This is a genomic window from Georgenia daeguensis, from assembly GCF_039537705.1.
Lineage (GTDB): Bacteria > Actinomycetota > Actinomycetes > Actinomycetales > Actinomycetaceae > Georgenia > Georgenia daeguensis.
This window is the reverse complement of sequence record NZ_BAABBA010000003.1, coordinates 56,597-113,094: the sequence shown is the minus strand read 5'-3', so window position 1 is coordinate 113,094 and position 56,498 is coordinate 56,597. Positions and strand designations below refer to the sequence as shown.

The 56,498-nt window shown below is 72.2% G+C and carries 51 protein-coding genes and 1 pseudogene (2 of these 52 running past the window's edge); 21 read left to right on the top strand and 31 right to left on the bottom strand.

The genetic code is table 11. The features are described 5' to 3' along the window. Together ABD774_RS03875 and ABD774_RS03870 are read right to left on the bottom strand one after the other, a co-directional pair. On the bottom strand, positions 1-406 hold the 5' portion of the coding sequence (locus ABD774_RS03875; RefSeq protein ID WP_345037876.1) for a hypothetical protein. Its footprint begins 86 nt before the window's first position; only the first 406 of its 492 coding nucleotides appear in the window; its start codon is at positions 404-406; its stop codon lies off the left edge, out of view. A gap of 154 nt (positions 407-560) precedes the next feature. Further along, positions 561-1,328, bottom strand: coding sequence for an enoyl-CoA hydratase-related protein (locus ABD774_RS03870; protein WP_345037874.1), 768 nt, complete (start codon positions 1,326-1,328; stop codon positions 561-563). A gap of 1,359 nt (positions 1,329-2,687) precedes the next feature. On the opposite strand from ABD774_RS03870, the gene ABD774_RS03865 reads away from it, so the two are divergent. After that, positions 2,688-3,725: a fused MFS/spermidine synthase gene (locus ABD774_RS03865; protein ID WP_345037873.1), complete on the top strand. Its 1,038-nt coding sequence runs from the start codon at positions 2,688-2,690 to the stop codon at positions 3,723-3,725. 142 nt (positions 3,726-3,867) lie between these two features. Here ABD774_RS03865 and ABD774_RS03860 read toward each other — a convergent pair whose 3' ends face one another. The 5 genes from ABD774_RS03860 to ABD774_RS03840 form a co-directional block, all read right to left on the bottom strand. After that, positions 3,868-5,388: a catalase gene (locus tag ABD774_RS03860; protein WP_345037871.1), complete on the bottom strand. Its 1,521-nt coding sequence runs from the start codon at positions 5,386-5,388 to the stop codon at positions 3,868-3,870. Next, entirely contained in the window at positions 5,385-5,825 is a 441-nt protein-coding gene (locus tag ABD774_RS03855; RefSeq protein WP_345037869.1) for a Fur family transcriptional regulator, read from the bottom strand. The genes ABD774_RS03860 and ABD774_RS03855 overlap by 4 nt, the downstream gene beginning before the upstream one ends. Positions 5,826-5,885: 60 nt before the next feature. Next, positions 5,886-7,214: an SWIM zinc finger family protein gene (locus ABD774_RS03850; RefSeq protein ID WP_345037867.1), complete on the bottom strand. Its 1,329-nt coding sequence runs from the start codon at positions 7,212-7,214 to the stop codon at positions 5,886-5,888. Continuing rightward, positions 7,211-10,012 (bottom strand): hypothetical protein, encoded by a 2,802-nt coding sequence (locus ABD774_RS03845; RefSeq protein ID WP_345037865.1) that lies wholly within the window; start codon positions 10,010-10,012, stop codon positions 7,211-7,213. Before ABD774_RS03845 ends, ABD774_RS03850 begins: the two co-directional genes overlap by 4 nt. 164 nt (positions 10,013-10,176) lie before the next feature. Next, complete coding sequence (locus ABD774_RS03840; protein WP_345037862.1) at positions 10,177-11,088, bottom strand: D-hexose-6-phosphate mutarotase; 912 nt, start codon at positions 11,086-11,088, stop codon at positions 10,177-10,179. A 233-nt stretch (positions 11,089-11,321) separates the two neighbouring features. Here ABD774_RS03840 and ABD774_RS03835 point away from each other — a divergent pair, with 233 nt between their 5' ends. Continuing rightward, on the top strand, positions 11,322-12,497 hold the full coding sequence (locus ABD774_RS03835) for an NAD(P)/FAD-dependent oxidoreductase (RefSeq protein ID WP_345037861.1): 1,176 nt from the start codon (positions 11,322-11,324) through the stop codon (positions 12,495-12,497). A 32-nt stretch (positions 12,498-12,529) separates the two neighbouring features. On the opposite strand, the gene ABD774_RS03830 is transcribed toward ABD774_RS03835, so the two are convergent. From ABD774_RS03830 to ABD774_RS03820, 3 genes are all read right to left on the bottom strand, one after another. Beyond that, positions 12,530-12,988, bottom strand: a complete 459-nt coding sequence (locus tag ABD774_RS03830) for a hypothetical protein (protein WP_345037859.1) — start codon at positions 12,986-12,988, stop codon at positions 12,530-12,532. Between the two features lie 111 nt (positions 12,989-13,099). Continuing rightward, the gene (locus tag ABD774_RS03825) at positions 13,100-14,182 is read right to left on the bottom strand and encodes an HTTM domain-containing protein (RefSeq protein ID WP_345037857.1); all 1,083 of its coding nucleotides are present in this window, start codon (positions 14,180-14,182) and stop codon (positions 13,100-13,102) included. Positions 14,183-14,184: 2 nt separating this feature from the next. Then, on the bottom strand, positions 14,185-14,901 hold the full coding sequence (locus tag ABD774_RS03820) for a DUF5819 family protein (RefSeq protein ID WP_345037855.1): 717 nt from the start codon (positions 14,899-14,901) through the stop codon (positions 14,185-14,187). Positions 14,902-15,070: 169 nt separating this feature from the next. On the opposite strand from ABD774_RS03820, the gene ABD774_RS03815 reads away from it, so the two are divergent. From ABD774_RS03815 to ABD774_RS03805, 3 genes are read left to right on the top strand one after another with little or no spacing between them, the layout of a single operon-like run. After that, positions 15,071-15,769 carry an HAD hydrolase-like protein gene (locus tag ABD774_RS03815; protein ID WP_345037853.1) on the top strand — a complete coding sequence of 233 codons (699 nt, stop codon included), beginning with the start codon at positions 15,071-15,073 and terminating at the stop codon, positions 15,767-15,769. A gap of 16 nt (positions 15,770-15,785) precedes the next feature. Next, positions 15,786-16,790 carry an aminoglycoside phosphotransferase family protein gene (locus tag ABD774_RS03810; RefSeq protein ID WP_345037851.1) on the top strand — a complete coding sequence of 335 codons (1,005 nt, stop codon included), beginning with the start codon at positions 15,786-15,788 and terminating at the stop codon, positions 16,788-16,790. A gap of 28 nt (positions 16,791-16,818) precedes the next feature. Then, positions 16,819-18,390 carry an AI-2E family transporter gene (locus ABD774_RS03805; protein ID WP_345037849.1) on the top strand — a complete coding sequence of 524 codons (1,572 nt, stop codon included), beginning with the start codon at positions 16,819-16,821 and terminating at the stop codon, positions 18,388-18,390. 10 nt (positions 18,391-18,400) lie between these two features. On the opposite strand, the gene ABD774_RS03800 is transcribed toward ABD774_RS03805, so the two are convergent. The 3 genes from ABD774_RS03800 to ABD774_RS03790 all read right to left on the bottom strand — a co-directional run bounded on the left by ABD774_RS03800 (position 18,401) and on the right by ABD774_RS03790 (position 24,847). Further along, a complete protein-coding gene (locus ABD774_RS03800; RefSeq protein ID WP_345037847.1) occupies positions 18,401-19,807 on the bottom strand; it encodes a wax ester/triacylglycerol synthase domain-containing protein in 1,407 nt (468 codons plus the stop codon). Between the two features lie 10 nt (positions 19,808-19,817). Then, positions 19,818-21,239: an amidase gene (locus tag ABD774_RS03795; protein ID WP_345037845.1), complete on the bottom strand. Its 1,422-nt coding sequence runs from the start codon at positions 21,237-21,239 to the stop codon at positions 19,818-19,820. 137 nt (positions 21,240-21,376) lie between these two features. Then, entirely contained in the window at positions 21,377-24,847 is a 3,471-nt protein-coding gene (locus ABD774_RS03790; protein ID WP_486327262.1) for an error-prone DNA polymerase, read from the bottom strand. A 207-nt stretch (positions 24,848-25,054) separates the two neighbouring features. Here ABD774_RS03790 and ABD774_RS03785 point away from each other — a divergent pair, with 207 nt between their 5' ends. Next, positions 25,055-27,055: an LTA synthase family protein gene (locus ABD774_RS03785; protein ID WP_345037843.1), complete on the top strand. Its 2,001-nt coding sequence runs from the start codon at positions 25,055-25,057 to the stop codon at positions 27,053-27,055. 19 nt (positions 27,056-27,074) lie between these two features. Here the strand turns inward: ABD774_RS03785 and ABD774_RS03780 are convergent, their stop codons facing one another. The 5 genes from ABD774_RS03780 to ABD774_RS03760 form a co-directional block, all read right to left on the bottom strand. After that, a complete protein-coding gene (locus ABD774_RS03780) occupies positions 27,075-27,896 on the bottom strand; it encodes an MBL fold metallo-hydrolase (RefSeq protein WP_345037841.1) in 822 nt (273 codons plus the stop codon). A gap of 67 nt (positions 27,897-27,963) precedes the next feature. Further along, the gene (locus ABD774_RS03775) at positions 27,964-29,583 is read right to left on the bottom strand and encodes a Y-family DNA polymerase (protein ID WP_345037839.1); all 1,620 of its coding nucleotides are present in this window, start codon (positions 29,581-29,583) and stop codon (positions 27,964-27,966) included. A 1-nt stretch (position 29,584) separates the two neighbouring features. Continuing rightward, positions 29,585-30,538: a hypothetical protein gene (locus tag ABD774_RS03770; protein WP_345037838.1), complete on the bottom strand. Its 954-nt coding sequence runs from the start codon at positions 30,536-30,538 to the stop codon at positions 29,585-29,587. A 285-nt stretch (positions 30,539-30,823) separates the two neighbouring features. Then, complete coding sequence (locus ABD774_RS03765; RefSeq protein WP_345037836.1) at positions 30,824-31,129, bottom strand: hypothetical protein; 306 nt, start codon at positions 31,127-31,129, stop codon at positions 30,824-30,826. A gap of 15 nt (positions 31,130-31,144) precedes the next feature. Continuing rightward, positions 31,145-32,857, bottom strand: a complete 1,713-nt coding sequence (locus tag ABD774_RS03760) for an SNIPE associated domain-containing protein (protein WP_345037834.1) — start codon at positions 32,855-32,857, stop codon at positions 31,145-31,147. A 190-nt stretch (positions 32,858-33,047) separates the two neighbouring features. Here ABD774_RS03760 and ABD774_RS03755 point away from each other — a divergent pair, with 190 nt between their 5' ends. The 6 genes from ABD774_RS03755 (at position 33,048) to ABD774_RS03730 (ending at position 38,571) form a co-directional block, all read left to right on the top strand. After that, positions 33,048-33,638, top strand: a complete 591-nt coding sequence (locus ABD774_RS03755) for a TasA family protein (protein WP_345037832.1) — start codon at positions 33,048-33,050, stop codon at positions 33,636-33,638. Between the two features lie 94 nt (positions 33,639-33,732). Next, complete coding sequence (locus tag ABD774_RS03750) at positions 33,733-34,326, top strand: signal peptidase I (protein WP_345037830.1); 594 nt, start codon at positions 33,733-33,735, stop codon at positions 34,324-34,326. Further along, positions 34,323-36,128 (top strand): Ig-like domain-containing protein, encoded by a 1,806-nt coding sequence (locus ABD774_RS03745; RefSeq protein WP_345037828.1) that lies wholly within the window; start codon positions 34,323-34,325, stop codon positions 36,126-36,128. Before ABD774_RS03750 ends, ABD774_RS03745 begins: the two co-directional genes overlap by 4 nt. After that, positions 36,128-36,598, top strand: a complete 471-nt coding sequence (locus tag ABD774_RS03740; protein WP_345037826.1) for a hypothetical protein — start codon at positions 36,128-36,130, stop codon at positions 36,596-36,598. The genes ABD774_RS03745 and ABD774_RS03740 overlap by 1 nt, the downstream gene beginning before the upstream one ends. After that, the gene (locus ABD774_RS03735) at positions 36,513-37,250 is read left to right on the top strand and encodes a response regulator transcription factor (RefSeq protein ID WP_486327261.1); all 738 of its coding nucleotides are present in this window, start codon (positions 36,513-36,515) and stop codon (positions 37,248-37,250) included. Before ABD774_RS03740 ends, ABD774_RS03735 begins: the two co-directional genes overlap by 86 nt. Beyond that, complete coding sequence (locus ABD774_RS03730) at positions 37,243-38,571, top strand: sensor histidine kinase (protein ID WP_345037821.1); 1,329 nt, start codon at positions 37,243-37,245, stop codon at positions 38,569-38,571. The genes ABD774_RS03735 and ABD774_RS03730 overlap by 8 nt, the downstream gene beginning before the upstream one ends. On the opposite strand, the gene ABD774_RS03725 is transcribed toward ABD774_RS03730, so the two are convergent. The 4 genes from ABD774_RS03725 to ABD774_RS03710 are packed head-to-tail and all read right to left on the bottom strand — an operon-like array spanning position 38,496 to position 43,102. Beyond that, on the bottom strand, positions 38,496-40,112 hold the full coding sequence (locus tag ABD774_RS03725) for an NAD(P)-binding protein (protein WP_345037819.1): 1,617 nt from the start codon (positions 40,110-40,112) through the stop codon (positions 38,496-38,498). The genes ABD774_RS03730 and ABD774_RS03725 overlap by 76 nt on opposite strands. Position 40,113: 1 nt before the next feature. Further along, positions 40,114-41,271: a thiamine pyrophosphate-dependent enzyme gene (locus ABD774_RS03720; RefSeq protein ID WP_345037817.1), complete on the bottom strand. Its 1,158-nt coding sequence runs from the start codon at positions 41,269-41,271 to the stop codon at positions 40,114-40,116. A 9-nt stretch (positions 41,272-41,280) separates the two neighbouring features. Beyond that, positions 41,281-42,519, bottom strand: a complete 1,239-nt coding sequence (locus ABD774_RS03715; protein ID WP_345037815.1) for a transketolase C-terminal domain-containing protein — start codon at positions 42,517-42,519, stop codon at positions 41,281-41,283. Next, positions 42,512-43,102, bottom strand: coding sequence for a 2-oxoacid:acceptor oxidoreductase family protein (locus ABD774_RS03710; protein WP_345037813.1), 591 nt, complete (start codon positions 43,100-43,102; stop codon positions 42,512-42,514). Before ABD774_RS03710 ends, ABD774_RS03715 begins: the two co-directional genes overlap by 8 nt. 170 nt (positions 43,103-43,272) lie before the next feature. Between ABD774_RS03710 and ABD774_RS03705 the strand changes: the two genes are divergently transcribed. The 4 genes from ABD774_RS03705 (at position 43,273) to ABD774_RS03690 (ending at position 45,324) form a co-directional block, all read left to right on the top strand. Then, a complete protein-coding gene (locus ABD774_RS03705) occupies positions 43,273-43,800 on the top strand; it encodes a YbhB/YbcL family Raf kinase inhibitor-like protein (protein ID WP_345037811.1) in 528 nt (175 codons plus the stop codon). A gap of 74 nt (positions 43,801-43,874) precedes the next feature. After that, complete coding sequence (locus ABD774_RS03700; protein WP_345038259.1) at positions 43,875-44,465, top strand: YbaK/EbsC family protein; 591 nt, start codon at positions 43,875-43,877, stop codon at positions 44,463-44,465. A 332-nt stretch (positions 44,466-44,797) separates the two neighbouring features. Then, a complete protein-coding gene (locus tag ABD774_RS03695; RefSeq protein WP_345037809.1) occupies positions 44,798-45,094 on the top strand; it encodes an AAA family ATPase in 297 nt (98 codons plus the stop codon). Continuing rightward, on the top strand, positions 45,091-45,324 hold the full coding sequence (locus tag ABD774_RS03690) for a hypothetical protein (RefSeq protein WP_345037807.1): 234 nt from the start codon (positions 45,091-45,093) through the stop codon (positions 45,322-45,324). The genes ABD774_RS03695 and ABD774_RS03690 overlap by 4 nt, the downstream gene beginning before the upstream one ends. 51 nt (positions 45,325-45,375) lie before the next feature. Here ABD774_RS03690 and ABD774_RS03685 read toward each other — a convergent pair whose 3' ends face one another. Further along, positions 45,376-45,606 carry a hypothetical protein gene (locus tag ABD774_RS03685; RefSeq protein WP_345037806.1) on the bottom strand — a complete coding sequence of 77 codons (231 nt, stop codon included), beginning with the start codon at positions 45,604-45,606 and terminating at the stop codon, positions 45,376-45,378. Between the two features lie 89 nt (positions 45,607-45,695). On the opposite strand from ABD774_RS03685, the gene ABD774_RS03680 reads away from it, so the two are divergent. The 4 genes from ABD774_RS03680 to ABD774_RS03665 all read left to right on the top strand — a co-directional run bounded on the left by ABD774_RS03680 (position 45,696) and on the right by ABD774_RS03665 (position 49,165). Beyond that, entirely contained in the window at positions 45,696-46,238 is a 543-nt protein-coding gene (locus ABD774_RS03680) for a ferritin (protein ID WP_345037804.1), read from the top strand. 49 nt (positions 46,239-46,287) lie between these two features. Next, positions 46,288-46,749: a tRNA (cytidine(34)-2'-O)-methyltransferase gene (locus ABD774_RS03675; protein ID WP_345037802.1), complete on the top strand. Its 462-nt coding sequence runs from the start codon at positions 46,288-46,290 to the stop codon at positions 46,747-46,749. Positions 46,750-47,105: 356 nt separating this feature from the next. Beyond that, positions 47,106-47,432, top strand: a complete 327-nt coding sequence (locus ABD774_RS03670; RefSeq protein WP_345037801.1) for an ArsR/SmtB family transcription factor — start codon at positions 47,106-47,108, stop codon at positions 47,430-47,432. Next, positions 47,429-49,165, top strand: a complete 1,737-nt coding sequence (locus ABD774_RS03665; RefSeq protein WP_345037799.1) for a SulP family inorganic anion transporter — start codon at positions 47,429-47,431, stop codon at positions 49,163-49,165. The genes ABD774_RS03670 and ABD774_RS03665 overlap by 4 nt, the downstream gene beginning before the upstream one ends. Positions 49,166-49,180: 15 nt before the next feature. Here the strand turns inward: ABD774_RS03665 and ABD774_RS03660 are convergent, their stop codons facing one another. The 3 genes from ABD774_RS03660 to ABD774_RS03650 all read right to left on the bottom strand — a co-directional run bounded on the left by ABD774_RS03660 (position 49,181) and on the right by ABD774_RS03650 (position 50,012). Continuing rightward, positions 49,181-49,459, bottom strand: a complete 279-nt coding sequence (locus ABD774_RS03660; protein ID WP_345037796.1) for a DUF2277 domain-containing protein — start codon at positions 49,457-49,459, stop codon at positions 49,181-49,183. 89 nt (positions 49,460-49,548) lie between these two features. Beyond that, positions 49,549-49,890 (bottom strand): YciI family protein, encoded by a 342-nt coding sequence (locus tag ABD774_RS03655; RefSeq protein ID WP_345037794.1) that lies wholly within the window; start codon positions 49,888-49,890, stop codon positions 49,549-49,551. Beyond that, positions 49,887-50,012 (bottom strand): hypothetical protein, encoded by a 126-nt coding sequence (locus tag ABD774_RS03650; RefSeq protein ID WP_345037791.1) that lies wholly within the window; start codon positions 50,010-50,012, stop codon positions 49,887-49,889. Before ABD774_RS03650 ends, ABD774_RS03655 begins: the two co-directional genes overlap by 4 nt. A gap of 117 nt (positions 50,013-50,129) precedes the next feature. On the opposite strand from ABD774_RS03650, the gene ABD774_RS03645 reads away from it, so the two are divergent. Next, positions 50,130-50,513, top strand: coding sequence for a nitroreductase family deazaflavin-dependent oxidoreductase (locus ABD774_RS03645; protein ID WP_345037789.1), 384 nt, complete (start codon positions 50,130-50,132; stop codon positions 50,511-50,513). A 194-nt stretch (positions 50,514-50,707) separates the two neighbouring features. Here the strand turns inward: ABD774_RS03645 and ABD774_RS03640 are convergent, their stop codons facing one another. From ABD774_RS03640 to ABD774_RS03620, 5 genes and pseudogenes are all read right to left on the bottom strand, one after another. Continuing rightward, the gene (locus tag ABD774_RS03640; RefSeq protein ID WP_345037786.1) at positions 50,708-52,750 is read right to left on the bottom strand and encodes an HNH endonuclease signature motif containing protein; all 2,043 of its coding nucleotides are present in this window, start codon (positions 52,748-52,750) and stop codon (positions 50,708-50,710) included. 156 nt (positions 52,751-52,906) lie between these two features. Next, positions 52,907-53,333, bottom strand: a pseudogene (locus tag ABD774_RS21825) (MmcQ/YjbR family DNA-binding protein); the annotation flags it as partial. Positions 53,334-53,384: 51 nt separating this feature from the next. Further along, entirely contained in the window at positions 53,385-54,269 is an 885-nt protein-coding gene (locus ABD774_RS03630) for a TrmH family RNA methyltransferase (protein WP_345038258.1), read from the bottom strand. A gap of 22 nt (positions 54,270-54,291) precedes the next feature. Further along, positions 54,292-55,062 carry an SDR family NAD(P)-dependent oxidoreductase gene (locus ABD774_RS03625; RefSeq protein WP_345037782.1) on the bottom strand — a complete coding sequence of 257 codons (771 nt, stop codon included), beginning with the start codon at positions 55,060-55,062 and terminating at the stop codon, positions 54,292-54,294. A 109-nt stretch (positions 55,063-55,171) separates the two neighbouring features. Continuing rightward, positions 55,172-56,498, bottom strand: partial view of an ABC transporter ATP-binding protein gene (locus tag ABD774_RS03620; protein WP_345037779.1) — the 3' portion only. 623 nt of this gene lie beyond the right edge of the window; only the last 1,327 of its 1,950 coding nucleotides appear in the window; the start codon falls outside the window, past its right edge — the gene reads right to left on this strand; it ends in the stop codon at positions 55,172-55,174.

The window sequence follows — 56,498 nt, the reverse complement described above, 5'->3', positions numbered from 1 at the left end:
TGTCGGCGTCCCAGTCCCAGGGACCGTACCCCATGCGAATCCCCTCGGAGATCAGGGCGTCGGCACGTGCGGCCGCCTCGGCGATCTGCTCGGGCGTGTACAGGTCCCCGAAGACGTCGGCGAGCGGGATCGGGCCGAGCCCGTACTCGCAGACGTGGCGGGAGTACCGGCTGTTGAAGTGGTAGACGGCGAACACCGCGTTCACCACGTCGAGCTCGCGGGCCGCGGCGATCATCTTCTGCCGGCGAACCAGGACGCCCACCTGCTCCTCGTCGATCCGGGCCAGCGCGTGGTCGAGCTCCGCCCCGTAGCGCTCCTGAGGAAAGCCCGGGACGTCGGCCTGGAGCTGCTCGATCGCGGCCTCGCGGAACTGCCTGCCCTCGATCATCCGGATCCCGTGATGCATGGCGGCCGACCGGAGCCGTGACTCAAGTTCTTCCGGTGTCTCTGTCTGGCGGCGATTGGTCCACCTCACGGGCGCTCCGATCTGTTGTCTCCGGGCACCAGTCCGAACCCGACCCTAGTGACGTGGCGCCGTCGGCCTTCGGGCTTTCCGAGTGTCAGTTCGACGGCGCCCACGACGGCGGCCGCCTCTGGGCAAACGCCGCTAGTCCCTCCTGCCCCTCCGCCGAGGCGAAGTGAGCCGCGGACAGCCGGCCGAGCACCTCGAGCTCGCGGGCGTCGTCGTCGGGCGGGTCGGCGAGCACCGCCTTGGTGGCGGCGAGGGCCCGCGGCGCCCCGCGCAGGAGGGCGTCCGTGTACCGGGCGACCTCCGGATCGAGCCGGTCGGCGGGGACGGCCGCGTCGAGGAGGCCGATGCGCTCGGCGCGTGCGGCGTCGAAGACCTCGCCGGTCAGGAAGAGCACCCGCAGCGCCTGGGGCTGGACGCGGCGGCGCAGCGGCACCGAGACGACGGCCGGGACGAGGCCGAGGCGGACCTCGGGGAAGGCGAAGGTGACGTCGTCGACCGCGACCGCGAGGTCGCACGCGGCGACCAGGCCAATGCCGCCCGCGCGAGCGGTGCCCGCCAGCCGGGCGACCGTCGGCTTGGGGGCGCCCATCAACGTCACGAGCAGGTCGGGCAGCTCGGCCACGCCCTGGCTGTCGGCGTCCGCGCCGCGGGCCTCTTTGAGGTCGGCCCCGGCGCAGAAGACGGTGCCGGTGTGGGTGAGGACGATGACGCGCACGGCGTCGTCGTCGAGCGCGGCCTGGAGTTGGTCACCGAGCTCTCTGCGCAGCGCAGCGGAGAGGGCGTTGCGGTTTGCTGGGGAGTCGAGGGTGATCGTGCCGACCCCGCCGTCGACGTCGAGGTGGACGAGCTCGGCCATGCCAGATCCCTTCGTCGGTGCCGGCACGACCGTACCGCCAAGCTGTGCCGACGAAGATGTCAGGGATCAGCCAGGTCGGGAACTTTCAGTAGGGAGCAGGCCAAAACCGCGAACAAGCGCGCGACGGTCCTGACATGATCGCGGATGTGACCTCTGGAACGCTTCCGAACAGTACGGATCGGCTGCCGACTCGCGAACAAATCGTGTCGCCAGGGGACGCTGTAACGCCCGTCGGTGTAAATACTCGGCGCAGTTGGGTGGTTCTGCTCTTCGCCACGACCTCGTTCGTCGGCGCTTCCCTTCTGTTCGTCGTACAACCGCTTGTCGCCCGGCTGATCCTCCCCCATTACGGCGGTTCGGCGACCGTTTGGAGCACGAGCAATCTATTCTTTCAGGTGGTGCTCTGGTTGGCTACTTCTACGCCCATGCCATCACACGCAAATTCGGTCCGCGCGTCCAACCCCTCCTCCACCTCGCTATTCTGTTGCTTCCACTCGTCGCACTGCCCATAGTGCTTCCGGCGAACGCATCGCCCAGTGCTGAAACGTCCCCTGTTTTGTGGTTGCTTCGCACTCTGATTCTCGTCGTCGGGCTGCCATTCGCGGTAATCTGCACAACTGGCCCACTTCTACAGCGGTGGTACTCCTGGACTAACCATCGACGATCGGAGGACCCATACTTCCTCTATGCCACTAGCAATCTCGGCAGTTTCATCGGTCTCCTCGCGTACCCTTTTGTGGTCGAGCCGTTTCTCACGTTGGACCAGCAGCGAATCTTCTGGTCGTGGGCATTCGTAGCGTTCTTGCTCCTGATGGTCGCATGCGGCGTCGTCACGATCCGCAACCAAACACAACAGGAAGCGGGGGATACCACCACTGCCGCGCCGCCTACAGTGCGGCGGGTTCTGCTATGGCTCTTCTTGGCTTTCGTTCCGTCGAGCCTCATGCTCGGCGTCACTTCGCATATCTCCACCGACATCGCGGCGATCCCGCTCATGTGGGTGGTACCTCTCGCAGTCTACCTCGGCACATTCGTACTAGCCTTCGCTCGCACCGCCCGGACACCCAGCTCCAGATCGCGTTACTTTGCCGCAATTGTAGCCGCCGTAGCCGCCGTAGCCGCCGTGACCTATCACGTCGGAAACTGGCCATATATAGGTATACCTATCGCGGTCGACTTGACGCTCTTAGCAATAGTTGCATTTTCCGCTCACTCAACCCTCGCCGCATCTCGTCCTTCCCCATCGCAGTTGACGACTTTTTATCTCGTCGTGTCGGCGGGGGCGCACTGGGGGGGCTCCTCAATGGGTTGATAGCCCCGGTCCTCTTCGATCGGGTGTGGGAGTACCCAGCAATCATAGTGGCAAGCGCATTGCTCGCTGCCGGAAGCGGTCGTGAGTCGCTGTGGTTGCGGCGCCGCTACGGCGCGAAGTTTGCGTGGTTCCTAGAGGCGGCCACCGCGACGCTCGTGCTTGTTGCCGCCACAGCGGCAACGTTCGCATTGCAAGACAGCCTCTGGGTGATCGCAGCGTTGACGGTCAGCTTTATGGGCGCACTTTTCATTGCGCGGCGGCCAATTCCCCTCGCTGCCGCGATGGTGGTCGTTTTCGTCGGGCTCACTATGAGCGGACCGGACACCGTGTATCGGGAACGTACTTTCTACGGAAGTTACAAAGTCACCGAGCAAGACGGGGTTCGTAAGCTTGCACACGGAACCACTTTGCATGGTTCACAGTTCATCGGAGCAAACGCAACGACGCCGACTACTTATTACTCTCGCACGGGTCCCGTCGGTGACATATTCCGGGAGTACGACAACTTTGACGACATAGCGGTCGTTGGGCTTGGCACTGGGACCATCGCGGCTTATGGCGAGGCAGACCAATCGTTGACGTTCTATGAGATTGATCCGAAGGTTGTTGATATCGCTCGCGACCCGAGGTTTTTCACGTATCTCGTGGACGCTGCCGCGAAGGTGCAGACAGAGGTAGGTGACGGCCGGCTCAGCCTGGCGGGGGCGGCCAAGGGCTCGTATGAGCTGATCGTTCTGGACGCCTTCAGCTCCGACTCCATTCCTGTCCATCTGCTCACACAGGAAGCGTTCGAGGTCTATGCCGACGCTTTGGCGCCTGACGGCGTGCTGATGGTGCACGTGAGCAACCGGATTTTTGACCTGGAACCTGTAGTCGCGGGTTCAGGGAGTCACATTGGTTGGGCCGTTGCCGTCGGGTTCGGCGAGGCCGATGGGGACCGGGCCACGCCTTCTGAGTGGATCGCTCTCGCCCCGTCAGCGAAGGACCTGGAACCATTACTTAGGCTCGGGAATTGGCGGCCGGCTCGCGCCGAAACTCTGCTGTGGACCGATGATTACTCGTCCGTCTTGACGGCTTTGCGATAACCCGACTAACGACCGCGCGGCTCCTCAGAAGCACCGAAGGCCCGGCGACCGTCGGAACGGTCACCGAGCCCCGGTGCTGACGCGGAGATGACTTCTCAGCGAGGAGTTGACATCTCACGCGCGTGCGAGAGCGGAGAGCGGGTCACCGAACGGCGACGGGCTCCTCGATGGCGTCGTTGTCGAGACCGACCTGCGGGTCGCCCTTGCCGGCCAGAACGGCGGCCTGGATGCGGTCACCGATCTCCTGGTCGACGTTCTTCCAGTACTGGAAGGCGTTCTGCAGGACGACGTCGTGCTGGACACCCGCGAGGGCGCCGGCCACGGTCTCGACGAACTGCGCGCGCTGCGCGTCGTCGAAGACCTCGCGGACAAGGGTGCCCGCCTGGCGGAAGTCGTCGTCCTCGGCGTGCAGGGCGTAGGCGCTGCGGACCATCTCGCCGTCGGCCTCCCAGCCGTCGTCGACCGGGCCGGTCTCGTCGGACCACGGACGGCCGAAGGAGTTCGGCGCGTAGACCGGGGCGTCGCCCGAGTGCTCGAACGTCATGTTCCCGTCGAAGGTGTAGGACTTCACCGGGACGATCGGCTTGTTCACCGGGAGCTGCTGGTAGTTGGTGCCGATGCGGGCGCGCTGGGCGTCGGCGTAGGCGAACACGCGGCCGAGCAGCATCTTGTCCGGGGAGACGCCGATGCCGGGCACCGTGTTCGACGGGGCGAACGCGGCCTGCTCGATCTCGGCGAAGAAGTTCTTCGGGTTCCGGTTCAGCGTCATCTTGCCGACCTTGATCAGCGGGTAGTCCTTCTTGGACCACACCTTCGTCAGGTCGAACGGGTTGAACCGGTAGGTCTTGGCCTCCTCGTACGGCATGACCTGCACGAAGAGCGTCCAGCTGGGGTGCTCGCCGCGCTCGATCGCGTCGAACAGGTCGCGGCGGTGGTACTCGGCGTCCGAGCCGGCGAGCCGCTCGGCCTCCTCGTTGCCGAGGAACTCCAGACCCTGGTCGGTGTGGAAGTGGTACTTGACCCAGAACTTCTCACCGGCGGCGTTGATCCACATGTACGTGTGGGAGCCGTAGCCGTTCATGTGGCGCCACGTCTTGGGCAGGCCGCGCTCACCCATGAGGTAGGTGACCTGGTGGGCCGACTCGGGGTTCTGCGTCCAGAAGTCCCACTGCATGTCCGCGCTGCGCAGGCCGGAGGCGGGCAGGCGCTTCTGCGAGCGGATGAAGTGCGGGAACTTCATCGGGTCGCGCAGGAAGAAGACCGGGGTGTTGTTGCCGACGAGGTCGTAGTTGCCCTCGGGCGTGTAGAACTTCAGCGAAAAGCCGCGCACGTCGCGCCAGGTGTCGGGCGAGCCCTGCTCGCCCGCGACCGTGGAGAAACGGGCGAGCATGTCGACCTTGGCGCCCGGCTGGAACAGGGCCGCCTTGGTGAAGCGGGTGACGTCCTCGGTGGTCTCGAACGTGCCGAACGCGCCGGAGCCCTTGGCGTGCGGGTTGCGCTCCGGGACGCGCTCACGGTTGAAGCTGGCGAGCGTCTCGACCAGGTGGACGTCGTGCAGCAGCAGCGGCCCGTTCGAGCCGAGGCTCAGGGAGTTGCGGTCCGAGACGGCGGGAGCGCCGAACTGGGTGGTCGAGGGCGCCGGGGCGCCGTTGGTCTCGCTCAAGAGATCTCCTTCTTTGGTGCGGTTCCGGACAGGCAGGAGGGGCAGGTGCCCCAGTAGATGACCTCGGCGGTGTCGATCACGAAGCCGTGGTCCTCGCTCGCGGTGAGGCACGGGGCGTGCCCGACGGCGCAGGGCACGTCGGCCACTGCGCCGCACTGACGGCAGACGGCGTGGTGGTGGTTGTCCCCGCGGCGCAGTTCGTAGCGGCCGGGCGAGCCGTCGGGCTCGATGCGGCGCAGCAGGCCGGCGCCGGTCAGGGCGTGGAGGACGTCGTAGACCGCCTGGGTGGAGACGGTCCCCAGGCGCTCGTGCACGGCCGCACGGATGGTCTCGGCGTCGGCGTGCGGGTGCGCGGCAACCTCGGCCAGCACCGCCAGACGGGGCGCCGTCACCCGCAGTTGCGCCTCGCGCAGCAGCTCGGCGTGGGTAACGGACATGGTGTCATCAAAACACCTCTTCTGGAATCGTTCAAGTTACGGAACGAGTTCAGGTGACGTTCACCGTCCGGTAAGGAGTTGCACCGCGAGGACGTGCTTGCACGGGCCGCGACTGCCTGCGTACTTGGCCCACCACAGGCAGGTGCAGGAAGGGCGCGCGGCGTCGCCGCGGACCCAGTGGACGCTCTTCGGCCCGGTCACCCGCCAGCCGCCTTCCGTGGCGACGACGGCGCCCCCGGCCACCAGGGCCCGGGCCGCCTTGAGCCGCGGGTTGTCCTTCTCCACCCGCTTGGCGTCGAGCGGCAGCTCCCGGTGGAAGTACGTCCGCGCCGTGAGGTCGAACCCGAGCCTGCCCGACGCGGCGACGACGCCGAGCCCGTGACGGACAGCGGTCACCGGCACGCCGGCGTAGGTGGCGAGCTCGTCCGGGTCGAGCCGCTGCTGCCAGGCGAGGAGCGGGAGCAGCTCGCCTGCGACGTCGTCCTGGTCCGTCGCGCCGCCCGCCCGGGCGAGGTCGTGGAGCAGTCCGCCCTCGCCGGAGAAGCCGCGGTAGGGCTCCGGCGAGAGCATGAGGGTGAAGGCGCCACCCGGGAGGGCGAAGACCCAGGCGCTCGCTCCGCCGTCGTACGCGTAGACGTCGAGGCGGGTGAAGAACCGGAGCAGGCGCCGGTAGGCGGTCAGACGCCGGGTCCCGGCGAGGCGGACGGCACCGGCGGCGGCGCGCGGCACCGGGCGCAGGCCCCCGGGCGCCTGTGCGAGGTGGAGCGTCGGTCCGGGTGGTGTGCCGTTCGGCAGCCCGACGAGCAGGTTCGTCGCCTGGGGCCGCGTCAGGGTGGCGACGTGTCGCATGGCAGCGGCGATGACCGGTGTCTCGGCAAAGCCGCGGACCCACCGATCGGGAAGCTTGACCTTGCGCTCGACGTGCGCCTGGTCGGGAGTCTCCAGGCTGAGCCCGTCGGCACCGACCTCGAGGCGGACCAGCTCGGTCCGCCGCAGGCCCGCGAGCGCCGTGCGCAACGGGTCGTTGAGGGCGACGTTGGTGGTGCCGAAGCCGATCTCGCCGGTGTCGAACGACTCCCCGTCCAGGTCGAGCCGGGCGTACACACCGTTGCACGCGGAGAAGGACTCGGCGCGGAGCATGGTGCCGCCGGCGGTGATGACGGGATCGAGTGCGAGCAAGCTGAAGCTGGGGTCGACGTACCGGGCGGCGGCCACGTCCGCGAGCGCGAGCAGGCCGGCCGCCACCACCTCCGGGCGGGCCAGGAATCCCGAGAAGAACCGTGGATGGTCGACGACGCCGCCCGGGGTGAGCCCGAGCGCGGTCGCGAGGGCAAGCTCGGAGTCGCTCCCCCGGTCGAGGAGCCGCGACGGGCCCAGGTAGCCGGTCATGACCCGGCACCGGACGGGACGCCCCGCGCCGTCCTCGGCGCGGCGTCCGCGAGCGCGAGGTCCGCGAGCGCGGCGTGGAGGGCCCTGGCCTCGGTCAGCGCCTTGCTGCTCCCTCGGCGCTCGGCGAACGCCTCCAGGCCTTCGACGCACCGGTGGTCCGTGGGCACGGCCGCGCAGTGCCGGCGGAGGACGGCGAGCACGTCGGCCGTCCCGGTGGGAACCTTCGGCTCCGCCATCAGCGCCGTGGCGAGTGCGCTGAGAGCGGGCCAGACGGCGCCGAGCCCGCCGGCGAGAGCAATCTGCTCGCAGGCGCCGGCGAACCGGCCGCGTGTCAGCTCGCCGGTCTGCTGCATGGCGAGCGTGGCCTCTCGGAGGTGCGGGGCGGAGAAGGCGCCCTGCCCGGCGATCTCCAGTGCGGCGTCGACGGCACACTGGCGCGAGTCCGGCGCAGGTGCGCTGAGCCCGTGGGCGAGGGCGAGGTGGGTGGCCGGCCCGCCGGGTCCGGTGCACCGCGCGACCTCGCCGAGCAGGCGTGGCCCGTCCTTGGAGTGAGCTCGATGGCTCTCCAGCCAGTAGGACGCGGTGAGGTCCCGCCAGGAGGGGACGACCGAGGCGGCGAGCTCGGCCGTGAGGTTCCAGGTCGTGCTGACGTGACGCTCGCTCTCCCCCACGCCGAGGAAGAGCGTGGGAGGTGCCGAGGGGAAGTAGCTCGGATGGACGGGGAGCGCCGCGGCGGGGCCGCTCACGCGCACGACCGTCGGCGTGCCCTGAATACGGCCCATGTTCCTGCCGTACGGGTCGGGCACGGGTGGGCCGACCCAGAACTCTGAGCGCAGGGGCGGGAGCCCGCCGCCCGACACCCACGCGCGCGCGAGGGCGACGGCGTCGAGCCGGGTGTCGCGGGGCGCGTTGGCTCTCGGCACGGCGAACCCGGTGAGCTCGGCGGCGCGAGCCGGCGGTACCGGCTCGAGGCGGAGCAGGGCGAGCAGCAGGTCCAGCTCGCCGTGGCGGGCACGTGCGCTGCCGTAGACCCTGAGCCGGCCCAGCAGGTCCTCGAAGGTCACCACGCCGTTCTCTAGGCTCGGCGTGCTCAGCAGGCAGGGAACGTGACGGGCCAGCAGCTGGGCCTCGGAGAGTCGTGCCACGAGGAGAGCGCCGACGGGTGTGAGGCCTGTCCACCTGGATGACCTGGACCGCTGCTCGTGAGGCTGTGGGAGGGTCTCCCGGAGCTCCCGGACCAGCTGCTCATGGTCCGTCTGGCTCCAGCGGAACCGGTCCAGGAGGGCGCGGCTGACCAGCCCGGCATCGAACGCACGCTCTCGGCGAAGGCTGGCGAAGAACTTCCCTATCTCCCGCCGGTGGCGGGGAACCGACGCGACGTAGCACGCGAGCAGCGCCTCCTCCCCCGCATTGCCCGGCCTCGCCTCCACCGCCGAGAACGCCGCGGTGAAGGCCTCGATGCCGCTGCCGAAGAGGGGCTGGCGAGCGACGGGCGCCGCGGGTGGAAGGGAGTTCCAGAGGTCGGGAACGTAGACCTCAAGCGAGCCGGGGCCGAGCTGCCCTCCCGCCGACCCCTGTGGATTCGGCGGTACCCCCTCTTCGAGCAGGTCGAGGAGCTCGGCCGCGCGCTGCCTGACCCGCAGGTCGTCAAGCTCGGTCGCGGCTCCGAGAGCCGTGACCAGCGCTTGCCGGTCGTGCACCGGCGTGACCGAGCGGGCGGCAGTCTGCTCCGCCGTCGCCGCCTTCGCCGCCCGCGCGAGGTAGGACATCAGCTGCGTGCGCTGCTTCTTCTCCTTCCGCGCGAAGACGACGAGCGCCAGCTCCTCCAGGTCCTCGTCGGCAAGCCTGGACTCGAGCAGCGGACCCAGGAGGACCGCGGAGACGGACCCGTGCCCGGCGGAGATGATGCTGAGCGCCAGAGCGTGCCGGTCGGCGAGGTCCGTGGGCCCGATCTGCAACGCGCGGAGAATCTTCGCGAGGTGCTGCTGCTCGGCAGGTCGCGGAATCGCCGCCAGCCGGGTCAGCGCCTCGTCGACTGCCTCTTCCCGCGGCACGAGCGCTCCGTCGGCAAGAGCTGCGAGCACGAGCGGAAGTTGAATGACCGGACGTAGCCCCTCCGTCGGCTCGAGGAGCGGGCGAGTCACCCAGTGCGGTGCGACGTCGTGGAAGAGCGGGTCGAGCTGGCAGACGGCGGTGAAGTCGAGACCCTCAGCCCGGTAGTCCCGCACCACGATGTTGCCGTCCTCCATGAACCAGGGCTGGGTCAGCCGCTTCGGGGTCCCGCGGAACTCGAAGGTGCCGTCCCACTTCGCGGCCGCGGCCGAGTAGTACGCACTCCAGGCCTGGATGAGCCCGGCGGTCACGGGCGGTCGGACGCCGAGACGGGCGAGGAGCGGCAGGCAGAGGACCGTGACGCCGAGGCGCTGCCACGGGAAACGGCTCGGTGCGGCAAGCGCGGCGAGGACGAACTCCTCCGCCCACTCCTGGCCACGCGAGTCGATCATGGCCAGCAGGACGACCGGGTCGATCTCCGCGGCGTCCCAGGGCAGCCGTTTGGCCGCTGACCTGCCGGTCTCTGCCAGCTCCAGGACCGCCCGGGCCTCGACCAGGTCCTGCCGGTTGTACAGGTCTCGCCCGTATCCGCCCACCTGACGACGCGGCATCCCCGACGCGTCGAGGACGACGGCGAGCCGGACCCGCTCGTCGGACGAGAGCGCGGCCAACCAGGTGTCGAACGCTGCCCCATCCCCGCGAGCGACGAGGTCGGCCAGCTCGTCGACCAGCCACTGTCCGTCCATTCCGGCCTCCCCGCGCGTCAGCGCGCGGCACTCCACGCGTCACACATCGTCCGAAAAGTAGCGGAGCTGAGCGTGTCGTGTGGGCGGAACGGGGCCACCGCTATGAGGGCGTCGAGCCGCGGGCCGGATCCGGCGTGACGGCCGGATCCGGCTGGCGCGCAGGATCAGACGCGCGGGGCGACGGCGTAGCGCGCCGTCATCGTGTGGCTCTCCCCCGCGGGCAGGGTGACGGCGTTCTCCAGGGCGTTGGCGACCTCGACGCACACCATGGTGGGCCACTCGGCGTCGTCGTAGTCGGGCATCGCGGCGGCCTTGGCGGTCCACGGGTTCCACACGACGGTGTTGGCCGAGTTCTCCTTGGCCGCGGTGATGGTGCGGGCCATCGCCGGGTCGACGACCGTGGCCGTGCCGGTGGAGTGGTAGACGCGGTCGGTCTCGCCGGAGAAGGTGACCGGCCCCTCTTGCGTGACAAGGTCCTTGCCGGCGCCGGGCGCCTTGTCGAGGTACCGGGCGCCGTCGAGCCCCTCGACCGTCACGGCGGTGACGTCCTTGACGGCGAGGTAGGTGTGCAGGGCCTCCTCGTAGGAGTACTCCTCGGAACCGGTGTTGCGCACGGACAGCGCCAGGGTGAGCTCGGCGCCGAACGTCACCGTGTAGGTGAGCTCGAAGGGCTTGGTCCACATGTCCGCGCCCGGGAGCCCGGCAATGTCGGCGTCCGTGAGGCGCAGCGTCAGCGTGACGACGCCGTCGGCGTCCTCCGCCCCGACGAGGGTGAAGTCGGCGAGGCGGGCGAAGCCGTGCGCGGGGGCCAGGCCGGGCTCGCGACCCGGGCCGAACCACGGCCAGCAGATCGGGACGCCGCCGCGGATCGGCTCCCTGGGCGCGAACATGCTCGCCTTGCTCATCCAGATCACGGGGTCCTGCCCGGCCGGCGTCCACGACGCCACGTGCGCACCGTGGAGGTACACCTCGCCGGTGGCCACGGGGGTCGAGACCCCCAGAACGGGAAGTCCGCCCGCGCCCTCGGCGAACGTGACGGAGTCGGGCAGATCGACGGTGATCAGAGAAGAGGTCATGGGTTTGACGCTAGACCCGACCCCCGGAGCCGACCATCCGGTTGCCGGAACTTGCCCGTCCGCCGTCGCCAGTCGACGGCCGGCGGCGGCCCCAGCTCGGACGTTGCGCGAGATGCCACAGCCATGGCGGTCACGGCTTGAAAATCACGGACACAGCCACAGAACGGACGGTACGTTCCGGAAAGCGCGTCGACGCGCACCTGCCCCCGAGTCGCTCGAGAAGGATGTGTCCGTTGGCCGACAAGATGAACCGGGTCGCGCCGCTCCCGGCCGCAGCCGACGTCGTCGTGATCGGCGAAGGAGCGATCGCCGCCTCGGCGACGTTCTATCTCGCGGAGGCGGGCGTCGAGGTGCTCATGCTGTGCGCTGGCGACAAGGCTGGCGACGGCGCGACCGGGCCGGGGCTCGGTGCGGTCGGGGCCGTCCGCGGCTCCGACCCCACCATGCTCGACCTGATCGTGCGCAGCGTCCGTGAGCTGCAGGCGTTCGAGGAACGGTTCGGCAGGTCGATCGCCTGGGACCAGCAGGGCTTCCTGGGCCTCGTGCCGCTGAACGGCGACCTGACTGAGCTGCGGCAGCGCGCCGAGGCGCTGACCGCACGAGGGCTGGACGCCCGTGTCGTCGCCCCCGAGGACGCCCGGTGCCCCTACATCGATCCCACCCGCTATGCGGGCGCGCTGTTCGTACCCGGGGCCGCGATGGTCTACGGCGACCTGATCGGAAGCTTCGTGACCGACGCCGCGGAGCTCAGGGGCGCGCAGGTCCGCGTGGGCGTGCCCGTTACCGCCGTTGGGTGCGCACACGGCGGCATCACTTCTGTCGTCACCGATGCCGGGACCGTCCGCACGCGCACCGTGGTCAACTGCGAGGAGCTGCGGGCCGCGGAGATCGGCGCCCTGGCCAGTCAACCGCTTCCCGTCCGGCCCGTGAAGCGGTCGCTGTTCTACACCGCGGATGTGGACCCGGAGCCGTGGATGCTGTTCCCGTACACGATCGACCTCGAGACTGACCTCGTGCTCCACCCCGCTGGCGAAGGACTGCTCTTCGGCGTGATGAGACAGCTGGGCACCGACGCCCAGATCTCCCGCGAGAGCGAACTCTCCGACGCCAGAGCCGCGGCAGCGGACCGCCTACCGGCTCTGGCGACGGCGGACGTCCCCCACGGTGGCCCGTGCTGCACCTGCGACGACACCCCGGACGGGCTGCCCCTGATCGGCCGGTCGGAGGCGGTGCACGGGTTCGTGTACGCCGTCGGCCTCGGCGGCGAGGGGTTCGCACTCGCGCCGGGCGTCGGTCAGGTGGTCCGCGACCTCGTGCTCGGCAACGAGCCGTTCACCGACGTGTCCGGTCTGTCGGCGGACCGTTTCGAGAGGCCGAGACCTCGACGCGGGTGGTTCGGGAGGCGCTGACCGGGCGCATCAGCGTCCGCCGGGCATGACACTCAGCTTTCGAGCTGGCGCGCGTCCTCGTCCTGCTCGTCGATGAACGCCGCGAGGATCTCCGCGGACAGCTCGTCGATGCGCCGGTCCACGTGCGCCCGCTCGCGCGCGGCGACCTTGGTGCTCATCGTGCCGAGCAGCGGCAGCGACGCCTCGATCTTGTTGAGCTGGACGCGCCAGGCCTCGGCCCGGCGCCGCTCGCCCTCGTCGTCGGCGGAGGCACGCAGGTAGGCGACCTGGTCACGCAGCGCCGAGATGCGACGGCGCAGCGCCTCCGGGCTCTTGCCGGCCTGCCGCGCCTCGGCGAGCTTGCGGACCTGCTTCTCGACGGCGCCGAAGACCTCGGGGTTGTCCTTGCGCAGCCGCGTCAGCGTGGGCCCGAACGTCTGCACGACCTTCCAGACCGTCGGCCCCGCGACCGCCGCGAACCTGACCAGTGCACCGAGCCTGCCCATCGCCATCCAATTCTCTTCCGGGAACCTCTACAGAGCCATCTTTAGCGTGACACGGAACACCCTGCTTACGCCTCCCGAGGATGGAAGTGGCGGCCCTCGCAGACCGACGCTGCCTCCTCAGCCGGCCATCGGCCCATGCCTGGTTCGATCAGTCCGTTTGAGGAGGCCAACTTCTTGGGCCCACCGCATCGCCAATCGCCACGACTTGTCGCGCACGAAAAGGAGGTCCAGCGCGATCATGACGAGTGAAAACTGCCAGAGACCCAAGAGCAACCCTATTCCCAGATGCATCCCCAACAGCGACAGCAACGCAAAGACTCGGAGAGGCCTGCTCAGCATCAACAGGGGACTGGCGAACTGGATCCAGACAGTAGCCACCGTAGCGATGACGACAACGGGCGTTATCTGACGTACGAACTCGCTCAAGCCTTCATGCGGCATGAAGACATCCAAAGACAGCGCATAATACAGTGCAGAACCTGCCCGCCATTCCTCAGTCAAGATCTTATAGAATGCGGAAGTTACGTACACGAGTAGCACCTGGTAACCACAAAGCACGACAGCGCCATTGTGAACAACGTTACTTACGACCTGCACCGTTTCTGGTGTTGACCTTTTGTGCACCTGACGGCGCCGCCTCCACGAATCTACGGACCAGCACCCAGAGAGATCGGCAAACAGCAAGAACAACAGCGTCAGCCGCATCAGCGTGTCACCGCTGTTTGGAACCAAGGGATTGTTGGAGGTAAGTCCGAGCCAGAACGCTAGAAGAATCGGCATTACGGCGCGGGTCCGCCAGCCGATGACAAAAAGAGCTGCAAGCATGAATAGCACGCCGTAACTCAAGTCAAAAAGGAGCGGATTTGACCTTGGAAACAGGATGTGGAGTGCAGAGGTATAGCCGAAAGCGCCCATCTCCGATGCCATCCAGTTGACCCCCGCCCCCCATAAGTAGTGGCGGTTGCTGTAGTTTGAGACGAGGTGCAACACAATCGCCGCCCCATAAAGAATGCGCAGGATCGACAGACTGTAGGTTGCATGCTTCGAGATGACGAACCATTCAGCCACGAGTTGCGCCGATTCGCTCAGGCGAAGCCGAAGCGACTTCCATTGAGTCTCGTGCACTCGCCGGATGCCGCGCGCAGGCTCATCATCCAGAAGTGTGTTGAGCGCTCGACCCCGATCTACCATTCTGGCCATGATTACCGCTCCGCATATCTCTGGATCAAGTCTTCGAACGCTGACAGCATCAAGTCGTCATCGACTCTAGCTGCGACGCGCCAACCGAACGTGACAACGTCTGTATCTAGGGAGGACCGCTCGATGACATTTCTACGCTCGGGAATACTTTCGCTCACCACCCGCCACCGCAGCGCCTCGACTTCCCTGCTCGAGTAGGCGGACATAAAGTACGTGAGGTACTCGAGGAGCAAACCATCATACAGGGCGACGTTTTCGTGCAGTTTATCGTCCCCACCGGTCGCGTCGAGTTCTACCCTGACATCGCCTTCAATATCCGAAGTCAGCAAGCTCTTCTGAACATCCGCTAGGCGCTGGAACCCGTCCATGTAGCGATTCTGCAGATTCCATGAGGTCTTCTTGACACGAGACGGCAGGGGGTGTCCTGCGACCGCCTGGAACTCTATCCTCGTTACGTTAACCCAAGCCGTACGCACCAACGCGCCACCTTCCCGGTATTCGGCCTGGACGAGCAATTCAGAGTTCTCCATTGGCATATTAGGAGCGAATAAGCTCCAGCGCTGCTCAAAAAATGGGGTAGATGCGTCGACAAGCCCATCAAATCGCGAGCGAAGAACACCGAACGGCTCCACCAGCACGGCGGAGAGAAATACGTAGAAAGCGACGATCAAACAAACTCCCGAAACAAACGCTTTCGCGAATTTCGACCTAGCGATCATTCTTCACTCCTGATCTTCGGCGCACGTCTTAACCTGGGAGATTCACTCTCGACTGCGGTGGTGACCTTGGACACCATGAGCACAATACGGACGGATGGGCTTCATGTCCGCGTTTTCACGCGTTGTAAGGCGTATATCCTGGTTCTAACCTTCCGAGAGGATTGCGACCTTGACTTCCCTGCACTCCGCCGCGCCCACCACCGAGGCGCCGGCCACGCTGCACGCGACCGCCGTGCTGCTCGACCTCGACGGCACCATCACCGACTCCGCGCCCGCCATCACCAGCGCCATCGCGGAGACCCTCGCCGCGTTCGGCTACCCGCCCGAGACCCCGGAGCAGCTGCTCCGCCACGTCGGTCCGCCCATCCGCGACGGGCTGCTCGAGTTCGGCGGCGTGCGCGCGGAGGACCTCGAGGCAATGGTCGCGCACTACCGCGCCCTCTACTCGGAGCGCATGCTCGACGTCGAGCTCTTCGACGGGGTCCCCGAGCTCATCCGCTCCCTCCGCGCCGCCGGGGTTCCGCTGGCCGTGGCGACCTCGAAGATGCGCCACATGGCGGTGCCGATCCTCGAGCACGCCGGCCTGGCCGACGAGTTCACCGTCATCTGCGGCGCGACGCCGGACGAGTCCCGGTCCACCAAGGCCCAGATCGTCGAGGACGCCCTCGCCGGACTGGCCGCCGCCGGCGCCGACGTGTCGCGCGCCGTCATGGTCGGGGACCGCCACCACGACGTCGACGGCGCCACCGAGCACGGCATCCCGGTCATCCTCGTCGACTGGGGCTACGCGCAGCCGGGCGAGGATGCCGGCGCCCACGCCGTCGTGCGCGACGCCGACGAGCTGGCCGCCGTCCTCGGCGCCGCCTGAGCCCCGGACGCACCGGATGACGATCGACGACGACGACGCCGAGTCGCGCTCCCAGGAGCGCGGTCCGGGGCCGGTCACCGTCCCGGACGCCCTCGCCCGTGAGGTCGGCAGCACGGACGACGGCGCAGCCTGGCTCACGCGGCTGCCCGGCCTCGTCGACCGTGCCCGGACCCGCTGGGGCCTGCGCCTCGGCGAGCCGTTCCCGAACGGCGCCGCGGCCTGGACCGCGCCGGCGCGCACCCGGGACGGCGAGGACGCCGTCGTCAAGATCGTCTTCCCCCACGAGGAGGCGGCCGGCGAGGCGACCGCGCTGCGGCTGTGGTCCGCGCGCGGGGGCCCTCAGCTGCTCGACCACGACCCGGAGACCTGGACCCTCCTGCTGCGCCGGGCCCGGCCCGGGCACGGGCTGGAGGAGGACCGCGAGCTTCTCGAGCGCCGGCCCGAGGACCGCCTCGCGGTCGCCGGTGAGCTGCTCGGGCTGCTGCACGCCGCACCGCTGCCGCCGTCGGCGGACGGCCTCGCCACCGTGGCCTCCTATGCGGAGCGCCTCGCCGGTCTCGTGCGCGAGCGCGCCCAGCGACACGGCCGCACGCTCGGCGCGGACCCGGGGCTGGTCGCCGAGGCGGCCGCCCTGCTGGAGGATCTGCCCGCCACCGCAGGCTCCGCCGTCGTCGTCCACGGCGACCTCAACCCCGGGAACCTGCTGGCCGACGACGCGACCGGCGCCCGCACGTGGGTCGCGATCGACCCCAAGCCGATGGTGGGTGACCCGGCGTTCGACCCGTGGCCGCTGCTGACGCAGGTCGGCGAGCCGTTCCGGGAGGAGAGCCCGGCCGGGCTGCTGCGTTCCCGGTCGCGGCTCGTGTGCGCGGCGGCCGGGCTGGACCCCTCGCGGGTCGCGGCGTGGGCGATGGCGCGCACGGTGGAGTCGGCGCTGTGGCGGGCCGCCGAGCAGGGCGACCGCACGCGCGCCGTGGAGGAGCTGTCGCAGGGGAGGACCTGGTCGCGCCTCGCGGTGTGACCAGCGCTTTTGGGGCAGACTGATCGCGATGAGTGCGAGGCGCGATCCGAGGAAGCTGCTGGGTCAGGTGAGCCGGCAGGTGGGCCGGCGCGTCCAGCGCCGGGTGCGCCCCTCCCACCCGACCTCCCTCGACCAGGTCGTCTCGCAGGCGGCGCTCGGCCAGGCTCCCGCGGCCCCCTCGCCCGACGGCGTCGCCAGCCGCACCTTCCGGCCCTCGCACGCCGCCCGCGTGAGCGTGCGGCGGATGCCCGAGCGTGCCGCCCACGTCGACGCCCCGCCGGACGGCGTTCCGCGCTGGATCCGCAAGTACGGCACGATCGCGTGGCTGGTCATCGGCATCGTCATCGTCGTCGGCATGGTGGTCTTCGCGACCAGCCGGATCCAGATCGTCTTCATCGCCGTGTTCATCTCGCTCGTGGTCACCTCCGTCCTCGACCCGATGGTCACGTGGCTGGCGAGATACGTGCCCCGGGGCCTCGCGACGGTGCTCGCGCTGCTCGGCTCGTTCCTCGTGGTCGCCGGCCTGTTCACGTACGTGATCTCGTCGGTTGCCGGGCAGTGGGAGTCGCTGGCGAACCGGTTCTCCGACGGCATCGACACGATCCTGCAGTTCTTCGAGAGCGGCCCCCTGCCGTTCCACTTCACCCAGGCGGAGCTCAACGACGCCATCAACGAGGCCGTCGCGCAGGCGACGACCTACGTGCAGCAGAACGCCGGCGACCTGGTCGGCCAGGTGCTCAGCAACGCCGGCGCCGTGGCGCTGGTCTTCACCGTCCTGGCGCTGAGCCTGTTCCTGACGATCTTCTTCCTCGCCCGCGGCGGCTACATGTGGCGCTGGTTCCTCAACCAGCTGCCGTCCAAGAACCGTGAGCGCACCCACGTGGCCGCGACGGCGGGCTGGTACACCTTCTCGGGCTACGCGCGGGGCACGATGATCGTCGCCACCGCCGACGGCGTCATGGCGTTCATCCTTCTGTCGATCGTGGGCGTGCCGCTCGCCGCGCCCCTGTCGGTGCTGGTCTTCATCGGTGCCTTCATCCCCCTCATCGGTGCCCCGGCGGCCATGATCGTCGCCGCCGTCGTGGCCCTGGCGGCGAACGGGTTCGTCGACGCGCTCATCGTGACCATCGGCGTCGCGCTGATCGGGCAGATCGAGGGCCACATCCTCGAGCCGCTGGTGATGGGCAAGCAGGTCTCGCTGCACCCCGTGGTGGTCGCGCTCGGGGTCACGGCCGGCACCTTCCTCGGCGGGCTCCTCGGCGCGATCGTCGCGATCCCGCTGCTGGCGGTCACGTGGGCGGTGTACTCGGCGATCCGGACGGTGGAGCCACCCATGGAGGACCTTCCCCCCGCGCCCGCCAGGGGCGGCGTGGCGGTCGTCGCCCGGGGGTCCGACGGCGAGCGCGCCCTGGTCCAGGAGGATGCCGCGGACGCGGTGCCGGAGGGGGCGGTCGCGAGACCGCCGTCCGGCGCGCGGGTGTCCACGCACCCGGCGCGGATCCCGCCCGCCCCCGTGCACCGGCCGTTCGTCAGGCGGCCTCCCGCCGGGGTGCGGCCTGCCACGGGTGAGAAGTCCGACGGCGCCGAGGATCGGGCGTAGGCCGACCTGGTCATGGCTCCGGCGGGTGCGTCGAGCCGGCAGCTCGCGGGGCAGAGGTTGTGCCCGCAGCCGCGGCGAGGAGCGCGAGCTCGCGGCGGGCGCCGTCGACGAAGACGTCGAGGTCGGGACAGCCGTCGCGGTCAGCGGTGACGCAGATCTCGAGCGCACCGTCGTAGGACAGCGCGCCGACGCCGAGACCGACCCGTCCGACGAGGTTGAGCACGGGGAAGATCTCGAGGAGGTGGGCACCGGCGAGATAGACGGGTGCGGCCGGACCGCGGACCTTGCCGGTCTCGACGTTGACGCGCTGCCGGTTGACCGCCCGGAGCATCACCCGGCCGATCGTCCTGCTCCGGAACACGGTGCCGAGCGAGGGCCGAGTCACCGTCTTGCGGCGGACGGTGCTCCCGGCGATCCGCCGCAGCCGGCCGCTCGGGTCCCCGGCACCGAGAGGGAGGGGGACGACCATCTGGCTGATGAGGTTGCCCTCGCTCGTGCCGCCCGCGCGAGGGCGCAGCGAGACCGGGACGTAGACGGGGATCCGGACTCCCTCGACGGGCTCGCCCCGGGCCGACAGGAGGGCGCGGAGCCCTCCGGCGGTCATCGCGAGGAGCACGTCGTTGACCGTCGCGCCGTGGGCGGCCGCGAGCTGCTCGACCTCGGGCAGGGTGGCGCGCAGGACGGCGAACCGGCGTCCGGGACCGACCAGGCGGTTCAGGCTCGTCTCGGGACCGGGCTCCTGCGCGAGCGTCTCGCGGAGCATGGGGACGGCGTCGCGGATCGTGGTGAGGGTGGCGCGCGGCCGGAGGAGGTGTCCGGCCATGGTCGAGAGTCCGCGCGCGCGGTGACCCAGAAGGTCGAGCACCAGCGCGGCCGAGGTCGGCCACGGCGCCGGGGTCCACGCGGCCGCCGCCGGCCGGGCGGCGTCCGGCCCCGGGTCCAGGAATGCCGCCAGCAGGGAGACGGCAGCCCGGCCGTCGGCGATGGCGTGCTGCCACCTGATGAACAGGCCGACCCGGTTCTCCGCCAGGCCCGGGAGGAACCACATCTCCCACTGCGGCCGCGACGGGTCGAGGCGGCGGCTCCGCAGGGTCTCGACGGCGCCGAGCAGCTGGCCCTCGTCGCTGCCTTTCGGGAGCGCGTGCACCCTGACGTGGTGACGCAGGTCGACGGCGGGGGCGTCGACCCAGACCGGGCCGCCCCGGAACCGGCCCGGCGAGCAGATGAGCTGACGGAACCGCGGCGCCCGCTCGAGCCTGGCGCCGATGGCCTCGCGAAGCGCGTCGATGCGGAGGGCGTCGTCGGGGTCCAGCAGTGCCGTGCCGTCCAGGATCCCGATCGCGCCGATGTCCTGCGGCCAGAGGTCGTCCAGCCGCAGCATCAGCTCGTCCTCGGGGCTCAGCCGCCTGACCGACATGATCGGCCCCTCATCTCGGGTCGATCGGGGTGAGGACGCCGCACCGGTCCTCGATCGCGGCCGCCGCATCCAGGCACAGGTCCTCCCGGTAACGCGGCCCGATCACCTGGACCGCCTGCGGGAGCCCCTCCGTGACCCCGACCGGCAGGGCGACGGCGGGGAGTCCGAGGGCGTTGACGGCCGTCGTCATGCGCATGGTGCGGATCGTCTCGGCCACCTGCCCGTCGTCCAGGTCGGTGCCCGCGAGGGCCGGGACCTCGGTGGCGACCGGGGCGACGATCAGCGGACGGGTCTCCTGGAACTCTCCCCACTGCCGCAGCAGCGTCTGCCGGGTGATGAAGGCCAGCTCGGCCGCCCACGCGTCCGGACTGCCGGCGGCCTCGAAGAAGTCCGTCATGAACCGGCGCACGGGGTCTGGTGCGGCCGGCCTCATCACCTGCTCGTAGCCGAGTCGGGTGCCGGGGGTGCTGAGCATGACCAGCAGGGCGTCCGCCGCGGCGTCGATCCCGGGCGGCTCGACCTCGTCGACGGCGTAGCCGGCGTCGGCCAGGGCCTCGGCCGCCCTCCGGACGCCGGCCCGCACCTGTCGGGCGGTCCCATGACCGCCCGGGTCGACGACGACGGCGACGCGGACCGGCGCGTCGACTGCAGGGCCCAGCAGCGGGGCCGGGACGGTCCAGGGGTCCCGCCACGTCGGCCCGGCGAGGACCTCGAAGGCGGCCCGAAGGTCGACGACATGGCGCGCCAGCGGGCCGACGACGCTGGTGAGCTGCACGCCGATCGTGGTCATCTCACCGGGTCCGACGGAGGTGGCGAGGGGAATCCGGCCCGGAGTGGGTTTGAGGACGGCGATCCCGCAGCACTGGGCCGGGTGGCGGAGCGATCCCAGGCCGTCGCTGCCTAGCCCCAGCGGGCTCATGCCCGTCGCGATCGCGACCGCCTCGCCGGCGCTGGACGCACCGGGCGTCCGCGCGGCGTCCCAGGGGTTGAGGGTGGCTCCCCACAGCTCGCTCTCGCAGTGCCACCGGACCGCGCCGCTGGGCATGTTCGTGCGGCCCACCGGTATCGCCCCGGCGGCCTTCAGCCGCTCGACGGCCGGGGCGTCCCGGGCCGGGTAGGCGTCCGCCAGCGCCCTGAGGCCCTGCGTCGTGGGCGTGCCGGCGACGTCGATCAGCTCCTTGACGGTGAACGGGACACCGTGGAACCGCGGCAGGTCGGCGCCGGCGGCCACGGCACGGTCGGCCTCCCTCGCGCTGGCGAGCGCCTGCTCGCCCATGACGCGGACGACGGCGTTGACCGCCGGGTTGACCTCCTCGACGCGCCGGAGGTGGGCCTCGACGACGTCGACGGACGAGACGCGCCCGGACCTGACGCTCTCGGCCAGCTCGGTGGCACCCATCTGCCACAGCTCGGTGGCGGTCCCGGCTGTCATCTCGGCACTTCCCTCGGGCGTGTGCGACGGCCGGTGCGCCCCGGCCTCGGGCGGTGCGGAGCAGGCACGTCGTCGTGTGCCTTCAGTGTGCGTGGTCCTGGCCGTGCGTCACAGTCCCGGCCCCGGCCGGAGCCGTGCTAGCGGAAGTCCCGTGAGGTGGAGGGCACGGTGAGGCTGAGCGGCTCGATCTTGTCCGCCACGAGGTTCGTCACGCCGTCGGCCCGCTCCAGGGTTCCCCGCACCACGAGCGCGGCGCTGGTGCGGGCCACCAGGCGGTACTTCGCCCACAGACCCGCCGAGCACACCACGTTGAGCAGCCCGGTCTCGTCCTCCAGGGACAGGAACGTGATCCCCGAGGCGGTGCCCGGGCGCTGCCGGTGGGTGACCACGCCACCGACCCGCAGGCGCTCCCCCGGCTCCCGGTCCGCCAGCTCGGCGACGGTGAGCACCCCGCCGGCGGCCAGGTCGGCCCGCCGGAACTGCGTCGGGAAGGAGTCCGGTGACACCCCGGTGGCCCAGACGTCCGCGACGGCGGTCTCCACCCGGTCCATCACAGGCAACGACGGCGCCTCGGTCCCCACCGCGGTGAACGGCAGCGGCGGCTGGAACCACACGTCCTCGGCCGTCGGCTCGTCGCGCTGGGCGATCTTCCGGGTGCCAGAGGACACCTTCCACGCCCCCATGGGCGGACGTCCCCCTGTCACTGCCCCGGCGCCGTCACCGCGCCGCGGGCGACGCCCGGTGTGCCGGCGCCCGTGCTCGCCCGCCAGCACACCCGCGGACCACAGCGCCTCGCGCCGCTCGAGGCCGAAGCAGCCCAGCGCCCCGGCGGTGGCCAGGGCCTCGAGCTGGGCGGCCGTGAGGTCGACGCGGCGGGCGAGGTCGGCCAGGTCCGCGAACGGACCGCCCCGCTCGCGCTCGGCGACGATGCGCCCGGCCACCTTCTCCCCCACCCCGCGCACCGGGGCCAGCCCCAGCCGCACGGCCAGATCGGGGTCGGGGTGGACCAGGTGCGCGACGTCCGCCGCGGCCGGGCGACGGGCCGCGTCCGCCCGCAGCTCCGCCGTCGTCAGGGCCTCGACGCACGCCTGCTCCGCGGAGGCGTTGACGTCCGCGCGCAGCACCGCGACGCCGTGGCGGCGGGCGTCGGCCACCAGCGACTGCGGGGAGTAGAAGCCCATGGGCTGGGCGGCGAGCAGCGCGGCGTAGAACGCCTCCGGATGGTGGACCTTGACCCAGGAGCTCGCGTAGACGAGGTAGGCGAAGGAGAACGAGTGCGACTCGGGGAAGCCGAAGTCGGCGAAGGCCTTGAGCTTGTCGTAGATCTTCTCCGCCACGTCCGGGGGCACCCCGTTGCCCTCCATGCCCAGCAGCAGCCGGCCGTGCAGGGCCTCCATCCGCTCCTCGGAGCGCTTGGACCCCATGGCCTTGCGCAGCTGGTCGGCCTCGGCGGGGCTGAAGTTCGCCACGTCCATGGCGATCTGCATCAGCTGCTCCTGGAACAGCGGCACCCCGAGCGTCTTGGACAGCGCCGGCTCGAGCAGCGGGTGGAGGTAGGTGACCTTCTCCCGGCCGAGCCGCCGGTTGATGTAGGGGTTGACGGAGTCGCCCTGGATGGGGCCGGGGCGGATGAGCGCCACCTCGACGACGATGTCGTAGAACTCCTTCGGCCGCAGCCGCGGCAGCGTGGCCATCTGGGCGCGCGACTCCACCTGGAACACCCCGACGGTGTCGGCCGCGCACAGCAGGTCGTACACGGCCGGGTCCTCCTGCGGGAGGTTGTGCAGGCCGAGCTCGCCGTCGACGCCCCACCGCGCCGCCCCGCCGCCGGCGTTGATCGTCTCGAACGCCAGCCGCAGGGCGGTGAGCATCCCCAGCCCCAGCAGGTCGAACTTCACCAGGCCGACGTCGGCACAGTCGTCCTTGTCCCACTGCAGCACCGTGCGCCCCGGCATGGTTGCCCACTCCACCGGGCACACCTCGATGACCGGCCGGTCGCACAGCACCATGCCGCCGGAGTGGATGCCCAGGTGCCTCGGAAGGCGCAGCATCTGCTCGGCCACCTCGATCACCGGCGCCGGGATCCCGGCGACGTCGTCCGCCGGGCCCGCGGCCCGCCCGTCGCGGGTGCTGAGAGCCTCGCCGTTCTGGCCGTCGGGGCGGACGAGGGACCGCCACCGCTCGATGCTCTTGGACCAGGCGTCCTGCTGGCCGACGTCGTAGCCGAACGCCCGGGCGGCGTCGCGCACCGCCGAGCGCGGCCGGTAGGAGATGACGTTGGCCACCTGGGCGGCGTGCTCGCGCCCGTAGCGGCCGTAGACGAACTGGATGACCTCCTCGCGGCGCCCGGACTCGATGTCGAGGTCGATGTCCGGCGGGCCGGAGCGCCCCGGGGAGAGGAACCGCTCGAACAGCAGCCGGTGCGTCACGGCGTCGACGGCGGTGATCCCGAGCGCGTAGCAGACCGCCGAGTTCGCCGCCGACCCGCGCCCCTGGCACAGGATCCCCCGGTCCCGGCAGAACCCGACGATCTCGTGGACGATGAGGAAGTAGCCGGGGAAGTCCAGGTCGGTGATGATCTCCAGCTCGTGCTCGATCATGTCGTAGGCGCCCGGCACGCGCTCCGCCCCGCGCGGCCCGTACCGCTCGGCGGCGCCGCGGTAGGTCAGCTCGCGCAGCCAGGTGGCCTCGGTGTGCCCGTCCGGCACGGGGTGCGGGGGCAGGTTCGGGGCCACGAGCTGCAGGTCGAACGCGCACTCGGCCGCGAGCGCCACCGAGGTCGGCACCGCCTGGGGGTGCCGGTGGTGCCGGGCCGCCATCTCGGCGCCCGAGCGCAGGTGGGCCGGCGCGGCGGGCAGCCAGCCGTCGATCTCGTCCAGCGAGGCGCGGGCCCGGGTGGCGGCAAGGACGTCGGCGAGGCGCTGGTCGGCGGGGCGGGCGCAGTGCACGGCGCCGGTGGCGACCAGCGGCAGGCCGGCGGCGCGGGCGAGGCCGGCGAGGGCGTCGTTGCGGGAGGAGTCCAGCGGCGCGCCGGTGTCGGTGATCTCCACGGCCACGTTCTCGCGCCCGAACAGGGCGGTGAGCCGGTCCAGCTCCGCGCGGGCGGCGGACCCCGCGCCACCCTCCAGCGCGCGACGCACCGCCCCCTTGCGGCACCCGGTGAGCACCAGCCACTCCCCGCCGGCCTGCGCGGCGAGGTCCTCGAGGTCGAGCTCGGCGCGCCCCTTGGCCCCGGAGTCCAGGTGCCCGCGGGCGATCGAGCGCGAGAGGCGCCGGTAGCCCTCGGGGCCGCGAGCGAGGACGAGCAGATGGGTGCCGTCGGGGTCGGGGCGCCCGCTCATGCCGGGCACCCCGCCGGGCCCCTCGTGGGCGCCCGCCCGCCCCGTGGTGCCGAGGTTCAGCTCGGCGCCGAGCACGGTGGGCAGCCCGAGCGTCCGGGCCGCCTCGGCCAGACGCACCACGCCGTAGAGCCCGTCGTGGTCGGTCAGCGCCAGCCCGGACAGGCGCAGCCGGGCCGCCTCGGCGGCGAGCTCCTCGGGGAGGTTCGCGCCGTCGAGGAAGCTGAAGGCCGAGTGCGCGTGCAGCTCGGCGTACGGGACGATCGGCACGTCACCATCATATCGAACTGTTGTTCGACACGCCGGGAGAACCCGTCCCGTACAAAGTCCGACAGCGGCATCGCCACGGACAGCCACCTCGCCCGCATCGCCCGCGGACACACGGAGTTCATCCGAGATTCAGATAGCGTTCATCCACGCGACGGCGTAGAAAAGCGGCAGCCCGCGGCCGCGCAGCCCCCCGATCGAACGGCTCCGATGCTCCAGACCTCCAGCGCCACGCGCACCACCGACGCCAACGTCACGCCGGCCGAGACCCCCGAAGGCCGCGGCCCCGCGCGCCCGCGGCTGCCGTGGCTGCGGCGCGTGGTCGACGCGGCCGGGAGGGCCGTCCCGGTGACGGCGCTGACCCTCGCGGTCGCCGTCGTCGTCACGATGATCCTCGAGCTGGTGCACGTGCGGACCGACCCCTGGATCCCGCCCCTCGAGCGGGTCGCCATGTGGCGGACGGACCAGCTGGCGCTCGAGGTCCTGGTCGTGTGGGCGGCGGTCGTGCTCATCCACGCGGTCGTCGGCCGGCTCTGGCTGACGGCCCTCCTGAGCGTCGCCGTCGGGGGCGTCATCGCCTTCGCGGACTACCAGAAGATGCTGATGCGCGGGGAGCCGCTCTACCCCACCGACATCGAGTACCTGGGCGAGGCCGGGCTGCTCCTGCAGAGCATCGGCGTCGCGCCGGGTCTCGTGCTGGCCGGGCTCGCCGCCCTCGCGCTCGCGGCGGTGGCCGTCGCGCTGCTTCTTCGACGACGGCGGCGGCGGTCCGGCGGGCCTCGACGGGCGCGGCTGACCCCACGTGAGCGACTGCGGGCGCTCGCCCCGCGAGCCGCGGCCGGGCTCCTCGCCGTCGGCATGCTCGCGACGGCGGGTGCCTTCAACGAGGACGGCAACCCGCTGCGGGCGCTGTGGGAGCGCTCCGGCCCCACCTGGGCGCGCTGGAACCAGGTGGAGAACTACGCGGAGAACGGGTTCGTCTCCGGCGTGCTCTACAACATGCCCGGCACGGCCATGGAGCGGCCCGACGGGTACACCGAGGCCGCCATGCGGGAGGTCACGGAGAAGTACGCCGCCGTCGCCGCCCGGACCAACGCCTCCCGCGACGCCGGGGCGCTGGCGGACACGAACGTCGTCGTCGTGCTCAGCGAGTCCTTCACCGACCCCACCCGGCTGAGCGGCCTCGAGCTGTCCGAGGACCCCATCCCCTTCACGCGCGCCCTCATGGCGCAGACTCCCTCGGGCAGGATGCTCAGCTCCGACTACGGCGGCGGCACCGCGAACGTCGAGTTCGAGGTGCTGACCGGGATGTCGCTGAGCAACTTCCGCGAGCAGATGCACACGCCGTACCAGATGCTCGTGCCGTACGAGGAAGACTTCCCCTCGCTGCTGCGGTCGGTCGGCACCGACCACGCCGCCGTCGCGATCCACCCCTACCAGCGCAGCTTCTACCGGCGCGACGAGGTCTACGAGACCTTCGGCTTCGAGCGCGCGGCGTTCGAGGACGACATGGCCGACGCCGAGCGGGTGGAGGACAACCCGTTCATCTCCGACGCCGGCACCTTCACCCGCGTGGTGGACGAGCTCGAGGCGTCACAGGACCCGATGGTCGTCAACGTGGTGACCATGCAGAACCACCGCCCGTACGACGGCAAGTACGACGACCCGATCGAGGTCGAGGGCGCGCTCCCGCCGGTGGACCGGCGCAACGTCGGCCAGTACCTGCGGGGCCTGAGGTACAGCGACGAGGCGGTCGAGCAGCTGGTCACCGACCTCCAGGCGCTCGACGAGCGCACGATCGTGCTGTTCTACGGCGACCACTCCCCCGCCATCTGGTCCAACCAGATCTGGAACCGCAACCCCGGCCAGACCATGTACGAGACCCCGTGGTTCGTCTGGGCCAACTTCGAGACCGCACCCGTCGACCCGCCGGGCGAGCTGCTCGGACCCAACCAGCTGCTGGGCCAGCTGCTGACGGCGGCGAACGCGCCGGTGACCCCCTACGACGCGCTCCTCGCCCAGATCGCCGAGGAGGTCCCGGCGGCCGAGCGCGGGATCATGCTGGACCCGCAGGGCCGCGAGATCACCGCCGCGGACCTGTCGCCGCGGGCGCGGGAGCTGCTCGAGGACTACCGGCTCGTCCAGTACGACCTGGCGGTCGGCGAGGGCTGGGCCGAGGACGAGCTGTACCAGGTCCCGCCGGCGAGCTGACCCTCGGCTCCGGGCCGCCTCAGGTGAGGTGGTCGTGGTCGCCGCGGACCCAGGCGGCGTGCCGGTCCGCGCTGCGGCGCACGGCTGCCCTGCCCTCCCGCGGGATGGCGTTGCCGAAGTTGCCGTAGATCCGGTCGAAGTCGAGCTCGAGGATGTCGCGGGCGACCCGCTGCGCCACCGCGCCGGAGAGCGGGACCCTGTTGGGGTAGCTGCGCATGAACGCCACGGTCGCCCGGTCCGGGTTGGGCCCCACGGTGTCCCCGCAGAGCAGGACGCCCGTGCCGTCCTCCCCGGTCCAGACGGCGACCGCGTTGCCCGGGAAGTGCCCGCCGATCTGGTGGATCACGACGTCCGGGACGGGCGAGACCGTGCCGGACCAGTAGCGCACCGCGTCGTCCTCTCGGGCGAGCCAGCGGGCGTCCGACTGGTTGACGAGGACCGGCACTCCGCCGAGCGCCCGGCTCCACTCGACCTGGGCACCGAACATGTGCGGGTGGCTCGCGGCGATCGCCACCACCTCGCCCGCCCGGCGCACCTGGCGCACGGCGTCGTCGTCGACGTACCCGATCGGGTCCCAGAGCACGTTCCCGTCCGGTGTGCACGCGAGCAGTGCCTGCTGGCCGATCCCCACGTGCGGCTCGACGACGAGGCCGAGCAGTCCCGGCTCGACCTCATGGACGGCGACGAGGTGGCCGAGCTCGCGCAGCTCGTCGATCGTGGTCCAGGACTGCCCGGTGGCCGGCACCCACTGCCGCTCGTCGGAGCAGATCTCGCAGATCTCCGGCGGCGCCTCCGTGTCGGCGTGCTCGACGGCGCAGGTGCGGCAGATCCAGACGGTCATGCCGCGATCCTGCCCCCTCCGCGGGCCCGGCACCAGGGCTTTCGCCGGGCCGGGCGCAGCGCCCGTCTCAGTCGTAGACCCCCTCGACCTGCCACCGCCCGCGGTCGACGGCGAGCAGCAGCGCCGGCGCCCCCTCCGGGACCACCTGGACGTAGGCGCGGCGCCGCCCCTGCTCCGACCACCACCGCTCAGTGCCGTGCCACGGCCCCGCCCAGGCGAGCAGCGGGTACTCGCCCGCGGGGACCGGCGGGGCCGCGACCGTCCCCTTCCCGGCAGGTGGCGCGGGCACGAGCACCCGGGCGGGTGGCGCACTCGCGGTGCCGCGCGCGTCCACCCGGACCTCGGCGCCGACGGCGTCGACCAGTCGCACTGGCACCGGCTCGGTGGGCACGGTGGCCGGCCAGGGTGCGGGGACCTGCCCCGGCCAGGGCGCGTCGGTGCGGCGCAGGGGCGCGGCGTCGTCCCCCCAGGCGACCAGCCGGGCTGCCGCCCGCGGGTCCCGGCCGCCCTGCAGCACCGGGACGAGAACACCCTCGGCGCCGAGCAGGCCCTGGACGCGCAGGGCGGCCCGGCCGGCCTGCGCCTCGCCCCGGCGGGCCCGGCCCCACAGGCCGTCCTGGACCGCGCCGGCGGGGCTGACCTCCTGGGCGACGAGCTCGAGGTGCGTCAGCGGCGCCGACGGCGGACGCCCGCTGCGCCCGGACAGCCATCCCTCGAGCTGCCAGCGCACCCGGTCGGTCAGCTCGGCGGCGGTGGGGGCGCCGTCGATGCTCCAGGTGCGCACCAGCTCGGTGCCGTCCTCGGTGCGCGCCGCGACCTGCAGGCGCGCGCAGACCACCCCGCGGCGCAGCATGCGCTCGGAGAGCTGCTCGGCGAGGGCACGGGCGGCGAAGGCGGCGACGTCGGCGCGCTCGGCGGGCGGGTCGAGCTCGGTGGCCGTCAGGACGTCGTCCTCGGGACGGCGGGAGGTGGGCGGAAGGGTGTCGAGACCGCGGGCGAGCCGGTGGGCGACCAGCCCACGGGTGCCGAACCGGGCGGCGACGTCGCCGGCCTCCAGCGCCGCGAAGGCCCCGAGCGTGCGCAGGCCGAGGCGGCGCAGCAGGTCCACCAGCTCGGCGGTCTCGGCGCTCGCCTGCCGGGTGCTCGCGGCGAGGCCCAGCGCGCCGACGTCCTGCCCGGCGAGGAACGCCGCGGAGGCCTCGGGCGGCACGAGCACCCCGGCGCGGGCCGCGAGCATGGCGGTGAGCAGCCCGTCGCCGACGCCCACCTGGCACTCGGCCCCCGTCTCGGTGGCCACGGTCCCGATCAGCAGCTCGGCCAGGGCGTCCTCGGAACCCACGTGCCGCACGGGGCCGCGGGCGAGGAAGACCACCATGCCCGGCCGGACCACCTCGACCTCGGCGACGACGGTCTCCACGGCCTGCACGAGCGGCTCGAAGGCGCGGGCGTCGCGCACCTGGTCGGCGGCCAGAAGCACCAGCTCGGGGCAGAGCTGCTGGGCGCTGCGCCGCCGCATGCCGCGGCGGACCCCGGCCGCGCGGGCCGCGGCGGAGGCGACGACGACGCCGCGGTTGTCGTGCACCGCGACGGGGAGCTGCGGGTCCACCAGCCCCTCGGCGACGGCGGCCGCCACCGGCCAGTCGGGGACCCACAGGACCACCCGGCGCGCGGCCCCTGCCGGCGCCACGTCACACCGCCCGCAGCAGCGGCCGGACGTCCGCCGTCGGGGCCCCGTCGTCCGCACGCGCGCCCGCGGCCGGGACCTCGCCGACGCCGCCCAGCCCGTCGGGCCCGACGCGGACCTGGACCTCGCGCGCCACGGCGGCGCCCGCCCGGCCGGTGGCCCGCACGGTGAGCTCCTGGTCGACCAGGTGCCCCCAGCCCTGACCGAGTCCCTCCCAGCCCGACCGCGTGGCGCGCAGCACCAGGTGCGCGCCCGGCCAGTCGTGGGTGCTCAGCAGCACGGCACCCCGGGTGCGCACGCGGGCGGCGATCGAACGGCGGTCCCGCTCCCCCAGCGCGGGGCAGCGGCCGACGACGAGCACGTCGAAGCCGTCGGTCAGCGCCCCGACCACGGCTGCGGCGTCGGGCCCGGGGGCGGGCACCACGGCCACCCGGTCCAGGGCCAGCCCGGCCCCGGCGGCGGCCCGCCAGCCGATGTCCGGCATGGCGGCGAGCGCGCACCAGGCGCCGTCCGTGGCGGCCGCCGCGGCGAGGGCGAGCAGCACGGAGGTGGACCCGGACACCTGGACCACGCTGCCGCGCGCGAGAGCGCCACCGGGAAAGACCGGGGCCAGGACCTGCGGGACGGGCAGGCTCCGGTCCGCGCCGGGACCGAAGAGGTCAGGCGCCGGCACGGCCGACCGGTGCCCGCCCTCCGGGCCGGCCGAGGGGTGCGTGAGCGGCGGACCGGTCACCGCGGGGGCGGGCACGGCCGACAGGGCGGACTCTCCCGTGAGGACGGGGCTGGTGCTCAGCCCGGGGCCGCCCAGGCGGGTCCGCAGTCCGGCGGCGGTCTCGGCGCGGTTGAGCGCTGCCCGGGCGGCGGCGAGGCGGGCGTGCGGGTCAGCGTGGGAGGGCCGGTGCGCGGGACGGACGACCAGTTCCGGACCGTCCGGCACGGCGGTGAGCGAAGTCGTCATGACTCCTCCTCACATCCCTCACCACACCTTGTCGAACGCACGTTCGATCCACCTCCCAGTGTTCGACCTACGAATGCACTTGTCAACCGCGCCGAGAACCGGGACGCCCGGTCGCGAGGACGCTCCCGGCGGCGTCGTCCCCCGCCCGTCGACGCGATGTGGGCAGCCTTTCGCAGACCACCCACATCGGGGCGCGGGCGGGCATGTCGGCGCCGGGACGGCGCGCCTCCGCCCGTGACCACCGACCGCGCCTCAGATCGTGGAGACCAGAGGAGAAAGGCGCGATCAGAGGAAGAAGTAGACCGCCACGGCCATGCCGAGGAGCGTGACGAGGACCACCCACGGCAGGTAGGAGTGGTGCGTCAGCTCCACGCGCTGGTCGGGCGTCGGAGGCGCGAGACGATGTCTCGCTCCCCCGCCCCTCGAGCTGGTTCCGGCGGGTCCGGCGTCGTGGGCGCGGTCGCGGTCGCCGCCGGGTTCGCTGCCGCGGGCGCCGTCGAGGTCGCCGTCGTCAGCAGCGTCGTCGAGGTCGCCGTCGACACGGTCCTCGGGCGCCGGGGGTGGGTAGCTGCGGTGCACGTCGTTGTCCACGTCGGCTCCTTCCCGTTAGTGGCCGGACCGGCCGTTCGAGCTCACCGGAGCCGCGGGCGACGGCGACTCCCACGACGCCCCGTACGAGGGGCCGGGCGTTCCTGGCACGTACCCGGGGCCACCGTTGCCGTACCCGGGGCTGCCGGTGCCGTACCCAGCACCGCCGGCGCCGTACCCCGCCCCCGGCACGTACTCGCGAGGCCCGGCGCCTTCGCCGGGGATGTACTCCCGCACCACGCCACCGGGCGCGCCGGCGGCAGGAGCGGCGGCGGCAGCGGCGGCCTCGCGCTCCTTGCGGATCTTGTACTCGCCCGCCATCTCGATCTCCTGGGCCCGCAGCGCGTGGTACCGCTCGGTGATCGCCACCCCGAGCCACGCGCCGTGGCGCGAGACGGCGTCGCGGGCGCGGATGAGGCGGGTCAGCGCGCCGTCGATCCCACCCGGGCCGGCGGTGCGCACCGCGTTCTCGGCCTCGGCGTTGTACGCGCGCAGGCTCAGCGCGCTCACCTCCGCCACGACCTGCTGGCCCTTGGCCGCCGAGTGGCCCAGCTTGAAGTTCGTAGGTGCGGTGATCGCCTCGCCGGCGCGGAGGGTCTGGACGATGGCCTCGCGCAGCCCGGCGAGCTGGGTGGCCAGGAAGACCGAGTCCTCGGCGGGGTGCTTGTAGTCGTAGAGCCCGAGATCCTGGGCCGCGACGCGCTCGCCGAGGTCGACGAGCTCTGTCCGTGCCTCGGCCAGGCGGGTCTCGACCTCGTGGAGCTCGGCACGCCGCGCCTCGAGCTGGCCGGCGACCTCGTCGTGCCGTCGGGTCAGGTCCTCGTACAGCCGGGTCAGCTCGCCGTGCTCGGCGACGACCCCGCTGTGCCGGCGGACCAGCTCCTCGTGCTCCTGGGTCAGGGCGTCGTGCTCCCGGGCGAGGTTCTCGCGACGGCGGGTCAGGTCCTCGAGCACCCGGGCGGTCGCGTCGGCCTCGGCCGCGGCCGCGGCGTGGTCCTCGCGGACCTGGTCGACGGCGGCGCGGAGTCTCTCGTGCTCGGCACGCTCGACCTCGATCTGACGCTGGACGTCCGCGCGCTCGGCCTCCGCAATGCGCTGCGCCTCGGCGCGCTCGGCCTCGGTGCGGGCGCGTACCTCGGCCACCTCCCGGTCGAGGCCGGCGAGCTCGGCCCGACGGCGGTCGACCTCCTGCGTGGTCGAGGCTTCCGCCGCGCTCAGCTCGGCGAGCCGGGCCTCCGCCGCACCGGCGGCCGCGACCTGCCGCTCGACCTGCGCGAGGTCCTCACGAGCCTGGCGCAGCCGCTGGATGAGCGCCTCCTCGCGGTCGGCGATCTCCGCGATCTCCGCCCGCCGGCGCTCGACCGCCTGGACCAACCCCTGCTCCCGCTCGGCGAGGCGGTCGATCTCGGCCTCGCGCCGGAGGAGCTCGACCTCGAGGTCGCGCGTGCTCGGTGCAGGCGCCGCGGCGTGCTGGCCCGCAGCAAGGGCGGCTGCCGGCGCGGACCCGGGGGCCACGGCTTCGGTGGGGGTGCCGGCGGCAGTGGGGCTGCCCGCGGAGGCGCTCGCCGCATCGCTGTGGTCCTGGGCGCGCAGCCGGCGACGGCCCCGCGAGGCGGGCACGCGCTCGTCGGTCCAGGCGCCACCGTCCCACCGTCGCAGGTAGGAGGAGTCCTCCGGGTCGGGGTACCACCCCTGGGGCGGGTATCCCTCGTCAACCTTGGTGTCAGCCACGTCTATGCCCTTTCCAGGCCCCCCTAGGTCGTTATGGCTCAAGGTAACTCACCCGTACCGGGGCCGTCCGCAAAACCGTTACCCAGCCGTGGATGAGGCGGGCACCGGGTGTCACCGAATCGTGGAGGGGCCGTCCGTAGCGTTCCTGTCAAGCCTTCCGGACCACCACTGCACCGAATCGGAGAACCTCATGAACGCTACCGCCACCACCGCCGCCCCCGCCCGCCGCAGCCGCCGCGTGCTCGTCCCGCTCGCCACGCTCCTCGCCGCCGGCGCCGTCGCCGTCGGCTCGGGTGCGACCTTCACCTCGACCTCCTCCAACGCGGCCAGCGGTGTCGCCTCCGGCACGCTCGCCCAGTCGAACTCGGCCGAGGGAGAGGCGATCTTCGCCCTGAAGAACATCAAGCCGGGCGACGTCGTCACCGGCGAGCTGACACTGACGAACACCGGCACGCTTCCCGCCACCTTCTCGCTCACCGAGAAGGACTCCGTCAACGGCTTCTCGGACGCCAACCTCCGCCTGAACATCAAGGACACGGCCGGCACGGTCGTCTTCGACGGAACGTTCGGCGCCCTCAAGGACGGCGAGAAGAACCCGCTCGGTGACTTCGCCGCCGGCACCGCCCGCACCTACGTCTTCACCGTCTCGCTCGACGCCGCCGCCACCAACGCGGAGCAGGGCAGGTCCGCGAGCGCGACCTACGTCTGGGACTCCGTCCAGCTCGGCGGCCAGGAGACCAGCTTCGTCGACGGCGTCGCGGCCTTCGTTCCCGGCCTCTGACGTCCCGCCCCGCCGGCCTCCCCCAACCGGCACCCCGGCCGGCCCGTTCCCCTCGACGGGCCGGCCACCCCCGCAGACTCCCCAGGAGCCCGACATGACCACCACCGCCACCCGCGCCTCCCGCACCGCGCCCGGCAGGACCCCCCGGCTGCCCGGCGCCCTCCCCCTGGTCGGGAACGTGCTGCTGGTGGCGGTCACCCTGGTTGCAGCGATCTACCTGCTGCCCGGGCTCCTGGGGTACCAGCGTTACGTCATCACCGGCGGCTCGATGTCGGGCGCCTTCGAGAAGGGCTCGATCGCGTTCGAGCGCACGGTGCCGGTCGCAGCCCTGGAGGTCGGCGACGTCATCACCTACATGCCGCCGGCCGACGCGGGGGTCGACAACCTCGTCACCCACCGCATCACCGAGATCACCACGGCCGAGGACGGCACGCCGCTCCTGCGCACGCAGGGCGACGCCAACGCCGATGCCGACCCCTGGACCTTTCAGCTGGTCGACGAGGTCCAGCCGGTGGTGTCGTTCACCGTCCCCTTCCTCGGCTACGTCTTCATGGCCCTGGCCGACCCGGCCGTTCGCATCCTCGTGATCGGCGTCCCGGCCGCCCTCGTGGCCCTGCGCAGCCTCGCCGACGTCGTCCGCGCCCTCCGCGGGGAGCGCCGCCCGGCCGGCGCGGAGGTGGCCGCATGAGAGTCCTGCGCCTCGTCCTCCTGCTCACCGCTGCCCTGGTGGCCGCGGTGGCAGGCCTTCCTGCGTTCTCCACCGCCGCGTTCACGTCGACGACGACGAACGCGGCCTCCACCGTCACCGCCGCCGCGGACTGGACGCCGCCCACCGTCTCGCTGCGCGCGCCCGCCGTCCCGTCCCAGGCCTCGGTCGTGCTGACCGCGGACGCCGCCGACGGCGAGACCGGGGTCGCGACCGTGACGATCGAGCACCTGGCCGCGAACGGCTCGTCCTGGATGCCCGTGTGCACGGCGACCGCCGCCCCGTACAGCTGCACCTGGGACACGACCAAGCTGACCGACGGCACGTACGACCTGCGCGCCCGCGCGACCGACCGCGCCGGCTACGCCGCCACGTCCCACACCGTCCGCACCACGGTGGCCAACAAGCTGCTGGTCGTCCTGGCCGAGCCGGGCGAGACCGTCCGCGGCGCCGTGACGCTGACCGCGACCGTCTACAACGCGGGCACCACCTCTTACGCGGTCCGCCTCGAGCACTCCGTCGCGGGCTCGGGCACCTGGAAGCTCCTGTGCACCGACAGCACCGCGCCGTACACGTGCCCCTGGGACACCACGCGCTTCACCAACGAGGAGTTCGACCTGCGCGCCGTCGCCCTCTCCAGCAGCAACAACGTCGTCGCCACCTCCGCCGTCGTCCCGAACGTCCTCGTCGACAACGAGGCGCCGACGGTGACGATGACCGACCCGGGCACCCCGCTCAGCGGCACCCGGACCTTCCAGGCCGTGGCCACGGACGCCGTCTCCGGCATCGCGACTGTCACGCTGCAGGCGCAGCGGGCGGGCGGCGCCTGGTCAGACCTGTGCACCGTCTCGGCGATGCCGTACTCCTGCCGGGTCGACACCACGGCCCTGGCGGACGGCACCTACGCCTTCCGGGCGGTGGCGACCGACGCCGCGGGGAACGTGACCACGTCGGCCGCGGTGACGAGCCGCAGCGTCGACAACACCGTCTCCGCCGTCTCCCTGGAGGACCCGGGCGCCTTCCTCACCGGCAAGGTGACCCTGAAGGCGGCGGCCAGCTCCACCGCCGGCGTCCGGTCCGTCACGATCCAGCGCGCCCCGGCCGGGACGGCCACCTGGACGGACGTGTGCACCACGACGACCGCCCCGTACACCTGCGGCTGGGACACCACCACCGTGACCAACGGCCTGTACGACCTGCGCGCGCTGCTCGTGGACGGCACCGGCGTCACCACGACGTCGGCCACGGTCGCCGGGCGCCAGGTCGACAACCTCCCGCTGCGCGGCCTCGACGTCCAGACCGCCAACGGCGGCCCGCTCGCCGGACGGCCGGACGCGGGCGACACGCTGACCCTTACCTACAGCCAGCAGGTGAACCTGAACACCGTCTCTCCGGGCTGGACCGGCGAACCGCTGGCCGTCACCCTGCGCCTGCGCGACGGCAAGCTGCTCGGGCTGGGCAACACGGGCGACACCCTCGACGTCCAGCGCACAGGCTCGGTGGTCAACCTCGGCTCGGTGGTCCTGAACGGGGACTACCTGCAGAAGAACACCGCCACCGCGGCCGCGACGATGAGCGCCACGGCGGTCACGGTCAACGGCGCGACCCGCACCGTCATCACCGTGACACTGACGGCCGCCCCGAGCTCCAACGGTCAGCTCCGCACCGTCACCACGGGTTCGGCGATGGTGTGGACGCCGTCGGCAGCCGTGCAGAGCCTCGCCGGCGTCGCCTCCTCCACCGCCCCGGTCACCGAGTCCGGCGCGCTGGACCGGGAGTTCTGATGAGAGACGCACCCACCCGGCTCACCCGGTCCGCGGCCGTCGCGGGCGCCACCCTCGCCGTCGCCAACCTCACCCAGACCGGTACCGCCGGGTACCTGGCCCTGCTGCTCGGCAGCCTCGGGCTGGTCGGCCTGCTGGCGGCGGTGCGGCTCTGGCGGGAGGGCTGCTTCGAGTCCCGGCTCCTGACGACCCTCGTCGCGGCGGGGGCGCTGCTGGGCACGCTCCTGCGGGCGACGGTCGGGCTCCCCGGCACCCCCGTGGCGGCGACCGGCTGGCTGGACCTCCCGGCCGCGGCGCTCGCCGTCGCCACCCTCGGGCTGCTCCTCGCGGACCGGCTCCGGCGCGGCCCGAGCGCGGGGAGCCCTACGGACGCCGATCGGCCCTATGCTCGGGGGCGTGCAGCAGACCGTGCTCGTCGTGGAGGACGACGACGGGATCGCCCTTCCCCTCGTCCGCACGCTGGACCGTGAGGGTTACGCCGTCGAGCGCGTCGCGGAGGGGCTGCCCGCCGTCGAGCGGGTGGGGGCCGGCGGTGTGCAGCTGGTGATCCTCGACCTTGGCCTGCCGGACATCGACGGCCTCGAGGTGTGCCACCGCGTCCGCGCCGACGGCTACGACGACGGCATCATCATCCTCACCGCCCGCGGCGAGGAGCTCGACCGGGTGGTGGGCCTGGACGTCGGCGCCGACGACTACCTGCCCAAGCCGTTCGCGCTCTCCGAGCTGCTCGCCCGCTCGCGCGCGCTGCTGCGCCGCAGCGTCCGGATGGCCGCCGCACAACCCGCCGCAGAGCCCGGGTCCGCCCCGGTCCGCGAGCCCGAGCAGGGGGTGCAACCCCTGCGCGTGGACGCGCGCTCCCGCCGGGCGTGGGTCGACGGCGAGGAGCTCGCCCTGAGCTCGAAGGAGTTCGACCTCCTTGCGCTGCTCTTCTCCGAGCACGGTGCGGTGCTGACCCGCGAGACCCTCATGGACAAGGTCTGGGACGAGAACTGGTACGGCTCGACCAAGACCCTGGACGTCGCCGTTGGCCGCCTGCGCCAGAAGCTCGAGGCCAGCGGCTCCCGGGCGCGCGTCGTGGCCGTCCGTGGGGTCGGGTTCCGGCTCGAGGACGTCGATGCGTGACCGGCTGCTCGCCGCGTTCGTCACGCTGACGGTCCTCCTCGTCGCCCTGTACGGGATCCCCCGCGCCTACCAGCTCGCCAACCTCGTGCAGCAGCAGGAGGAACGGAAGATCGAGCGGTCCGTGGACCTCGTCGCCGTCGTCCTCGCCGAGGACCTCGCGGAGGGCGAGGAGGTCACCGAGGACTCGCTCGCCCCGCTGCTCAACCAGGCGGAGACGCTGCGCTACGTCGCCCCCGACGGCACGGAGACCGTCGCCGGCCCGCGTTTCCACCCCGCCCCCTCGGACATCGTGATGACTCGCGACGTCGACGGCGGAGGCACCGTCACGCTGTCCCGGGCCGGCGGGCTGATCGAGGAGCGGGTCTCCGACGCCCTGTTCCCCCTGGTGGCCATCGGGCTGGTGCTGATCCTCGTCTCGGCGGTCGTCGCCGTCGTGCTGGCGCGTGCTCTCTCCCGGCCCTTCGGCGAGCTCGCCGCCAGCGCGGAGAAGCTCGGCCGCGGCCAGTTCGACGTCGACGTCCCCCGCTACTCCGTGCCCGAGGCCGACGAGATCGGGGCCGCCCTGCGCACCGCCGCGGAGCGGCTGGAGGACGTGGTAAGGCGCGAGCGGGAGTTCGCCGCCAACGCCTCGCACCAGCTGCGCACCCCCGTCACCGCGCTGCGCCTCGAGCTCGAGGACCTCTCGCTGTGGCCGCAGACGCCGCCCGAGGTACGCGCGGAGCTCGAGCACGCCCTCGGCGAGCTCGACCGGCTCTCGGGCGCGGTCACCGAGCTTCTCGCCCTCGCGCGGGGGCGGTTCACCGCCTCCGCCGTCGACGTCGACCTCGCCGACCTCGCCCGCGCCGCCGCCCGCCGGTGGGCGGGGCACGCCTCCGCCGACGGGCGGGACGTCGTCGCCGACGACGGGGGTCCCGTCCGGGGCCAGGTCACCCCGGGCCCGGTGGGCCAGATCCTCGACGTCCTCATCGACAACGCCCTGAAGTACGGCGCCGGGACGGTGACCGTCTCCGCCCGGGGCGAGGACTCGCACCTCGTGCTCGACGTCGCGGACGAGGGGCCGCGGCCGACGTCGAGCGACATCTTCCGCCGCCGGGTCTCCGGGGACACCTCGGGCGGCGAGGGCATCGGCCTGGCGGTCGCGCGGGAGCTGGCGGACGCGCTCGGCGGCCGGCTCACGCTGGCACCGGGCGCGACCACCCGGTTCGTCCTCGCGCTCCCGCGCTCGCCCGGTCAGGGCGTCTCGGGTCAGGGCGTCTCGGGCACCATCTCGATGGCGCCGCAGGGGCACTCCTCCACGCAGAGCCCGCAGCCCTTGCAGTAGTCCAGGTCGATCTCGTAGGTGCCGTCGGCGTGCTTGATGACGGCGTTGTCCGGGCATACCCCGAAGCAGTTGTCGCAGCCGAAGCAGTTCCCGCAGGACATGCACCGGCGCGCCTCGAACAGGGCCGTCCCGGCGGTCAGGCCCTGGACGACCTCGTCGAAGGTGCCGGCCCGGCGCGGGCCCTCCAGACGCGGGCGGACCTGGTGCGGGGCGTCGGCGTAGTACCAGGTGTTCAGCGCCCCGAACTCGGCGTCCGGCGTGGGCGGCGGCACCTCGGCGCTCGTGCCCCGCAGGTAGGCGTCGATGTTCCGCGCGGCCCGCTTGCCGTGCCCGACCCCCACGGTCACGGTCCGCTCGGAGGGCACCATGTCGCCGCCGGCGAACAGGCCGGGGCAGCCGGTCATGAGCCGGTCGTCGACGGCGACCACGCCGCGCTCGACGACGAGCCCGGGTACGCCCTCGATGAGCGAGAGGTCGGACTCCTGGCCCAGCGCGAGGACCACCGTGTCCGCCTCGAGATCCTCCAGGACGCCCGTGGCGTGCGGGAACCCGCTGGAGTCCAGCTCCATCTTCTCGATGGTCAGCCGGCCCTCGTCGGCGTAGCTGATGGTGGAGAGCCACTTCATCTGCACGCCCTCCTCCAGGGCCTCGAGGACCTCCGAGTCGTGCGCGGGCATCCGCTCCCGGTTGCGGCGGTAGACGATGATCGCCTCCTCCGCCCCGAGGCGCTTGGCGGTGCGGGCGGCGTCGACGGCGGTGTTGCCGCCCCCGTAGACCACCACGCGCCGGCCCAGCTGCGGGGCGTCGGCGTCCTCGACGTCGTGGAGAACCTGGACGGCGTCGAGGATGCGCGCCGCCTCCCCGGCCGGGACGTACGCGCGCTTGCCGATCTGGGCGCCGACGGCGAGCAGGACGGCGTCGAAGCGCGCCAGGTCCGGCTCGACCGTGGTGACGCGGGAGTCGAGCTCCAGGGTCACGCCCATGTCGACGATGCGCCGGATCTCGGCGTCGAGGACGTCCCGCGGGAGCCGGTAGGCGGGGATGCCGTAGCGCATCATCCCGCCCGGGTGCGGGGCGGCGTCGCGCAGGGTGACCTCGTGGCCGAGCAGGCGCAGATGGTGGGCGGCCGACAGCCCGGTCGGGCCGGCTCCGACGACGAGGACGTGCTTCCCCGACGGCGGGGCCGTCACCGGCACCGTCCAGCCCTGGCGGATGGCCTCGTCGCCGAGGAAGCGCTCGACGGCGTTGATGCCGACGGCCTCATCGAGCTGACCGCGGTTGCAGGCGGTCTGGCACGGGTGGTAGCAGACGCGGCCCATGACGGCCGGCAGCGGGTTGTCGGCCATGAGGGTGCGCCAGGCCCGCTCGTAGTGGCCGTCCTCGGCGTCGTAGAGCCACTGCTGGATGTTCTCCCCGGCGGGGCAGGCCTTGTTGCAGGGCGGCAGGAAGTCCCGGTACACGGGCCGCTCGACCCGCCAGGCACCGGTGCGGTTGGCCAGCGACGACCCCACGTCCAGGGTGATCGCGAACGGCTTGTCCATCTCATGCCTCCTTCGGCGGGCGCGGCATCGCCGGGCCCTCGTGCACGTCCAGCGCCGGGCCGGCGGAGGTCGACGGCGCGTGGTGGTCGCTGGGCAGGGCCGGGTGCTCCAGGTGCGGGGCGGCACCGGTCAGGACCGGCTCGCCGCTCGCCGGCTCCGGCACGGCGTCGTCCCCGAGCAGCCCGTACCGGGCGATGTTGCGGTCGGCGGCGGCCTGCAGCCGGGCGAGGACCTCCTCGTTCCGGGTGGGCCGGAACAGATGGGCGTAGCGGCCCTGCAGCCGGAGGTACTCCTCGACGGGCACCTGGCGACGGATCTTCCGCACCGAGGTGACCTCGCCGTGCTCGGCCTCGAACACGGGGAAGATGCCGGACTCGGTGGCCAGGCGCGCGAGGCGCACGGTGTGGCTCGACGCCGCGCCCCAGCCCAGCGGGCAGGGCACGAACACGTGCAGGTACCGGGCCCCGTGCATCGACATCGCACGGTCCACCTTGGCCTCGAGGTCGCGCAGGTCGGCGACGGTCGCCGTGGCCACGTACGGGATCTCGTGGGCCATCGCGATGCGCGGGACGTCCTTGCCCTGCCCGAAGACGTTGCCCGGGTGCGGGCCGACCGCCTGCGTGGTGGCGGTGCGCGCCGCCGGCGGGGTCGCGCCGGAGCGCTGGACGCCGGTGTTCATGTAGGCCTGGTTGTCGTAGCAGATGTACAGCACGTCGTCGTTGCGCTCGAACATCCCGGACAGGCACGCGAAACCGATGTCGACGGTGCCGCCGTCGCCGCCCTGGGCGACGGTGCGGATGTCGTCACGCCCCAGCGCACGCAGCGCGGCCGCTACCCCGGTGGCCACGGCGGGGGCGTTCCCGAACACGGAGTGCAGCCACGGCACCCGCCACGAGGTCTCGGGGTACGGCGTCGAGAAGACCTCCAGGCACCCGGTCGCGTTGACGGTGACCATCCGGCCGCCGGCGGCGGCCATGGCGGCGTCGAGGACGTAGCGCGCGCCGAGGGCCTCGCCGCAGCCCTGGCAGGCGCGGTGCCCGGACGTCAGGGCGTTGGCCCGGTCCGGGTCGGCCTGGACGCTGGCGAGGTCGGCGTCGAGCAGGCGGTTGCCGACGGCGAAGCTGCCGACCTGGTAGAAGCGCACGGGCGTCGTGGTCATCTCTCCTCCTCAGCGTGCCGCGCCGACGGCGTCGGTCCGGCCGCGCCGGTCGGCGCGCTCAAGTCGCTCGGCCCGGTCCCGGGCGATCTCGCGCTCGACGACCTCGTGATCCAGGTCGAGGAACGTCAGTCGCCCCAGGCGCCCGGCGAGGGCGTCGTCGAGCATCCCGAGCAGCGACCCCTGGGTGATCGGCCGGCCGCCCAGCCCGGCCACGACGGTGGTGACCTCGGCGCCGGAGCCCGCGAGCGCCGTCGCCACGTCCTGGGTGACGATGCCGCCCACGCCGGGGGCGAAGGCCCGCTCGAGCACGACGATCCGGCGCGCCTCGGCGAGGGCCTCGCGGACGGCGTCGTAGGGGAACGGGCGGAACGAGGTGATCCCCAGGACGCCGACGTGCTCGCCGGCGGCCCGGGCGTCGTCGACCGCGTCCTTGAGGGTGCCGAGCACGGACCCGAGGGCGATGACGACCGTCTCCGCGCCCGCGGTGCGGTAGGGGCGCACCAGCCCGCCGGACTCGCGGCCGAAGACCGAGCGGAACTCGTTGCTGACGCGTTCGATCACCTCGACGGCGTCGAGCTGGACCTGGTGGGCGAGGTAGCGCACCTCGGTGAACGTCTCGGGCCCGACCATCGCGCCCATGGTCACGGGCTCGTCGGGGTCGAGGCGCTGGCGCGGGCTGAACGGCGGCAGGAAGGCGTCGACCTGCTCCTGCTCGGGGACGTCGACCTCCTCGAAGGCGTGGGTCAGGACGAACCCGTCCATGCACACCATGACCGGCACGGACAGCTGCTCGGCGATGCGGAAGGCCTGCACGTGGAGGTCGGCGGCCTCCTGGTTGTCCTCGGCGTAGAGCTGGAGCCACCCGGAGTCGCGCTGGCTCATGGCGTCGGAGTGGTCGTTCCAGATGTTGATGGGGGCTCCGATCGCCCGGTTGGCCACCGTCATCACGATCGGCAGCCGCATGCCCGAGGCGTTGTAGATCGGCTCGACCATGTAGAGCAGCCCCTGGCTGGAGGTGGCCGTGTACGCGCGGGCGCCCGTCGCCGAGGCCCCGATCGCCACCGACATCGCGGCGAACTCGGACTCGACGTTGACGTACTCGCTGACGAGCTCCTCCGCCTTCACCAGGCGGGAGAGCTCCTCGACGATGTGGGTCTGCGGGGAGATGGGGTAGGCGCAGATGACCTGCGGGCGCGCCCCGGCCACCGCGCGGGCCACGGCCCGCGACCCCTCGATCTGCTCACGCACGAACGTCCTCCTTCTCCGCCAGGCGCCGGGCCACGGCGTCGTGCGCCGCGAGCGCGGCGGCGACGTTCTTCTCCCCCACCTCGCCGGGGAACCGGTCCCGCAGGGCGGCGACGACGGCGTCGAGGTCGAGCCCCGCGTGCAGGGCGGCGAAGGCGCCCAGCAGGACGGCGTTGGGCAGCGGGCGCCCGACGTGCTCCAGGGCGATCTCGGTGGCCGGCACCGTGACCGCGTGCCCGGGCGGCAGGGCAGCGACCCGCTCGCCGAGCCCGAGCTCGTCGAGGCGGCGGCGGCGGGAGTTGACCAGGGCGTAGCCCTCCGGGCGCAGGCCGTCGAAGACGTCGACGGCGCGCAGCAGCGTGGGGTCCTGGACGATGACGGCGTCGGGCACGAGGACGGGCTCGCGCACCCGGATCGGCCGGTCGGCGATCCGGCAGAAGGAGACCACGGGCGCGCCCGTGCGCTCCGAGCCGAAGCTGGGGAAGGCCTGGGCGTGCCGGCCCTGCCGGAACGCGGCGTCGGCGAGCAGCTCGGCGGCGGTGACCACGCCCTGACCGCCGCGCCCGTGGATGCGGACCTGGAACACTGCCGACCTCCTCGTCGCACGTACCCTCATTTGTATGACGCGGATCACCCCAGGGGCGGGGACCTAGGTCCGCCGGCCGCTCCGGCACGCCGGTGACGCGGGACGACGCCGGGCCGGGCGAGGCCCTAGGTTGGTCCCAGCACGACCACCGACCGACGGAAGGATCCGCTGTGAATCTCGACCGCCCGCTCGCCCAGGACCCCTACGAGAAGCTCCCCGCCGTGCCGTCGTTCACGCTGACCTCGAGCGACCTCACCGAGGGCGCGCCGATGGACCCGGTGCACAGCCAGCGCGGCGGAAACGTCTCCCCGCAGCTGTCGTGGTCCGGGTTCCCCGAGGCCACGCGCGGGTTCGTCGTCAGCTGCTTCGACCCGGACGCGCCGACGCCGTCGGGCTGGTGGCACTGGAACGTGCTCGACCTGGGCACCGACATCACCGAGCTCGAGCAGGGCGCGGGCGAGTCCGACCTCATGCTCCCCGGGGCCGCCTTCCACCTGCGCAACGACGGCGGCGAGCACGCGTACGCCGGCGCCGCCCCGCCCGCCGGGGACCGCCCGCACCGGTACTTCTTCGCGGTGCACGCCCTCGACACCGAGACCCTGGAGCTGGACGAGGACGTCACGCCCACCAAGGCGGCGATCACGACCCTGTTCCACACCATCGCCCGGGCCACGCTGACGGCCACCTTCCAGGCGTGACGACGGCGCAGCCGGAGGGGGCGGGCCGCGAGCCCGCGAAGCCGGAGCCCGGCACGGACCTCGGCTCGCCACCGATGGACGCCGAGGAGCCGACGGCGGTGCTCGGCGAGCTCGACGACGTCGTCTTCGGCGCTCTGGTGTGGGTGCCTGCCCGTGAGCGCCCGGACCTCCTCGCCCCGCCCGTCCACGCCGCGATCGCGGCGCTGCCCTCCGACGCCGCGGCCCAGGTGCTCGTCGCCGAGATCGACCCCGAGCTGGCGGACACGGCCGCGATGACCCAGGCTTACGACCTGCCCGCGGAGGTCTCGTCGAACTGCGTCCTCGTCGCCGGCAGGCGGGCCGGCGAGGAGCGGGTGGCCGCCTGCGTCGTGCGCGCGACCACCCGCGCCGACGTCAACACGACCGTGCGCAAGTTGCTCGACGTGCGCAAGGCGTCCTTCTGGCCCACCGAGCGGGCGGTCGAGGCGTCGGGGATGGAGTTGGGCGGCATCACCCCGTTCGGGCTACCGCCCGGGTGGCGGCTGCTGCTCGACACCCGCGTGGCGCACGGCCAGTCGATCGTCGGCTCCGGGGTGCGCCGGTCCAAGCTGCTGGTCCCCGGCGAGGTCCTCACGGCCCTGCCGGGCGCCGAGGTCGTCGAGGGCCTCGCCCAGCCGGCGGACTGACATGGCGGCCACCGCGGTCGCGGACCTGGCGCGGTGCTGACCACCGTCGCCAACGTCTACCGGGCCCTGCACCTCCTCGCCGCCACGGCCCGGGAGGGCGCGCCCGCCGGCGCCGGCTCGCGAGGGCGGCCTGCCGTCGGCGCTGTGGGCCGGCCCGAGCAGGGCGGCGGCACCCAGGGCACGGTCCGCCGTCGGCCGGTGCGGGTCGAGCTCGGCGTCACCGGCGAGGACACCGGGTACGCCCTCGCCCTCGGGCTGCCGCAGCCCACGGGGCTGACCGACCCTTCGAGCGCGACCCGGAGGTCAAGCAGGAGACGGTGTGGGCGGGCCCGGTGGCGCGCCCGTCAGCCGTGCTCACCGAGCGACGCGGCCCGCACGTGCGCACCCGGGGCGACCACGGCTGGGAGACCCTGACCAAGGCGGCCCGGCCCCACGAGTCGATGCTCGACGTCGTCGCCGACCCGAACCGCGCGCCGGAGCTCGTCACGCTGCGCGAGAAGCTGCGCTCGTGGCGCCTCTACGACCACCTGCGCACCGACCCCGGCTCCCCGGCCCGCTCCCCGCGGCCCGGCTCGCGCACCTCGGCCCTGGCCGACGACGGGATCTGCTGCCCGCACTGGCCCGGATGACGGTGCGGGCCACCCGGCACACCCAGGTCGTCGTCGTCACGCACTCCACGGCGCTGGCCACCGAGCTCGCCACCGCAGGCGGCACGGACGCCGGTGTGCCGGACTCCCCCGACGGCGGCACCGAGGGGCGGGACCGCGTCGTCATGCTGGAGCTCGCGAAGGAGGCGGGCGAGACGGTCGTCGTCGGGCAGGAGGGCCTGCTGGATCGGCCCGCGTGGACCTGGCCGTGACGGGTCTTCGATCCTGGACGAGCCGTGCTCGACGGCCGCCGACCGCCAGGCTCAGGCGTCCCGGGCGGTGACCCTGGGCTCGCGAATGGTCAGCCCCGGGACCGACAGGTCCTTGAGCGCCTTGGAGACGCCCGCGACCAGGGACGATGCCGCGCGGTCCTCCTCCCGGACGTCGTCCGGGGAGAGGGAGCCCTCGGGGGTCTCCGACCGCACGAAGTCCACCAGGGCGGCCTCGTCGTCGATCTCGGCCTCGAGCTCGATCGTCAGCGTGTGCTTAGCCATGCCCCAGCGTCGGTCAGGAGGAGCACGGTCGCCACTCGGGCGGCGCACAGCCATCGACCGCGCAGGGACCGGCGCATATGGTGACCTGCATGACCGAGACGACGGCGTCGACGTTCCTACGGCTGCTCCGCGAGCAGATCGGCCACGAGTTCGACGCACACCAGCAGTACATCGCCATCGCCGTGTGGTTCGACTCGCACGACCTGCCCCAGCTGGCCCGGCACTACTACCGGCAGTCGGTCGAGGAGCGCAACCACGCGATGATGCTCGTGCAGTACATGCTCGACCGGAACCTCGAGGTCGAGATCCCCGCCGGCTCGCCGGTGCGCAACGACTTCCGGGAGGTCACCGACCCGTTGCGGCTGGCGCTGGACCAGGAGCAGCAGGTCACCGCACAGATCGAGGCGATCTTCCGCGCGGCCCGCGCGGAGGACGACGCCCTCGGCGAGCAGTTCATGCTGTGGTTCCTCAAGGAGCAGGTGGAGGAGGTCGCGTCGGCGACTACGTTGCTCACCGTGGCCGAACGGGCCGGCAACAACCTGTTCGACCTGGAGAACTACGTCGCCCGCGAGCAGATCGGCGACAGCGGCGAGTCGGCGGGCGCGCCGGCGGCCGCGGGCAGGGCGCTGTAGTCCTCAGCCCGTTCGTCCTGGCCCGCGGGCGCCTGGGACGATGGTCGGCGTGTTCCATGTCGTCTTCTACGAGCCCCGCATCCCTCCCAACACCGGCAACGCCATCAGGATGGTGGCGTGCACCGGGGCCACCCTCCACCTGGTGGAGCCCCTCGGCTTCGAGCTGACGGACGCGCATCTTCGGAGGGCCGGGCTCGACTACCACGACCTCGCCAACGTCGTCGTGCATCCCGACCTCGACGCCGCGCTGGCCGCGGTCCCGGGCCGCGTCTTCGCGTTCACGGGGGGCGCCAGCCGCAGCTTCGCCGACGTGGCGTACGTCCCCGGCGACGCTCTCCTCTTCGGCCCGGAACCGACCGGCCTGCCAGCCGAGGTGCTCGCCGACCCGCGCCTGACCGACCGGCTGCGCATCCCGATGATCCCGGGCGTCCGCTCGCTCAACCTGTCCAACTCGGCGGCCATCGCGGTCTACGAGGCCTGGCGCCAGCACGGGTACGCGCGGGGCGTCTGAATCGCCGGTCGGCATCGACCGGCCTGTCCCCGTGTCGTCTCGGTCCTGTCTCGGTGCCCGACTCCGGTGCCTCGCGCCGGTAGACGTCTGCGGCTTCGCACGTGACGGCTTCGCGCACACCTCACGAGTTGATATATTCATCAAGTCGTCAAGCCACGCCCTCCCGACTCGGCCCCGCGACGCAGTCCGGTGGTTGCCGCCAGTTCTCGGCCGTTCCTCCCAGTCCCCGGCCGTTCCTACCAGCCCTGGTCGCCTCCCCCGGTCGCCATCACCGCCATCACCAGCAAACTCGTTCACCTCCGACCAGAGAGCCGCCCACCGTGCCGCACCGCGCCGCCACCGTTCCCATCCACGAGATGAAGGCCGACCTGTTCAAGGCGCTCGCCCACCCGCTGCGAGTCCGGGCCCTCGAGCTGCTCGCGGAGCGCGAGCAACCGGTCAGCGCGCTCCTTGCGGACATGGGCATCGAGGCCTCACACCTTTCCCAGCACCTGGCGGTGCTGCGCCGGGCCGGCGTGGTCACGGCCGTCCGCGAGGGCAACACGGTCACCTACGCCCTGGCCGACCCGTCGGTCGCGGACATGCTCGGGGCGGCCCGGACGTTCCTGCTCCGGCGCCTCGACGCCACCACCGGCGCCCTCTCCGGACTGACCGACGGCGCCCCGGCCGCGCCCCGCGCATGAGCACCATCCCTGCCCTGCAGGCAAGGTTCACCTGGCGTGGGACGGCGCGCCGGCTGGCCGCCCTCACGCTCCCCCGCCGCGGCGACTACGCCGAGCTGCCCCGCTCCTGGCGGCACGACCTCGTCGCCGGAGTCACGGTCGGCATCGTGGCGCTCCCCCTCGCGCTCGGTTTCGGCGTCGCCTCCGGCGTCGGGGCCGCCGCGGGCCTGGTCACGGCGATCGTCGCGGGATTCGTCGCGGCGGTCCTCGGAGGGTCCCACCTCCAGGTCTCCGGCCCGACCGGTGCGATGACGGTCGTGCTCGTCCCCGTCGTCGCCCGCTACGGGATCGACGCCGTGTTCGCCCTGTCGATCCTCGCCGGGTTCCTTATCGTCCTCATGGGCCTGATGGGGATGGGCAAGCTGGTCTCGGTCATCCCGTGGCCGGTGGTCGAGGGCTTCACCCTCGGCATCGGAGTCATCATCTTCCTCCAGCAGGTGCCGCTCGCCCTGGACACCCCCAAGGCCGACGGCGAGAACGCCGCCCTCGTGGCCGTGCGTACCGCTCAGCAGGCCGACTGGTCGCGGGCCGCCCTGCCGCTGGCGCTGACCGCCGGCGTCATCGTGCTCATGCTCGTGCTCGGTCGTGTGCGCCGCTCGCTGCCCGCCTCGCTCGTCGCGGTGCTCGCCGCGACCGTCGTCGCCGAGCTGCTCGACCTCGACGTCGACCGGATCGGCGCCCTGCCCGCGACCCTGCCCACGCCGTCGTTGCCCGCCTGGGACACCTCGGCCCTGGCAGAGATGCTGCCGTCGGCCATGGCCATCGCCGCGCTTGCCGCCCTGGAGAGCCTCCTCTCGGCGCGCGTGGCCGACGGCATGGTCGAGGGGGTGCCGGACACCGACGCCGACCGGGAGCTCGTCGGTCAGGGACTGGCGAACGTGGCCAGCGGCATGTTCGGCGGCATGCCGGCCACCGGGGCGATCGCCCGCACCGCGGTCAACGTGCGGGCCGGGGCGCGCACGCGTCTGGCGTCGGCGAGCCACGCCGTCGTCCTCACGCTCGTGGTGCTGGTGGCGACGCCGGTGGTTGCGCTCATTCCGATGTCCGCGCTCGCCGGCGTCCTCATCGTCACCGCCCTGCGGATGATCGACCTCGGGACCGCCCGATCCATCCTTCGGGCCACCCGTTCCGACGGCGCCGTCTTCCTCGTCACGATCGCGGTCACGATCGTCTTCGATCTGGTCGTGGCGGTGCAGGTGGGGGTCGCCGTCGCCGCCCTGCTCGCGCTGCGGTCCATGTCGCGAGTCTCAGGCCTGGACCGGGTTCGGGTGTCCGAGGGGCTGGACGCGGCCGAGGAGGACGCCCTGCTCGACGAGCACATCGCCGTCTACCGCTTCCACGGCGCCCTGTTCTTCGCCGGGACCAAGCAGTTCCTCGACGAGATCGCCACCGTCAAGGACGTCCACGTCATCGTCCTCGTGCTCACGGAGGTAAGAGTGATGGACACCTCCGGCGCGAACGCGCTGCAGGAGATCATCGCGGACCTCCAGCGCCGCGGCGTGACGGTGCTCCTCAAGGGCCTGGACGCCGAGCAGCTGCGGATGGCGCAGGCGCTCGGCGTGCTGAGCACTCTCGGCAGCCCCGGCCACTACTTCACGGACCTGCCTGCGGCCGTCGCGCACGCCCGCAACCACGTGCGTTACGAGCTCGCCGACATCTGGTCGCTCCAGTGCGCCCTGCGGCCGGTGCGCTGAGTCCAGCCCGTCCGGTCAGGCGGGCTGCTGCGCGAACCGGCGGCGGCTGCGCTCGCGCGCCTTCTCCGCCTCGGTCTCGCGGTCCTTGGGCGGCGCGCTGGTCACGAGGGAGTCGAGCAGCTCCTGCGTGATCGCCGCGATGTGCTCGACGGCGTGGTCGAACGCCTCCTGGTTCGCCTGCGACGGCTTGGTCATGCCGGCGACCTTGCGGACGTACTGCAGCGAGGCGGCGCGCACCTCGTCCGTCGTGGCTGGCGGGGCGAAGTTGTGCAGCTGGTGGATGTTTCGGCACATACCGTCAGGGTGCCACGGTCCCGCCGGCCGCAGAAGGGGACGCCGCTGCCCCCTCGGGATGCGCGCTGACGGGCCCGGGCGGCGCACCTTCAGCTGGCGGGGTCGTAATGGAAAGCGCGAACCTCCTGCGCGCACCGGCACGCGTCCGCGATCTTCGCGGCCCATTCCAGTGCCGACTCGTAGGAGGGCAGTTCCAGCACCGAATAGCCGCCTTCGATCTGCTTCGTCTGCGGATACGTTCCCTCGGTCACGGTTCCATCGGCGTTGACCATGACGGGCGGCACGCTCTCGTCGATGCCGCCGCCGAAAACCCAGACCCCGGCATCCTTCGCCTCCTGCACGACGGCGTGCGCCGCGTCCGAGACGGCTGGGAGATCATGCTCGGGAACGACCATGGCACCGCTCGGGAACGAGATCAGATACTTCGTCATCGAATCGTCTCCTTCTTCGCGCTGTAGCGGCCGTATTCATCATGGCCGACGCGCGCGTTGCGGATCGAACTTTTTGATCCGGTGCGGACCGGCGGACTCTCGACGATCTCCTCTCCACCCACGACCACTTCACACGCACGGGGCGGGACGCTTGACGAGGGCTCGGCCTCGAGTGCCAGTCACGATCACGGTCGCGCCCCGCGGGCTACCTTGAGCCCATCCGTCGGAGGAGGTCCGAGGTGAGCCCGATCCCCCACGCCGTCGCCCGCGCGAACCGGCACGTGCTCAACCCGCTGATGAGCCGGGTGGCCGGCCGCCTGCCCCTCTTCGGGCTACTCACCCACGTCGGACGCCGGTCGGGGCGGGCCTACACCATCCCGATCAACGTCTTCCCCGACGGCGAGGGCGGCTACCGCGTCGCGCTCACCTACGGCCGCGACGCCGAGTGGGTGCGCAACGTCCTCGCCGCCGGCGGCTGCACGCTCCTCACGCGTGGCCGCGTGGTCCAGCTCGGCGAACCGCAGCTGGTTCACGATCCAGCGAGGTCCTGGGCGCCGGTGCCGGTACGACAGCTCCTCGGCCTCATCCACGCGCCGGACGTCCTGTTCTTGCATGGATCCTGAGGCGACTTATTGCATGAACTCTGAGGCGACGGCCTCGATATCTTCCCGACGTGGTCAGTGGCCCACGCACGGGTGACCGACGCACGGGTGTGCGTCGGTCACCGCCGTGGTCGGTGGTCCATGGTGTGAGGTCATGAGCGCGGACAGGACCGCGGTTGCAGGGATGGTATGAGGACGCTCGGAACGCTCCGGACTCAGAATGGTGGGTCGCCGCCGGCGAAGAGGGCGGCCCAGCGGTTCGCGGTGGCCGGGGCCCCGGCGGGCGGGTCCGGCACGTGCCGGTACCGGTGGCCCGTGCGAGCCGGGATCCACAGCAGCGTCCCGTCCCTCTCACGGATGACGTCCCAGCGCCTCGTGGTCTTGAGGTTGTGATGGCGCCGGCAAAGCGGGTGGAGGTTGCAGGCGCTGGTCTGCTTGACCAGGTGAGCGATGGCCGGGTCGTACTCGATGCGATGATCGATGTCGCACACGATCGACGGGCGCGCGCACCCGGGGAACGTGCACGTGACGTCCCGGGCCTGGACGGTGCGCGTCAGGTCCGCCCCGGGCCGGTACGCCCGGGTGCCCAGGTCCTTGAAGTGGCCGTCGCGATCGGTCAGCAGCGCCCGCCAGGTGGCGTCCTGCGCGATCTGCCGTGCCAGCTCGGCCGGGATCGGGCCGTACCCGGCCAGGTACCCCGCGTTCGCGTCCAGCCCCAGCAAGGTCCCGGCCCCGACGGTGATCTGCGCCCCCGCCCGGACCGCCCGGCCTGAGGGCAAAGGGTGGCCAGCGAGGTCGACCCCTCGGTCGAGGACGCCGGCGAAGAGATCGACGAAGGCGTCGGCGCGGACCTGGTCGCGGGTGCGCGGGTCCTCGCCGGGATCCGCGTCGGCGACGGCGGCGTCGGCGAGGGCGTCCAGCGCCACCTTGACGGTGTGCGCCTTGTCGGCGCGCACGTAGGCGGTGATCCAGCTCATCCCGTCCGGCGCCGCGGTGACGGTGACCTTCCGGGCGGCATGCTCCTTCTCCCGCCGCTCGGCGCCGGCCTCGGGATTCACACTCAGGGCGGCCGCTCGCAGCCGGTTGCGCAACTTGGGCCCGGAGAGCCGGTCTGCGTCCTTGAGCAGCTCGGTGACCACCCGCCGGTGCTCGGCCGTGCTCATGCCCGGCTCACGGGAGGTCAGCACATTCGCCTTGCGGCCGTCGATGCGCCCCGTGCCCAGGGCGTCGGCGACCTCGGGGAAGGTGTCCAGGGCCGCAGCGAGGTTGACCTTGGCCGACCCGACCGCGTTCGTCGATCCCAGCCGAGCGGCGACCTCGGCGGCCGCCTGATCCGCCGCCTTGGACGTCAGGCCCTGCCGGTCGGTCAGCTCCCGCACATGGGCGGCCTGCATCGCCATCGCCCAGGAAGCCACCCGCTCGTACCCTGCGACCGACTCGATCAGGCTCGCCTCCCCCAGCTGGCCGGGTGCCAGCGGCGCCAGCACGGCGGCGAGTTCCGGGCCGCCAGGCAGCCCCTCGAGCACCGAGGCCCCGACCGCGTCGGCCTCCCGGTCCACGAGGCCGCGGGAGAACGCGTCAGTCAGGGCCGGGTCACCCGGCGCGGGCAACCTGCCCGAGGCTGGCGCCGGCGCCGCACCTGTGGGCACCACCGCCCACCACGGCACCGGACGACCGTCCGCGGGGTCGGCGGCATGGGACGTGCTGGTGTCAGACCCACAAGCAGCACCGGCACGACGAGCGTCAGGCCCGGCTCCATCCGCGGTGGTTGTGGAGTCGGCGGAGCAGATGTCGTGAGAGTCGGCGGAAGAGGCGGCGTCGGAGGAAGAAGCGGCGTCGGAGGAAGAAGCGGCGTCGGAGGAAGAAGCGGCGTCGGAGGAAGAAGCGGCGTCGGAGGAAGAAGCGGCCCCGGAGAGCGTGGAGACTCCGAGGTCGATGTCGAGGACGAGGACCGATCCCCGTGCGGGCGGGTACAGCTCGATCCACGCCCCGGCCGCCTCCACCGTGACGGGCACGACCCCGAAGCCCTCGACGGCCGCCATCCGGTGGCGGCTCGCGGAAGCCATCCCGGAGGCCGCGGCATCGGCACCGGTGACCGCGGCATCTGCACCGGTGACCGCGGCATCGGCATCAGAGGCGGCCAGCGACGGGCGCGCCATCACCCTTGCTGCGACCTCGCGCTCCAGCACGGAGACGAAGGCGCCGGAGGCCCCGGCGGCACCTTCGCCACCGCGCCCGCGAACCTCATCTTCGAACATGTGTCCACTGTAGGTCGCGGGTCTGACATCCGCCCCCAGCCAGGACAGACGTGTGGAGACGGAGAGCTACGACGACCGGGACTGGAACGGTGACGGGCGCGGACCGCGACCTCGGCCGGGCGTATCACTGGTGCGCAGGTCGGCCGGACCGCCCTCCTCGTCGAGCCGCTCGATCTGCCTCTCCCTCGCCACCTGGCGGTAGGAGCAGTCGAGCAGCTCGGCGACCTCCTGCCAGTCCACCTGCTCGGGACCCGCGCCGCCGGCAGAAAGGTCGAGACCCACCCAGCCGGAGGGCGCGAGGTAGGCGGGTACGAAGGTGCGCGGGTCCTCGCTCAGTGCGGCACGGTCGGACTCGTCGGGAAGCACCACCAGCCCGTGCGTGTACCGAGGCCCCCTTCGTGCTCGACCCGTACACGGCGAAGACCTTTCCCACCCGGAAGTTGGGCCGGCCGTGGGCCACCCGCTCCTCGGCGTCGGGGAACGCGAGGGCAAGGTCGCGCACACGGGCGAGGTAGGGATCGTCGTCGTCGAACATGATCGGGTGCGTCACGGCCACCTGCCCCCTCCACTCGCCTGGAGCCATCCTGGCGCGGAGCGACGCCGCCCGGAAGAGGCGCCGCCGGGACGGTGGCGCTCAGGCGGCCGGGCCGCCGCCCGGTCGCGTGGCCCAGAAGGCGACGGCGGAGGCGGCGGCGACATTGAGCGAGTCCACCCCTCCGGACATGGGGATGCGCACGACGACGTCGGCGGCCTCGACCGTGCTCCGCGCCAGGCCGTCCCCCTCGGTGCCCAGCACCAGCGCGACCTTCGACCCCGGCGCGCGCACGGCGTCGGAGACGGCGAAGTCGTCGAGGCTGACCGAGTCGTCCGAGAGCGCCAGCGCGGCCACCGTGTAGCCGGCGCCGCGCAGCTTCTCCACGGCGCCCGGCCAGACAGTCAGCCGCGTCCACGGCACCTGGAACACCGTGCCCATCGAGACACGCACGCTGCGCCGGTAGAGCGGGTCGGCACAGCGCGGGGTCACCAGCACGGCATCGACGCCCAGGCCGGCCGCCGAGCGGAACATGGCGCCGACGTTCGTGTGGTCCACGATGTCCTCCAGGATCGCGACCCGCCGGGCACCCGCTCCCCCGCGTGCCGAGGCGAGCAGCTCGCGCACCCCGAGCAGCGGCGGACGGTGCATGGCCGCGAGGGCCCCGCGATGCAGGTGGAAGCCGGTGATGGCGCGCAGCACCGGCTCCTCGGCCACGAACACCGGGACGTCGGCACCGCCGTCGTCCGCGCCGGTCGCCGCGGTGATGACAGCGGCCATGGACTCCAGCCACTTCTCGGCCATGAGGAAGGACCGCGGCCGGTGCCCCGCCTCCACGGCGCGGGCGATGACGTTGGAGCTCTCGGCGATGTACAGGCCCTTGGCCGGCTCGTGCTTGGAGCGCAGCCCGACGTCGGTGAGGTTGGTGTAGTCCCCGAGCCGGTCGTCGGCGGGGTCGGTGATGCGGATCAGCGGCACGGGACCCATCATCCCGTGCCGCCGGCTCCCTTCAGCGCGAGGTGTAACCCGCGTCGACCATCAGCAGCGCACCGGTGACGTAGGAGGACTGGTCGGAGCACAACCACATGCTCGCCTCCGCCACCTCCGAGGGATGGGCGAAGCGCCCGAGGAGGCTCAGCTGGGGCGCGAACTCCTTCTCCGTCGCCCCGATCGTCTCGAGCGCCCCGCGCAGCATCGGGGTGTCGATGGCGCCGGGCCCGACGCTGTTCACGCGGACGCCCTGCGGGGCGTACTCCAGGGAAGCCACCTTGGTCATCCCGATGACGGCGTGCTTCGCCGCGACGTAGGCCAGGTTGTTGGGCTGGGGCCGCACGCCGGAGACGGAGGAGATGTTCACGATCGCGCCGCCGTCACCCTGCGCGAGCATCTGGCGGATCTCGTACTTCAGGCACAGCGCGACGCCCTTGAGGTCCACGGCGATGAGCCGGTCGAACTCGCCCTCGTCGAGCTCGGCGACCGGGTGGGTGTCCGGCGTCATGGCGGCGTTGTTCACCGCGCAGTCGAGCCGCCCGTACGTCTGCACGGCGAACGCCACCATCGCCTCGACGCTGGACGCCGAGGAGACGTCCGTGCGCACGAAGGCGACCTCGAGCCCGTCCGCGCGCAGCGCGTCCGTCGTGCCACGTCCGGCCTCCTCGTTGATGTCGGCGATCACGACCCTGGCACCGGCCTGGGCGAACAGGCGAGCGGTCGCCTCACCCATCCCCATCGCGGCGCCGGTGACCACCGCGACCTTGCCCTCGAGCACTGGAAAGACCATGGAGATCGTCCTCATCTCGGCAGCCCGGCGCTCCGGGCCTCGTGGACGTGACGCTAGGCGTTCCGCCCGGCCGTTCCGCCGGACGAAGGTCCTCCCGGCGCCGGCACCGTCAGGCGGTGCTCTCCTCCACCGCCGGGGCCGCGAACTGCGCCTCGTACAGCCGCGCGTACGCCCCGCCCGCCTCGAGCAGCTCGGCGTGCGTGCCCTTCTCCACGATGCGGCCGGACTCCATGACGAGGATGACGTCGGCGTCGCGGATGGTGGAGAGGCGGTGGGCGATGACGAAGCTCGTGCGGCCCTGCCGCAGCGCGTTCATCGCCTGCTGGACCAGCACCTCGGTGCGGGTGTCCACCGAGCTGGTGGCCTCGTCGAGGATGAGGATCTGCGGGTCGGACAGGAACGCCCTTGCGATGGTGATGAGCTGCTTCTCACCGGTGGAGACCCCGCCTCCCTCGTCGTCGACGACCGTGCCGTACCCGTCCGGCAGGGAGTGGACGAACCGCTCCACGCTCGTCGCGCGCCCGGCCAGCTCCACCTGCTCGTCGCTGGCGCCCTCCCGGCCGAACGCGATGTTCTCCGCGATCGAGCCCTGGAACAGCCAGGTGTCCTGCAGCACCATGCCGATCTGGGCGCGGAGGTCGGCGCGCGTCATCGTCCGGGTGTCGACGCCGTCGAGCAGGATCCGGCCGGAGTCGATCTCGTAGAACCGCATGATCAGGTTCACCAGCGTGGTCTTGCCCGCGCCGGTCGGACCGACGACGGCGACCGTCTGGCCGGGCTCGACCACCAGGTCGAGGTGCTCGATCAACGGGGTGCCCGCCTCGTACCGGAAGCTGACGTCGTGGAACTCCACGCGACCGCGGACCACGGCGGGGCGGGCGCCCGGGACCGGGTCGGGCACCTCCTCCTCGGCGTCCATGAGCTCGAAGATCCGCTCCGCGGAGGCGACGCCGGACTGGACCAGGTTCGCCATCGACGCGAGCTGGGCGAGGGGCTGGCTGAACTGGCGCGAGTACTGGATGAACGCCTGGACCTCGCCCAGTGTCAGCGCGCCCGACGCCACCCGCAGCCCGCCGACCACGGCGACCAGCACGTAGTTGAGGTTCGAGACGAACGCCATCGACGGCATGATCGTCCCGGAGATGAACTGGGCCCGGAAGCTCGCCCGGTACAGGCGCTCGTTCTCCTCGGAGAACGAGTCGGTGAACGCGCCCTGACTGTTGAAGGCCGTGACCAGCTCGTGGCCGGTGAAGGCCTCCTCGACCAGGCCGCCGAGGTCACCGGTGGACTTCCACTGGGCGACGAACTCCGGCTGGGCGCGCCTGGCGATCGTCATCGTCAGCCACGCGGAGACCGGCACGGTCACCAGCGCGATGAGCGCCAGCTGCCAGGACAGGTAGAACATCATGCCCAGCACGCCGAGCACCGTCAGCAGC

Bases quoted from the DNA above. Each gene is read 5' to 3' on its own strand.
- ABD774_RS03870 (WP_345037874.1), bottom strand. From the start codon at position 1,328: ATGGCCGAGCTCGTCCACCTCGACGTCGACGGCGGGGTCGGCACGATC.
- ABD774_RS03855 (WP_345037869.1), bottom strand. From the start codon at position 5,825: ATGTCCGTTACCCACGCCGAGCTGCTGCGCGAGGCGCAACTGCGGGTG.
- ABD774_RS03850 (WP_345037867.1), bottom strand. From the start codon at position 7,214: ATGACCGGCTACCTGGGCCCGTCGCGGCTCCTCGACCGGGGGAGCGAC.
- ABD774_RS03845 (WP_345037865.1), bottom strand. From the start codon at position 10,012: ATGGACGGACAGTGGCTGGTCGACGAGCTGGCCGACCTCGTCGCTCGC.
- ABD774_RS03840 (WP_345037862.1), bottom strand. From the start codon at position 11,088: ATGACCTCTTCTCTGATCACCGTCGATCTGCCCGACTCCGTCACGTTC.
- ABD774_RS03830 (WP_345037859.1), bottom strand. From the start codon at position 12,988: ATGGCGATGGGCAGGCTCGGTGCACTGGTCAGGTTCGCGGCGGTCGCG.
- ABD774_RS03825 (WP_345037857.1), bottom strand. From the start codon at position 14,182: ATGGCCAGAATGGTAGATCGGGGTCGAGCGCTCAACACACTTCTGGAT.
- ABD774_RS03820 (WP_345037855.1), bottom strand. From the start codon at position 14,901: ATGATCGCTAGGTCGAAATTCGCGAAAGCGTTTGTTTCGGGAGTTTGT.
- ABD774_RS03810 (WP_345037851.1), top strand. From the start codon at position 15,786: ATGACGATCGACGACGACGACGCCGAGTCGCGCTCCCAGGAGCGCGGT.
- ABD774_RS03805 (WP_345037849.1), top strand. From the start codon at position 16,819: ATGAGTGCGAGGCGCGATCCGAGGAAGCTGCTGGGTCAGGTGAGCCGG.
- ABD774_RS03800 (WP_345037847.1), bottom strand. From the start codon at position 19,807: ATGTCGGTCAGGCGGCTGAGCCCCGAGGACGAGCTGATGCTGCGGCTG.
- ABD774_RS03795 (WP_345037845.1), bottom strand. From the start codon at position 21,239: ATGACAGCCGGGACCGCCACCGAGCTGTGGCAGATGGGTGCCACCGAG.
- ABD774_RS03785 (WP_345037843.1), top strand. From the start codon at position 25,055: ATGCTCCAGACCTCCAGCGCCACGCGCACCACCGACGCCAACGTCACG.
- ABD774_RS03780 (WP_345037841.1), bottom strand. From the start codon at position 27,896: ATGACCGTCTGGATCTGCCGCACCTGCGCCGTCGAGCACGCCGACACG.
- ABD774_RS03770 (WP_345037838.1), bottom strand. From the start codon at position 30,538: ATGACGACTTCGCTCACCGCCGTGCCGGACGGTCCGGAACTGGTCGTC.
- ABD774_RS03755 (WP_345037832.1), top strand. From the start codon at position 33,048: ATGAACGCTACCGCCACCACCGCCGCCCCCGCCCGCCGCAGCCGCCGC.
- ABD774_RS03750 (WP_345037830.1), top strand. From the start codon at position 33,733: ATGACCACCACCGCCACCCGCGCCTCCCGCACCGCGCCCGGCAGGACC.
- ABD774_RS03745 (WP_345037828.1), top strand. From the start codon at position 34,323: ATGAGAGTCCTGCGCCTCGTCCTCCTGCTCACCGCTGCCCTGGTGGCC.
- ABD774_RS03740 (WP_345037826.1), top strand. From the start codon at position 36,128: ATGAGAGACGCACCCACCCGGCTCACCCGGTCCGCGGCCGTCGCGGGC.
- ABD774_RS03735 (WP_486327261.1), top strand. From the start codon at position 36,513: ATGCTCGGGGGCGTGCAGCAGACCGTGCTCGTCGTGGAGGACGACGAC.
- ABD774_RS03730 (WP_345037821.1), top strand. From the start codon at position 37,243: ATGCGTGACCGGCTGCTCGCCGCGTTCGTCACGCTGACGGTCCTCCTC.
- ABD774_RS03725 (WP_345037819.1), bottom strand. From the start codon at position 40,112: ATGGACAAGCCGTTCGCGATCACCCTGGACGTGGGGTCGTCGCTGGCC.
- ABD774_RS03720 (WP_345037817.1), bottom strand. From the start codon at position 41,271: ATGACCACGACGCCCGTGCGCTTCTACCAGGTCGGCAGCTTCGCCGTC.
- ABD774_RS03700 (WP_345038259.1), top strand. From the start codon at position 43,875: ATGGACGCCGAGGAGCCGACGGCGGTGCTCGGCGAGCTCGACGACGTC.
- ABD774_RS03690 (WP_345037807.1), top strand. From the start codon at position 45,091: ATGACGGTGCGGGCCACCCGGCACACCCAGGTCGTCGTCGTCACGCAC.
- ABD774_RS03685 (WP_345037806.1), bottom strand. From the start codon at position 45,606: ATGGCTAAGCACACGCTGACGATCGAGCTCGAGGCCGAGATCGACGAC.
- ABD774_RS03680 (WP_345037804.1), top strand. From the start codon at position 45,696: ATGACCGAGACGACGGCGTCGACGTTCCTACGGCTGCTCCGCGAGCAG.
- ABD774_RS03670 (WP_345037801.1), top strand. From the start codon at position 47,106: ATGAAGGCCGACCTGTTCAAGGCGCTCGCCCACCCGCTGCGAGTCCGG.
- ABD774_RS03665 (WP_345037799.1), top strand. From the start codon at position 47,429: ATGAGCACCATCCCTGCCCTGCAGGCAAGGTTCACCTGGCGTGGGACG.
- ABD774_RS03660 (WP_345037796.1), bottom strand. From the start codon at position 49,459: ATGTGCCGAAACATCCACCAGCTGCACAACTTCGCCCCGCCAGCCACG.
- ABD774_RS03655 (WP_345037794.1), bottom strand. From the start codon at position 49,890: ATGACGAAGTATCTGATCTCGTTCCCGAGCGGTGCCATGGTCGTTCCC.
- ABD774_RS03640 (WP_345037786.1), bottom strand. From the start codon at position 52,750: ATGTTCGAAGATGAGGTTCGCGGGCGCGGTGGCGAAGGTGCCGCCGGG.
- ABD774_RS03630 (WP_345038258.1), bottom strand. From the start codon at position 54,269: ATGGGTCCCGTGCCGCTGATCCGCATCACCGACCCCGCCGACGACCGG.
- ABD774_RS03625 (WP_345037782.1), bottom strand. From the start codon at position 55,062: ATGGTCTTTCCAGTGCTCGAGGGCAAGGTCGCGGTGGTCACCGGCGCC.